The following is a 57,671-nucleotide window of genomic DNA, read 5'->3' as shown; positions in this document are numbered from 1 at the left end:
CAACGGGCCGTCCAGGTGACCGAGCAGGATCGGCGACAGGATGGCGCTGAGAATGCTCGACAGCACGCCGTACGCCAACCCGGTGAACAGCAGGGTGAGCACCGGCTCAGCAACCCGGGACAGGCCGACGACCGCGATCCAGACGATCGAGATGCCGATCGTGATCACGATCGACGAGGCCGCGTGGTGGGTGAGATTCGCCTGGTCCTCGACAATGCGGACCAACGGTCGGACGAGTGCCAAACCACCGAGAGCGGTGATCAGGAACCAGTTCAGAGTAGTGATCTTCTTCATGCCTTCGACGGTAGGTTTCCGTTCTGGCACAGCCATCCGTCCCCGGTCTCGGCGTCGGTCGCGATCCGCTGCACGGGATGTCGTCAGGAATCGACCGTCGGGTCTCCCGTAGTCGACTCCGGGGTCCGGCGCCGACCATGCTTCTAGACTGCTTGCCATGGCAGCACAGCGGCGACGGCGCACTGCAGTCTCCGGTGCCGTGCGTCCCGGCTCCGAACGGGATGTGCCGGCCTGGGTGCTGGACGCCCTGGTCGCCGTCACCGTGGCGTGCGCCATCGCGCTGATCATCGCCGCCGGCCAGGGTGGCAACCGGCCACCGGATGGCTGGGCCTACGTCTTCGCCGCCGGCTTCGGGGTGCTGATCCTGTTCCGACGCCGGTTCCCTCGGACGATGTTGATCATGACAGTGCTCGGCGTCTTCGGTTACTACACCCTGGACTATCCGCCGATCGGTGTTGCCGTTCCCGTCGTCGCCGCACTGTTCGCCGCAGCCGACGCGGGCCTGGTCGGCTGGGCCATCGGTGCCGGTGCGGTGGACTTCGCGGTTTCGATGTTCTTCCGACTCCACAACGGAGCGTCGATCGGCATGCTGATCGGCTACGAGACCGTTTCCAACCTCGCTCTGATCGCGATGGCGATCGCGCTCGGCAGCACGATGCGACTTCGTCGGCGGCAGGCGGCCCAGCAGCAGGTGATCAATCAACTGACCGCCGATCAGGCCGACGCCCGGGCGCGGATCCGGATCCAGACCGATCGCGAGCGACTGTCCCGCGATCTGCACGACACCGTCGGACACACCATGTCGGTGATCTCGCTGCATGCCGGCGTGGCCGCCGAATCCGTCGGGGTCGACGACGGTGCAGCCGCCGCGGCGATCAGCCAGATCCGTGATGCCAGCAGTCATACACTCTCCGAGGTCCGGACGATGGTGCGACTACTGCGCTCCGACGCCGCGGAGCCGAGCACGATGTCGCTACGACAGCTGGACGAGCTGGTCGCACCGGTGCTCGCGTCCGGCGTCGAGGTCGACACCATGATCACGATCGAACCGTCGCAGCTGCGCCGCGAGGTCGACGTCGCGGGCTACCGGATCATCCAGGAGGGACTCACCAACATCGTCCGGCATGCCGGCGCCCGGCACGCGGCGATCACGGTCGAGACCGACGCCGGCAACCTGTCGATCATGATCGCCGATGACGGGACCGGCCCGGTGGACGGCCCGGAGCGTGCACCGGGTCAGGGCCTGGTCGGGATGCGTGAGCGGGTCCGTGCGCTCGGTGGGGTGCTACGTGCCGGGCCGGGAGATCGGGGTGGTTTCACCGTCCGAGCAACGATCCCGCTGGAGGGAGGTTCATGATCACCACAGTCCTCGTCGACGACCAGGAGGTGGTCCGAGCCGGACTGCGGGCACTGGCGACCCGCGACGGCGACATCGAGGTGGTCGCCGAGGCCGCCGACGGTCGCTCCGGGGTGGCGACCGTGATCGAGCATCGTCCGGATCTGGTGTTGATGGACATCCGGATGCCGATCATGGACGGCCTGGAGGCGACCCGGGAGATCGTGGCCGATCGACGAGCCGGCGACACCAAGGTCGTCATCCTGACGACCTTCGACGAGGACGAGAACGTCTTCGCCGCGATCCGGGCCGGGGCCGCAGGCTATCTGCTGAAGGACGTCAGCCCCGATCAGCTCCGGTCGGCGATCCGCACGGTCGCCGCCGGCGACGCCCTGCTGTCACCGTCGGTGACCAGGACCGTGATGGACACGGTCGCCCGGGCCGCCGCACCGCGGACGGAGTTGATCACCGGACTCAGCCCGCGGGATCGCGAGATCCTCACCCACGTCGGGCTGGGACTGACCAACGCCGAGATCGGGACCGCCCTGCAGATCAGTCCGGCCACCGCTCGGACCTACGTCAGCCGGTTGCTCCGCCAGCTCGGGGCGAGGGACCGATCAGGGTTGGTGATCATCGCCTACGAGTCGGGCCTGGTCGTCCCCGGTGGCTCGTGACCTGTCGACGGGGACGGCCCGGTTCAGCGGCGAGCCGATCCTGTCGGTCCGCAGCAACGCCCCGCTGTCGTCATCGCAGGCAGGGCTCCGGCACCCGAACGTCGCGATGGGCGGCGATCCCCTGCTCGCCGGGCGCGATGTGATCATGCAACTGCACGGCATGATCATAATGATCATCGTCCAATGGAAGATAGCCGATCGGTACCTCGGACTGCACACCGGCGAGCCGATCGACCAGCCGATCCCGCAACGCGGTGAACTGCCCGACATCAAGATCACGAGCCTTGGTGATCAACTCCGGATGCAGCGGCAGCATCCCGGTGTACCAGAAGGTGCCGTGCAGCAGGGGCCAGAGCACGTCCTCGATCGAGCCGCTGATCCCGCGCGGCTGCAAGGAGCCGGGGCGGTCTCCCGCGGTGACCACCGCCAGTGCCCGTTTGCCGGTCAGCAGTCCATCGCCGTACTTGCGTACCCGGCCGGTCTGCGGGTCGACGACGTCGTAACCGAAGCCGGACTCGAAGACGCGATCGATCCAACCCTTCAGGATCGCCGGCTGCCCGTACCACCAGAGCGGGAACTGCAGCACGACCAGATCGGCGACGAGCAGCTTGGCCTGCTCGGCCGCGACATCGGCACCACCCGGACGGACCAGCGTCGGCTCCCAGCCCATCGCGTACAGGTCTGATTCGGTCACCTGCCACCCCTGCGACCGCAGCGCGGCGACACCGGCGTCACGGAGAGCGGCGTTGAGGGAGTCCCGCTCGGGATGGGCGAGCACCCAGAGTGCGTGGCCGGCGGATGTGCTTGTGTTCATGAGTCCACTGTGGGTTCAATAGACCGATGGCACAAGTACGCACAATCTCGTCACCTAGTACCCCTTCGGATACTAATGGAGTCGACGAACCCGCAACACCGCTGACCCGAGCGCCGGTGGCCCGGGCGATCGAGGTGTGCCCGGTCGAGGTGGCGATCGCGGTTCTCGGCGGTGCCTGGAAGATGACCGCGGTGAAGCAGCTGATCGAACGCACCCACCGGTTCGGCGAGCTGCGCCGAGCCGTCGGCCCGGTCACGCCACGGGTGCTGACCCGACAGCTGCGCGAGCTGGAGACCGACGGGATCGTCACCCGGACGGTGTACGCCGAGGTGCCACCCCGGGTGGAGTATTCGCTGACCGAACGCGGCCGCACCCTGGAGCCGATCGTCGCCGCGTTGGACGCCTGGGGTGCCGACTATCTCGACGCCGACGGTATGACCGGTCGGGCGTCGGGATCAGATCCAGGTGCCGTCGGCGAGTGAGCCGAGTCCGGCCCCGGACATCCGGCGATGCAGCGCGATCGCCTGATCCTCGGTCAGCGACGCGACGTGGTCGGCGGCGGCCCGCATCGGGTCACCGTGCAGATCCAGTTCCTCGCGACGCGCGATCGGCAGCAGGTGCGGCGCCTCGTAGGTCCAGCGCAGCAGCTCGGAGATGATCCGCCGGGTGCCGTGCTGCTGGGTGGCCAGCGCCGGCCGGTCGATCACGTAACACCAGACCAGCTCCTTGAGCAGGTCGCAGGCGGCGCGGCGCTCGGCAGGCACGATCAGCCGTGCCTGGTAACGGATCGGGGCCGACCCGGTGATCTCCAGCCGGAGGTCGCGGGTGAAGTAGTCGATCAGTTCGGCGGTCCGGGCGTTGACGGCGATCTCGTCCTCGTGCCGTCCGGTGTAGGCCGACGGCAGCCCGGGCTTGACCAGCGCCCGCCCGACCTCGGCCAGCAGCTGCCGAAGTTGATCATGGTCGGCATCGATGCCGGCGGCCCGGCGTTTGTCGGCGACGTAGGTCAGGAACCGGTCGGTCTCCAGCTCGGTCTGCGGCCCGCCCTCCCCCGGCTCCGGCAGCAGGGCCGGCAGCGGGATCAATCCGGCGCGGTAGAAGTCCTCGACGTCGTGGCAGGCATAGGTCACGTCGTCGGCCCAGTCCATCACCTGTTCCTCGACCGGTGTCAGCTCGTCCTCCCGGCCGGCCCGGATCCAGTCGAACGTCGGCCGGTCCACGGCGTAGACGCCCCATTTGGCGAAGTGGTAGCTGTTCACCGCCCACGGCGTCCGCTGCCACGGATACTTGATCGCGGCATCGAGGCTGGCCCGGGACAGGTGCAACCCGCGATGGCCGGAATACTTGTGGGAGGCCAGGTCGGTGATGATCCGCAACGTCTGGGCGTTGCCCTCGAAGCTGTCCAGATCGCCGGCCCGCAACTCGTCCATCGTCTCCCGCAGCGCGGTCTCGCCGGCATGCCCGAACGGTGGATGTCCGATGTCGTGCGCCATGCAGGCGGCTTCCACCAGGGCCGGGTTGGGGCCGCCGTATTGTCGCTCCAGCCGTTCGGTCATCCGGCGACCGAGCTGGGCGACCTTCATCGAGTGGGTCAGCCGGGTGTGGTACGCGCCGAGTTCGCCGCTGGCGACCACCTGGCTCTTGCCGGCCAGTGACCTCCACTCGGTCGAATACATGATCCGGTCGACGTCGTGCTCGAACCCGGTCCGCTGACCGGCATCGGCCACCCGACGCCGGAGCGAATGCTGCTCGAGATCCTGGTCGGAGTAGTGCGCCGCCCTCATTCGGAGAAGACTAGTGTCCTGCGCCCGAGATCCGGTGCATAAGTCGGGCGTCTGAAGTAGTGAGCTGCAAGGCGGCAGAGGTGCGCTTACCGGGCGTATGTAAGCCGATGCCAACGCTGCAGATTGCTGCTTCAGGCGTTCGAATTGTGTGCCGGATGTCGGGCGCAGGACACTAATCGTGCAGCTCGCAACGAGCTGACGCGCCCGACGCCTACCCGGGCCCGAGTCCCGCCGATCGGGCCCAGCCGGCGTCCCGGAGGACCTGCCGGCCGGTGCGGCGCAGATCAGCACTGGCAGCAAGGGCACGCATCACGGCCCGCGGGCCGCCATCGGCCAGCCGGCCGAATCCGATGCACTCCTCGGCCAGCAGGGTGAACAGCCGTTCCTGGGCCAGCAGCTGCAGGGCACGCCGGCGGGCCGGGCCGAGGACCCCGTGCCGGGACAGATACACCCAGAACGACGCCGGGTGGGCGACCGTCCGGCCGTCGGGACCGGCCGGCGACAGCTCGATCGGGAACCGGTCGGCGGGCAGCTCGGTGCGGACGTAGTTCGGTTCGGTGGCGTCCAAGGCCGCCAGCCCGTCGGCGTCCATCAGCGAGGCGACCAGGTCGGTGCGAACCGTCGGATCGGCCACCGGCGCCGCCGGGATGTAGCCCGGCGCACTGACGTGGGCGCTGTGACCGACCCGTAGCCCGGTCACCCGTGCGCGCAGGAATGACACGACAGGCGAGACTCCGTAGCGCTCGAACTTGCGCTGCATCACTGCCCGGGAGGCATTCGAACCGACGGCCACCACCAGCGTCCGACCGGCCGAGCCGATCTGCTCCAGTTCGACCGGATCGATCGGATCGCTCCGATCGACCGGCGTCCCCGGATACAGCCACGGTGCGCGGCTGAAGTCGTCGCCTCGTTCCGTCGTCACGTCCGGCCCCGAGGGTGCTCGCTCAGTCGCGGTTGGTGGCGAACGCCTTCAGTTGCGTCATCGTCCCGTTGAAACGGTCCTTGTCGTACGGCGAGTCGCTGTACTGCCAGATGGTGTAGTAGCTCCAGTTGTACGGCAGCGTGCCGACGCTGCTGCTGTAGCGCGCGACCCACAACGCGTTGGTGCTGCTGAAGGAGCTGTTCACGCACTGGTTCCACCAGCTGGTGGAGGTGTAGATCGCCGGGTACTTGTTCCAGCGGCTCTTGTAATAGTTGCTGAAATCGGCGATCCAGCTGCGCATCTGCGCCTTGGTCTTGCCGTAGCAGGTGGAGCCGTACGGGTTGTACTCCATGTCGACCACGCCGGGCAGGGTCTTGCCGTCGGCGGACCAGCCACCTCCGTGGTCGGAGAAGAACTTGGCCTGGGTGGCACCGCTGGACTTGTTCGGCAGCGCGAAGTGGTACGCGCCACGGATGAAGCCGGCCTTGTACGAGCCGTTGTACTGCGCGGAGAAGGTCGAGCTCGTGTAGGACGTTCCTTCGGTCGCCTTGACGTAGGCGAAGCGGCGTCCGTCGCTGTAGTGCGCGGACCAGTTGACGGTGCCCTGCCAGCTGCTGACGTCCATCCCCTGCACCCCGGATGCGGCCACGGTCGCCGTCGACCGAGCCGTCGGACCGACGCCCTCGTGCCGACGGATCTGCGAACCCATCTCGTGGTTCCCGGCCTGCTCCGACCGCGGTTTGTCCGGGGAGGCTGCACTGAGCGCGGCCGGAGCGGTCAGACTGAGGATCAGAGCGGCGATGCCGACGCGGAGGCCGCGACGCATCGAGATGCCGGAGTGCAACATGGCGAATCTCCCGTGTCAAACGAAGGCGAACGAAAATTCCGACGAACTGCAACCCCGAGAGCGCAAACATAACTGCCGTACCCCGGACGCGCCAATACTTGCTCAGAACAATTCCCTCGGCCGTTACGTCCTGGCCATCCGTTCGGCAAGGGCATTGCGCAAGGCGCAAACCGCCTCCGCGCAACGAACAAAACTACTCGCACAACAAACAAGGGCCCTGAGCTCGTCGAAGGGCTGATAACCCTTGACCGCTCCCCCATGTTCGGGGCAGCGGTCCTTCGACAAGCTCAGGACCCTTTGTCCCGAGACGGTGTTTACTCAGACGGCCTTGGTATCGCTCGGATCGACCTGAACGCCCGGCCCCATCGTGGTGGAGACGGTGATCTTCTTGATGTAACGACCCTTCGAGCTGCTCGGCTTCAACCGGAGCACCTCATCCAGCGCGGCGAAGTAGTTCTGGCTCAGCTGATCGGTGCTGAAGGACGCCTTGCCGATGATGAAATGCAGATTGGCGTGCCGATCGACACGGAATTCGATCTTGCCGCCCTTGATCTCGGACACGGCGCGGGCCACGTCCATGGTGACGGTGCCGGTCTTCGGGTTCGGCATCAGACCGCGCGGGCCGAGAACACGACCCAGCCGTCCGACCTTGCCCATCAGATCCGGGGTGGCGACGACGGCGTCGAAGTCCAGGTAGCCGCCGGACACCTTCTCGATCAGCTCGTCGGAGCCGACCTCGTCGGCACCCGCTGCTTCGGCCTGTGCGGCCCGATCCCCGGTGGCGAAGACGAGGACCCGTGCCGTCTTGCCGGTTCCGTTGGGGAGATTCACGGTGCCGCGGACCATCTGGTCTGCCTTACGGGGATCGACACCGAGCCGCATGGCCACGTCGACGGTCTCGTCGAACTTGGCCGAGCTGTTGTCCTTGGCCAGGGTCAGTGCCTCGACCGGGGCGTACAGCTGCTCGGGATCCCGCTTCTCCGCTGCTGCGGAGTAGTTCTTGCTGCGCTTCATGGCTAGTTACCTCTCAACTAGTTCTGGTACCGGGCCGCGCACGGGCCCTCCCAGGCGATTTGCAGGGGGACGACCCCCTGACCCCCGAGGTGGTCACCTCTGCGGGGCATGTTGCCTCGTTTGGTCAGCCTTCGACGGTGACACCCATCGAACGGGCGGTGCCCTCGACGATCTTCATGGCGCCGTCGACATCGTTGGCGTTCAGATCGGGGAGCTTGGTGGTGGCGATCTCACGGACCTGGGCGGCAGTGATCTTGCCGACCTTGCCGGTCAGCGGATTGCTCGCACCCTTGCTGACACCGGCTGCCTTCTTGATCAGCTCGGCGGCCGGCGGGGTCTTGGTGATGAACGTGAAGCTGCGGTCTTCGTAGATGGTGATCTCGACCGGAATCACGTTGCCACGCTGGGATTCTGTGGCGGCATTGTAGGCCTTGCAGAATTCCATGATGTTGACGCCGTGCGGACCGAGGGCGGTACCGACCGGCGGGGCGGGGGTCGCAGCGCCCGCTTGCAGGGCAACCTTGACCAGCGCCGCGACCTTCTTCTTGGCGGGCATAACTGTGGGTCCTTAGCTACTGTGCCGGGCAGGGCGCCCGGCATCCTTCTTCATCCCGTACGAGGGTCGCACGGGAAATCTTTGAGTTCGAGGATCCTTCGACAAGCTCCGGACCCTCATGCATGACCTAGACCTTCTGGATCTGGGAGAACGTCAGGTCGACCGGGGTCTCCCGACCGAGGATCTCGACCAGGGCCTTGATCCGCTGGGCATTGGCGTTGATCTCGGTGATCGTGGCGTGCACGCCGGCGAACGGACCGTCGATCACCATCACCGAATCGCCCGGTGCGAAGTCGGCGACCTCGACCTTCTTCTTCTTGGCCCGGGTCGGGGCCTCCTTACTGGCGTTGGCGGCGGCGACGACGGCCGGAGCCAGCATCTTCTCCACCTCGTCCAGCCCGAGCGGCACCGGATTGTTGGAATGTCCGACGAAGCCGGTCACCGACGGGGTGTGTCGAACGGTCGACCAGGACTCGTCGGTCAGGTCCATCCGGACCAGCACGTAACCGGGCAACGTGGTCCGCTTCAGCGTCTTGCGCTGACCGTTGCGGATCTCGGTGACCTCCTCGGTCGGCACCACGATCTCGAAGATGAAGTCCTCCATGTTGAGCGAGGACACCCGGTTCTCCAGATTCTGCTGGACCCGGTTCTCCATCCCGGAGTAGGTGTGCACGACGTACCAGTCGCCGATCTTGGCCCGCAGCTCGCTGCGGAACGCTTCCAGCACGGCCTCGTCGGCGGCGTCGGCGTCCGCCTCGTCGAGCTCGGCCTGTTCGTCGGCCTCTTCCTCTGCCTCGGTCTTGAAATCGAGGTTGATGCCGCTGTCGCCGGACTCTTCGGCAGCGTCGGATCCGAAGTTCAGGTCGATGTCGACGTCGGAATCGGAACTGCCTTCACCGAAGCTGTCCTGGCCCAGGTCGATCTCGAAATCCTGCTCCTGGCCCTCATCCTGCTGGGGTGCCAGATCCTGCTGGGGTGCCAGATCCTGCTCGGTCGCCTGATCCTGTGATGGGGTGCTTTCCGGCGACTCCTCACCCTCGGGTGCGGAGTTCGTGGGAAAGTTCTCTGTCACGTCTTGTTCTCCATCGTTGACTTGGCCGTTGCCGGGCTGGCTCGGGGACGATTCTGCGGCGGGGTCGGTCATCAGCTGAACACCTTCAGCATCGCCCAACCGAAGCCGTAATCCAGCGCCGTCACGATCGCGATGACGAGCATCACGAACACCAGCACGACCACGAAATAGTTCGCCAGTTGGGAACCGGTCGGATAAACGACCTTCTTCAGTTCTGAGATCGCGCCGCGCACGAACTCCAGCGGCGTCGTCCGCTTCGGCTTGTCGACCTCGGCACGCTGCTTGGGTGTCGGCTTGTCCTTCTTGGCGCGGCCGCTGGATTTGGCCAGCTGACCGCCGGAACGCGACCCGGCCTGCCGGGATTTCGCGGCGGCACCGACACCGACCAGCTCCCGATCCGCACCGGATCCATCGGAATCCTCGGCAGGATCGGAGTCCTCCGCGGGAGCGGAATCCTCGGTCGAGTCGGCATCGTCGACCGGATCGGCATCGTCGCCCGACGCGTCCGGGTCGGCTCGCTCCACGTCTTCGGCGTCCTCGGACGTGTCGACGGAGTCGGTCTCGTCCAGCTCGTCGGACGTGGGCGTCTCGTCCGCGACATCGGCCGGTTCGGGAGTCTCCGGCGCGATCCCGTGCCGCGGTGAGGGTGTGACAGCATCCGATTCGGTCACGCCGTCGTCCGGCGCCGAATCGGTGTCCTTCTCTTCCGCCACGTGGGTGTCCTTCTGGTCGGTTCAGCTTGCTAGCCAGGTTCGACTAGCCTCCCGGCCGACCCGTACCTCCCGATCTGGGGCCGTCCGGCAGCGGGCCGATCCAGCCTGCCGGGCCCGTTGCGCAGGGCATGAGGGACTCGAACCCACAACCTTCGGTTTTGGAGACCGATGCTCTACCAATTGAGCTAATGCCCTTCGACAGCTCTCCACAGCCTAGAGGCACCCGCGAGTTGGGCGCGACCGACCATGGTGAAGCCACCAAGAGGTTGAGTGTACGCAACCGGACGGCCAGATGCGAACTCGGCGGTCAGACCGCTCACGGTCGGGTCGGCTCCGGCAGGTCGTCGCCGGCGTGGGCGATGCTGGCCAACTGCCGCCAGACCAGGATCAGGGTGATGCCGGCGCCGGCGAAGGCGAACCAGAACGGGGCCACCAGCCCCCACTGCTCGGCGATCAGCCCGCCGATCGCCTGGCCGGCGATCAGGCCGCCGAACACGCACATCATGTAGACCGCGCTGACCCGGCCCTGATACTGCTGCGGGACGGCCCGCTGCCGGACGGTGTTGGACACCGTTCCCCAGATGAAACCGTAGGCGCCGAATTCGACCATGATGACGATCGCCAGCCAGCCGGCGTCGGTGAGCGCCAGGGCCAGATGTGTGAGTACTTCCAGCAGCAGGCAGACCCGCATCACGGTCGCCAGCGCGAACCGGCGTTCGACTGCCCCGTAGAGCGCGGTCCCGATCAGCCCGCCGACGCCGGTGCCGGTGGTCAGCAGCCCGTAGCCGACCTCGCTCATCCCGAGGTGGTCCCGCGACCAGAGCACCAGCACCGACCAGGCCGCGGCCCAGGTCACGTTGAAGACCAGGATGACCAACGCCAGGGTGCGGACCGCGGCATGCTGCCAGATCCAGCGCAGCCCTTCGGCGATGTCACGGCGGATGTGGCTCGGCTCCGCCGGCTGTTGATCGGTCGAGCACGGCTCCTGTCCGGTCGAGGCCGTACGGGACCTGGCGATCCGGGATACCAGCAGCACCGCGAGCAGCACGCAGATCACCTGGACGGCGAACGGCCACACCGAACCGATCGCGAACAGGAACGCCCCGACCGGCGGTCCGAGCAACTGGTTGCAGGTCAGGAAACCTGCCTGCAGACGCTGGTTGCCGGTGCCGAGGTCGGCCTTGTCGACCATCATCGGCAGCAGCGTCGAGGTGGTGGTGTCGGCGAACACCTCCGCCACGCCGTACAGCGTCATCGCGACCAGGATGACGCCGATGTTGATCCTGCCGGTGACGATCACCAGGCACAGGACGGCGATCACTCCGGCCCGCAGGGTGTCGGAGATCATCACCACCCGCCGCCGGTCGAGCCGGTCGGCGAGTGCGCCGGCCCAGAGCCCGAAGACCAGCCAGGGCAGCCGTTGCAACAGTGCGGCCAGGGCGACGACGAACGCCGAATCGGTCTGCGAGGCGACCAGCAGTGGGCCGGCCGCCAGCGCGATCCCGTCGCCGATGTTGCTGGTCCACGACGACGCCATCAACCAGCGGAAATCACGCCCCATCCGCGACGGCAGGATGCGCTCGACCAGTGGACTCACTGCCGCAGCTTGGCCACCGCGGCCAGCAGCACGCAGGTGGCCAGCCCGTCGATCGCCGCGGTGACCTGCGGCAGCGGCGGGAAGGTGGGCGCGATCCGGATGTTCCGGTCGCCGGGATCGCGACCGTACGGGTAGGCCGAGCCGGCCGGGGTGAGCGCGATGCCGGCCTCCTTGGCGAGCCGGACCACCTCGGTCGCCGTGCCCTCGGCAACGTCCAGGCTGATGAAGTAGCCGCCCTGCGGTTCGGTCCAGGTGGCGACGTCACGGTCGCCGAGCCGCTCGGTGAGAATCCTCTGCACCGCCTCGAACTTCGGACCGATGATCGCCCGGTGCTTGCGCATCAGATCGCGAACGCCGTCGGCGTTCTTCAGATAGAGCGCGTGTCGCAGTTGATTGATCTTGTCCGGTCCGATGGTCCGCTTGGCCAGATGCGCCAGATACCAGTCGACGACGGACGGCGATCCCCCGAAGAAGGACACCCCGGCGCCGGCGAAGCTGATCTTGGAGCTGGACGCGTACACGAAGACCCGATCCGCATTGCCGGCGGCCGCGGCCAGCCCGAGCACGTCGACCGGGGTGATTTCGCTGTCGGTCAGGTGATGGACGGCGTAGGCGTTGTCCCAGAGCAGCGTGAAGTCCTCGGCCGCGGTCGGCATCGACACCAACTCGCGGGTGATCTCCTCGCTGTACACCGCGCCGTTGGGGTTGGCGTAGGTCGGCACCACCCAGATCGCCTTGATCTGTGGGTCGTCGGCGACCAGCTTCTTGATCGTCTCCAGATCGGGACCGTCGGCGGTCAGGTCGACCGGGACCAATTCGAACCCGAGCTCCTGGCTCAGCGCGAAGTGCCGGTCGTAGCCGGGTGTCGGGCACAGCACCTTCACCTGCTGACCGGACCAGGGATCACCACCGGGTCGGCCGTGCAGCAAGGCGAAGACCAGACTGTCGTGCATGATCGACAGGCTCGAGTTGTCCGCCGCGATCAGCTGGTCCGGCCCGATCCCCAGCAGCTCACCGAAGATCTCTCGGATCTCGCGCAGTCCCTGCAGGTTGCCGTAGTTGCGGACGTCGGTGCCGGAGGCGTCGGTCGTCCGATCAGGGCCGGGCAGCGACAACAGTTCGGCCGACAGATCGAGTTGTTCTGCCGACGGCTTGCCCCGGGTCAGGTCGAGCTTGAGCCCGGCGGCCTTCAGGTCGGCGTACTGGGCGGTCAGGTCGTCGTGCAGTGCGGACAGTTCCGCAGCCGACAGATCGGCCAGGCTCATGGTGACGTCAGTCCTCTTTCCGGTTCAGGGGTGATCGGCGGATCCGGATCGGGGCGATCCCGTCCGTTTCGGGCGCGAGTTTATCGCCGCCGGACGTTCGGCTCACCACAGTTCCGGTTCCGCTGACAACGAGCCCGCGGGCCATTACAGTCGCGTCATGACAGGCGATGCGGCTCCAGTCAGCCCCGATCCATCCGGCACCGACGCATCAAGCACCGGGGAGGAATCGGCCAACCTGGCGCTCTGGTTGACCCGGCAGGCGACCGAGCGTCCCGATGCTGCGGCGATCCGACAGGGCGAGGTGACCCTCAGCTTCGCCGCTCTGAACGACGCCTCGGCCAGAGCGGCCGCGCTGTTGGCCGAGCACGGCGTCCGCCCCGGTGATCATGTCTCGCTGATCATGCCCAATGTCGCCTACTTCCCGATCGTCTACTACGGCATCCTGCGGTTGGGCGCGGTCGTGGTGCCGACCAACCCGCTGCTGAAGTCGGGTGAGATCAGCTACATCTGGCAGGACAGCGGCTGCCGGGTGGCCGTGGTGTTCGCGATGTTCGCCCCGGACGCAGCGTTGGCCGCCAAGGACACCGGAACTGACGTGATCACCGTCGTCCCGGGTGAATTCGACGCACTGCTGGCCGAGCAGCAGCCGCTGGCCGAGGTGACCGCACGGGAGGAGCAGGACACCGCGGTCATCCTCTACACCTCCGGCACCACGGGCCGACCCAAGGGCGCCGAGCTGTCCAACCACAACATCGGCACCAACGTCCGGACCAGCATGGACGAACTGTTCTCCGGAGGACCGGACGACGTGCTGTTCGGCGGGCTGCCGCTGTTCCATTCCTTCGGCCAGACCTGCACGCTGAATTCGGCTGTCTACGCCGGTTCCTGCCTGGCGCTGCTGCCCAAATTCGACCCGGCGGCAGCCTTGCAGGTGGTCCAGGACGAAAAGGTGACGATCTTCTACGGTGTCCCGACGATGTACGTCGCGCTGCTTCAGTTCGCGGACAAGGAACGCTTCGACACCTCCACCCTGCGGCTCGCGGTGTCCGGCGGTGCTTCCCTTCCGGTGGAGGTGCTGCACGGCATCGAGGAGGCCTTCGACCTGCGGCTGCTGGAGGGGTACGGATTGTCCGAGACATCGCCGGTGGCCACCTTCAACCGGCCCGATCGACCGACCAAGCCGGGCACGGTCGGGCTACCGATCCCCGGCGTGGAGGCCAAGATCGTCGGCCCCGATGATCATGATGTCCCGGTCGGCGAGATCGGCGAGATCGTCATCCGGGGCGACAACATCATGAAGGGCTATCTGAACAATGCGGCGGCGACGGCCGAGGCGCTGCGCGGCGGCTGGTTCCACAGTGGGGATCTCGGCACCCTCGACGAGGACGGCTACATCACCATCGTCGACCGGGTCAAGGACATGATCGTCCGCAACGGGTACAACGTGTATCCGCGCGAGGTCGAGGAACTCCTCTACACCCACCCGGCGGTCGCCGAGGCTGCCGTTGTCGGCGTTCCCGATGCCAGTCATGGGGAGGAGATCGCGGCGTTGATCACCCTCAAGGAGGGCACCGAGGTCTCCGCCGATGAGTTGCGGGACTGGACCGCCGAGCGGATCGCGGCCTACAAGTATCCGCGGATCGTGAAGTTCGGCACCATCCCGAAGGGCCCCACCGGCAAGATCTTGAAGCGGGAGATCAAGATCAACTGACGGCCGGTACGGTGGCCGGATGCATCGCGACCTGCAGATCGTCCGTGTCGATCCGTTCGATGCGGCGAGCTACGACTCCTGGTATGACTGCTACGCCGCCGCCGAGCGAGCGGACCGAGGTGCGCACGCCCCGCTGTGGACCCTGGAGGAATCGCGCAGCGAGCTGCAGCAGGTCTCCGACCGGATCGATCGTCGAGCCTTCATCGCGCGGCGCGGCGACGAGGTGGTCGCCGCGGCCAAGCTCGGGATGTCGCTGAAGGACAACACCCACCGAGCCGGCCTCGGCGTCTACGTGCCCGCTGCACACCGCCGACAGGGCATCGGCTCGCAGGTCCTCGCCGAGGTCGAACGACAGGCCACCGACGCCGGCCGGAGCACCGTCGTGGCCGAGTCCAGCTGGCCGTATCGGCTCGGACCCGACGGAGCCGGGGCGCCAGGTCGGGAGTTCGCCCGCCGGCACGGCTATGCCCTGGCGATCGGCGACGTGATGCGCCAGCTCCCGCTCCCGGTCCGCGAAGTTGATCTTGATCGATTGGCCGCAGCGGCCGCCGAACGCCACGGTGGCTACCGGCTGCGGAGCTGGTCGGGTCCGGTGCCGGACGAAGTCGTCGCCGGCTGGGCCGTGCTGGACGCGTCCCTGGAGACCGAAGCACCGACCGGTGAGCTGGACCTGCAGCCGACGACGGCGGATGTCGCCGCGATCCGCGAGCAGGAAGCGTTGCATGCCGATCAGCAGCGGACCTCCTACGGGACGGTCGCTGTTGATCATGAGGACAACGTCGCCGCGTACACCCAGCTGGTGGTCTCCGGCCAGGACGGGAACGCCTACCAGTGGGGCACGCTGGTCCGATCCGCCGATCGGGGCCATCGACTCGGTCTGGCGGTCAAGGTCGCCAATCTGCGACAGCTGCAGACCTCCGGCGGCGCGGCCGCAGCCGTCATCACCTACAACGCCGACTCCAACACCCACATGAACGCCGTCAACGAACAGCTCGGCTTCGTCCCCGCCGAACGGCTGGGCGAATTCCAGAAGCGGTTCGGCTGACCGCTAGACGAGTAAGTCCAGGGGATCGTGCAAGCGAGCCGCGCTCAGAGTGCCGCGGGCAAGGCGCAGCCGCGAAGGGGTACCGGGCGTACCGCGAGTGGCTGCAACGCAGCCCGCGGTGCTCTGAGCGTGGCGCAGCGTGCGATGCCCGGGACTTACTCGTCTAAGATCGCACCGGCCGCGCCGACACCGCGGCGTCGGGACCGCGCTCGTTGTCAGGCTTGGAGGTAGCCCGCATGACCGCTTCGGTGCTCAACCCCTCGGTCGTCGCCAAGGAGTATCGGGCCGAGGTCCGGCGGGAGGTCCGCCGACTCGCTGAGGGTGGCCGTCGGCTACGGATCGTCGGACTGCTCGGCCAGGACGAGGGACCGGCCGCGACCTACGCCCACTATGCCCGGCGTGGCAGCGAACTGGTCGGCATCGAGATGGACGTCCGACGGGTCGACGCCGGCACCGTCGAACGGGAGATCGCCGAGGCCAACGTCGACCCCGAGGTCGACGGCATCTTCCTCTACTACCCGATCGGCGGCCGGGCCACCGATCGCTGGCTTCGCGAACTGGTCGATCCCCGCAAGGATGTGGAGGGGCTGCATTCCTTCTGGAGTCGACTGCTGTATGAGAACCAGCGGTTCCTCGACTCCGACAGTGATCGGCGAGCGATCCTGCCGTGCACCCCGTTGGCGATCTTGAAGCTGTTGCAGCATGCCGGCATGCGCAACGCGGGCGGTGACGCACCGCTGCGTGGGATGACGGCTTGTGTGATCAACCGCAGCGACCTGGTCGGGCGACCGTTGTCGGCGATGCTCGCCAACGACGGGGCGCTGGTCTATTCCCTCGACATCAACGGCACCGTGATGTTCGAACCGGCGATCGGTCGCAAGGCGCACGACGTCCGGGACTCCGACGTCGACCGCGGCACCGCCCTCGGCGCCGCCGACGCCGTTATCTCTGCGGTTCCGTCAGCGGATTTCGAACGCATCCAGGGCGCGGAGATCAGGGCCGGGGCGATCTGTGTCAACGTTGCGGAGAACGCCAATTTCGACGATTCGATCATGGACCGTGCCAGTGTCTTCGTGCCGCGGGTCGGGCCGCTGACGATCGCGATGGCCACCCGCAACCTCACCCGGCTGGTCGATCTCAGTCGAGCTTGATCAACAGCCACCCGCCGGCCAGCGTTGTCGCAATGATGGTCGGGTAGGCCGCGATCCGCTCGGTGATCCCGACACCGAGGCCGATGCCTTGTGACGCTGCCGCACTCAAGAGTAGACCGGCCACCCCGACCAGCCCACAGCCCAGCAGGATCCGAGCCAGGACACGGTGTTCGGCACCGACCGCCCGAGCCAGCACCAGCACTCCGATCGTCGCGACCGGTCCGCTGAAGACGGCGCCGCCGAGGTGCGCGACCGGGCACAGATCCTCCGGTGACATCCCGGCGATGATCTTCCCGACGCCGCCCAACACCAGCAGGACCGTTGCGGCGGTCCGCCACCTCCCGGTCGGCCACAGTGGGCGCAACAGCAGCGTGCCGAGGACGATGCCGACACCGGTCAGCACGAAACCTGCGTTCATGAAGCCGTGCAGTGGCGAGCAGACCTGGGCGCGGTAGATGCCGACCGAGACCGAGCCGCAGTCGACCGCGCCGAGATCGCTGACGTAGTTGTCGATCATGCTGTACGGCGCCCGGACCCAAGCCTGTGCGATCGCCTGCCCGACGAAGAAGACCGCGGTGCCGATCCAGCAGATCACACCGGCTCGGATGGTGTTCATGCGACGCTCCGCAACGTGGTTTCGGCTTGTTCGATCAGTCGTTGGCCGGGTCCGACGGCTTGCCGTCCGACCAGCCGCAACGCGGCCCACATGGTGGCCTGATTGGCCGTGATCACCGGCTTGCCCAACTCGACCTCCAACTCCGCGGTCACTTCCAACGGCGAATACGGCGTCCGGGTGAACAACAACGTGACATCGTCGGGGGTCCAGCGCCACAACTCACGATCCAGCGGCATGTCGTGCGGGACCACGACCCCGATCGCCGGTCCGCGGCCGCTCATGACTCACCCCGCGCGGCCTGCACGAAGTCGACGGTGCGCACGATCACATCCGGATCCCGCAGGATGCGTTGATGGCCCAGCCCGTCGGTGATCATCAACTCCGAGCACGACCATCCGGCAGCAAGATCGATTGCGTGCCGATGAGGCATCTCCCGGTCCTGTCGGTCGGTGATGATCAAGGTCCTGGGCAACGTTCGTGGATCGACGGTGCGCAGGTCGAAGTCGGTCAGGGCCCTGCCGACCTGTTGCTCGATCCGCTGCACCGTCCGCCGGATGGTTCGTGGCCCGATGCCGAAGCCGCTGGCCACCGCACCGACATAGGTCATCGGGTCGACCGCCGGCGCCAGCAACACCAGCCGGCCGGCCGGCATCCCGTCACCGAGAGCGGCAACCGTCGCTGCGCAGCCGAAGGAATGCGCGACGACAGCGGTCGGCCGACCATGATCATCGACGACGGCCCGCAGGGTGTCGACGAACTCGCCGAAGCACCCGTTGCCTTCCCCGATGGTGCCGGGAACCGAACCACCGTGTCCGGGCGCGTCGAAAGCGACGACACGGAAGCCGGCATCGACCAACGGTTCGATGAACGCACCGAGCTGGCCGCGCCAGCCGCCCCACCCATGCATCAGATAGACCGGTTCTCCGCTTCCCCAGCTCTCCACCCGGATCATCCGTCCGGCCAGGAAGGAGGTGCTGAGCTTGCCCGGCGCCGGCCGGTCGTCGCGGCGCCGCCCTGCGCCGCCCGGCAGTCGAACGCACAGGCTGGCGGCGCGGCGTGCCGCGAAGCCGGGGGCGATCGGTTCGAGCAGTCGGAACCCGCCGCGGAGCATCGCCAGTCGCAGGTTGATCGTTGTGTCACTCATCGCGCACTCCCGGGCGCGGTTGCTTCGGGCGCTGCGGGGCCAGCGTGGAGCCGGGTGGCCGATGACCGGTGTGGTGTTCTGAGAAGCACGATCTCTCCCAGCAGGTCGGGGTTTCGCGGACCCGTCGATTGCACCGCCGGCGGCCGGATGACCGACAGCCCGGAACGTCGGCGATCGACGCTCCCTTGGTCGAGAACGATGCGACTTTCGTCGCGAGCAGCTCGCAGCCCCTCGCCTGCTACCCCATCGGTCGGTAACGTCGGCCGGGTGATCTCGGGTCAGCGGAACGGATGGGACAAGGTGACGGCCGTCGTGTTGGCCGTCGTCGCGCCGACGCCGTTGCTGCTGCACAGCGCGCCGCTCCCGTGGACAGCGCTGGTGATCATGGCCGCACAGTTGATCATCTCGCCGGCGGTCTGGTGCTACCGGCGGGCGCCGCTGCTGATCGGTACCATCCTGGCGGCTGTGGCGATCGTCGGATATCTGCCGCTCCTGGTCGACGACACCTTGATCGATTTCGCGTTGCTGAATTCCTGGACGCCGTTGGCGATCTCGAGCGTGGCAGCACACTGGCACTGGAATCGGAGCTGCTACCGCGGCAGCTATCGCCGCTGGCTGCTGCCGACCCTGCTGGTACTGGTGACCGTGCTGGCCACCCGACCGTGGCGGTTCAGCTTGGAGCACGGTTCGGTCGGCCTGCTGCACACTGCGGTACCGGCATTGGCCGGCATCTACCTGTCCACCCGGGCCGAGATGATCGCCAATCTGCGGTCCCAGGCGTCGCTGTCGGAACGGGAGCAGGAGTTGCGAGCCGAGCGAGCGCGATCACAGGAGCGGGCTCGGCTCGCCGCCGAGCTGCACGACTCGGTCTCCCATCGGGTCAATCTGATGGTGTTGCAGGCCGGCGTGTTGCGGATGACGGCCACCGACGAGCAGACGATTAGGTCCGCGGAGACGCTGCGCGAGACCGGCTGTCGAGCGCTCGATGATCTTGCCGACCAGCTCGGCATGCTGCGTTCGGCCGACAGCACGACACCCCGAGCACACAGTGCCGAGCCGGACGCCGGCCTACCCGATGCGCTGGACGAACTGGTCGAGGAGTCCAGAACGGTCGGACTGCCGGTGCGGTTGCAGATCGACGGTGCCATCGCACCGGTGGAGCCCGTCACCCGGCGGACCGCCTACCGGGTCGTCCAGGAAGGGCTGACCAATGTGCACAAGCACGCGCCGGGCGCAGCAACCACGGTGTCGGTGACCTACGCCCATGATCAACTCGAACTGATGGTGCAGAACGGGCCGGCTGCCGATCCGCCCGGAGCGAACTCGGCCACCGGCACCGGGGCGGGCCTGCGCGGTTTACGGGAGCGGGTGCAGATCCTCGGTGGCGAGCTGGCCGCCGCTGCCGACGCCGAGGGAGGATTCGTCATGACAGCACGGATTCCGAGCCATGTCGGCTGAGCGACCACCGATCAGGATCGTGATCGTCGACGACGAGCCGATGGTCTGCGCACACCTGTCGACGATCCTGTCCTCGGCCGACGACATCGAGATCGTCGACACCGCCGAGGACGGCGCGGCCGCGGTGGAGGCGGTCACCCGACACCGCCCCGATGTGGTGTTGATGGATCTCCGGATGCCCGGGGTGGACGGGCTGCAGGCGACAGCACGGATCGTCACCCTGGCGGATCCGCCGATCGTGGTAGCGCTGACCACCTTCGACGCCGACAGTTACACCGCCAAGGCGCTGCGCGCCGGAGCGTCGGGTTACCTGCTCAAGTCGACACCACCGGAGGACCTGATCAACCTGGTCCGGGTAGCCGCGGACGGCCACACCGTGCTGTCGGCCCCGGCGACCCGCAGCCTGCTCGGCGCCCAATCCGCTTCCAGCAAGGAAGACCTGCCCGACGACCTGACCGAGCGGGAACTCGAGGTCCTCGGCTGTCTCGGCCGAGGGATGTCCAATGCCGCGATCGGGCGTTCCTTGTTCCTGAGCGAAGCGACGATCAAGGGCTACGTGTCCCGATTGTTGATCAAGCTCGACTGCACCAACCGTACCCAGGCCGGCCTGCTCGCCCGCGAAGCTGGCCTGGACCGCCCTGAGAAGCCTCCATGGAGCTAGCGAACTGGATCTCGTGTACATTCCGATGTCCGTCAGTCGCCCGTAGACCGATTGGGCGGTACGCTCCAATCCGCCGGTCGGCCCGGAACGGACGGCCGGTTGGACGCAGGTTCTGTCAGGTTGCTGGCCGCCGGGGGGGGTTCCTACTGGATCGTCCGGCCTTCTCAGCTGGTGATTGATTGTTGACTACCGTCAATGCAGCATCGTGGAGTCGTTGCCGACAGCACTCGCACCTGCCGAACCCCCGAACACACTCCTCGACAGAGGTTCGTAACCAAACCGAGTCCCGCAGCGGCATCTCGCCTACGAAATCCCCGACGCGATACGCGAGCACGTGTTCCTCCGCAACCCGGGCAGCGTCTTCCCCTACTCCGCATCCGTCGGACGACAACCAAGATCACAGCATCCCCTACCGGGATGGGATTCCTGACCAGACCGGGGACGTCAAACTCGGACCACTGGCCCGACGCGAACACAACAGCATCACCCTCGGACCCTGGAACCGGCGACAACCCCAGCCCGGAACACACCTGTTCCGGGCTGCCGCACGGCAAGATCATTCTGGTCAACGAGACCGGCAACCACGACCTCGGACAGGGACCCTTCGCCCACCAGGTCTGGCAAGCCGCCGCACCCCAAAACAACGCCGCCTGAGACCCACCATCCGTACTCCACGGACGGGTCCCAGGCTGCGCGCGCTCAGCCCAGTCCGCGTTCGCCCAGTCCGCGTTCGCCCAGTCCGCGTTCGATGGCTTCGATGATCTTGGGCCGAAGGTCGGCGGCGGTGATCACTTCGTCCACCGAGCCGACCTCGACCGCTCGCTGGATGCTGTGCACCCGGTCGAACTCTGCCGCCACCTCGGCGATCTTCTCCGCCCGCAGCGCTGCCCGCAGGTCCGCGAGCTCGACGCCGAGCGCACCGCGATGATCTTCGGGGCTGTCGGCGATCTGGTGTTCCAGTTCGACGACCCGTGGGTCGGCTGCCGCCCGCTTGGCGACCTCGGAGGCGAACACCACTGCTGCGGCCGGTGCACCGCCCAGCACCGATGCGTACGACCCTTCGACGGCGAGCACGGTGAGCCGCGGATTCAGCCTCTTGGAGAAGACCACGAACGCGCCGCCGTGGTAGCGGGAGATCACGCAGAACACGATCGGGCCGTCGAAGTTGACCATCGCCCGGCCGATCTCGGCGCCGTATTCCAGTTGCAGATTGCGCATCGACTCCGGCGAGCCGTCGAAGCCGGACAGGTTGGCCAGTACCACGACCGGCCGGTTGCCGGAGGCGGCGTTGATCGCCCGGGCGACCTTTTTCGACGACCGCGGGAACAGCGTTCCGGCGGTGAAGGTGTCCGGCCCGTCGGCCGGCGGGAACCCGGCTCGCGGCACCGGGGTCGATTCGATCCCGATCAGGCTGACCGCGTGCCCACCCATCCGGGTGTCGACGGTGACCGCGGTCTCGGCCTCGGCCATCCCCGCCCAGCGTTCCAGCATCGGATGATCGGCATCGGAGACCGCCCGCATCACCGTACGGATGTCGAAGGCCCGTTTGCGGTCCGGATTGTGGGTGGCGCTGAAGATCTCGCCGACGGTGCTGAACTCGCCGCCGCCGTGCGGATAGTCGGTGACGTCCCGGTCGGCCGGGTCGACGGTGAGTGCTCGGCGCGGACCCGGTTCACCGGGAACCACGTAGCTGTGTTCGTAGTGCGCGAGAACGATGTCCAGGGCTCCGGCCAGGTCCGCGGCCCAGTACTGCGCCTGCCCGTTGGGGCCCATCACCCGGTCGTAGCCGCCGATGCCGAAGTTGTCCTCGGCCGAGACGCTGCCGGCGAAGTCCAGGGTCTGTTTGCCGGTCAGCACCATCGCGCTGTCCGGCGTCATCACCAGGATCCCCTTGGTGTGCATCAACATCGTGGCTTCGGCATTCCAGTACGGCTGGGCGCCGACGTTGATGCCGGCGACCACGATGTTGATCTCGCCGCCGTCCTGGGTGAACTCGACGATCCGCTTCAGCGCCGCGGCCACCCAGTCCATGTTCTCGGTGCCGCTGCTCATCGACACCCGGGCACCGGCCGAGACCGCATACCACTCCACCGGTACGCCGAGCTGTTCGGCGAGATCGAGGGCGGCCACGATCCGGGTGCATTCGGCCTCGGACAGCGCGCCCAGTGCCTTGGTCGGATCCCCGCACAGCACCACCCGGGTGACGCCCTGCGGATGCAGCGGCGTCGGGGTGGTGACGACGGCGACGATGATGCCGGCCGTGTTCTGGCCGCGTGGCCGGTCGACCGGTACGAGCTTGCCCGCCTCGTCGAGATCGTGCTCGATCAGAGTGCCGCCGCGGGTCAGCGCGGAGGCCAGCTCGTAGGGATAGACCAGGCCACGGCGGCGGGAACGCTTGACCTTGGCGGCGTAGTCGTCCAACGGTGCCAGCGGTTCGGTCGGCGGCGCAACGACGTCGGCGGTGGTGCCGCCGTCCGGACGGGCCCGGAATCTGATTGCGATCGGGTGCACCACGCCGGCCTCGTCGGCGACCTTGCCCTGGGCCAGCACCTCCTCGATGCCGGTGCCGTCGCTGAGCGGGGTGATCTTCTCCTGCAGCCCGGTCAGGTCGGCCAGCTCCGCCCGGATCGTCGGCCACACGGTGACCCAGACGTGATTCATCTCCAGCGACGATCCGGCCTGGCCGCGGGCGGTCCGGACCCGGCGGATCGCCTCCAGGCAGTTCTCCACCGCCCGCTCGGCGTGCGGCAGCGCGACCACCGCCCCGTCGTCGTCCCGGACGACCGCCATCTGCCGGACCTGAGCTGCGGCGACCAGTCGCCGATCGGCCGGATTGGAACGGGCCACGCACTCGTACAGCAGGACGTCGGACGGCGCCTCCAGCCGGGTCACGTCGAATTCGGCCAGCCGCCACAGGTTCAGCCGGCGACCGACCATCGGATGCATGCCACGGACCAGCGTGTCCTCGACCAGCTGATCATGATCATCGAAGTCGTGCCGGAAGGTGAAGTAGCCGACCGACCGGTCACCGTCGGGGCAGACCGCGATCGACACCCGCCGACAGGTCGCGACGAACTGCTGGCCGGTGAGCAGTTCCCGCAACCGGGCCAGCACCGCGTCCGGGTCGTCCGGCGGTTCCGGCCAGTGCAAGTAGAGCTCGGCGACGGTGCCCTGATCGGCGGAGTGTTCGGCGTCGATCACCGGACCGAGCGCCGCCCCCGGTGCGAGCTCGTCGATCCGGCCGATGGTGGACACCACCCTGGTCGGACCGTGTTTGCGGCTGAGGTATTCGGCCCGGACGACCGGTCGTCCGTGATGGTCACCGACGACCAGGTCGTGCAGGTCGTACTCGCGGTAGTGCCGCCTGATCAGCACCTCCAGCAGCGGCTCGTCGGCCGGCAGCCCGGCGACCAGCCGGTCCCGCAGGAAGCCCACCAGCCGTTCCGGAATCGCTGTCAGGGCGTCGATCCGGGCCGCCCGGTCGTCGGCGTCGGAGTCGGCCAGGGCTGCCACCTCGTCGGCGACGCCGTCCAGCACCCGGACCCGCTGACTGTCGACGATCGGCTGGTCGAACCAGCCGAACCGGATCGATCGGGCAAGATCACCGATCACCGGGAACCGTCGCTGGGTCGCTCGCACCATCCGTTCCAGCAGCGCCCGCGCCGACAACGCGACAGTCTCCTCCGGCGCGGGCAGCGTGTGCCAGCGCTGCAGGATGCCGACCACCACATCGACGTCGGCGCCGCTGTGCTGGGCCAGGAAGATCCGGAACAGCGCCATGTCCAGCTCCGCGCTGCGTTCCAGATCGGTCAGGCCGTAGTGGCTCAGTACCCGCAACAACTTGTCCCGGAAGTGCACCGGCAGGTCGCCGCGTTCGGGATCGAGGGTCCGCAGATAGGTGTGGAAGTACTCCCGCGAACTGTGTACCCGCAGTTCGGTCTGCAGTTCCTCGTCGGCGGGTCGATTGCGCAACAATTCGGCGAAGTCGGTGAACAGCTCGACCAGCGCCATCTCCTCGGCCAGCACGTCGACGCCGGTCGCGGCCAGCGCGTCCCGGCCGGCCAGGTAGCTGTCGATCAGTTCCCCGGTCCGGCCCGGGCTGATGTCGTAGCCCAGCAACAGATCCCGCAGTACGGTCAGGGCGAGGGCCGCGCGTCCGGCAGGGTCGAGGTCGGCGACCGGGTCGGCCGGCAGTTCGATCGTCCCGGCCCGCCCGGTCGACGGCTGTGTAGCGGGTGCGTCGTCGGTCGGCTCCAACCGGGCCAGGGCCTCACCGGCCTCCACCTGGGTGCCGGTCCGGACCAGCAGCTCCTTCAGCCGACCGGTCACCGGTGCCGGCAGTACGGTCTCCATCTTCATCGACTCCAGCACGATCACCGGTGCGCCGGCGACCACGTCGTCGCCGACAGCCACCGGGGTGCCCACCACCAGCGCCGGGGTCGGCGAACGCATCATGCCGCCCTCGTCGCGGGTGATCCGGTGCGCGACGCCGTTCACCTCGATCAGCTGGGTCGGTCCGTGGGTGGCGGTGACCAGCCGATAGCTCAGCTCGCCGATCCGCAGCCGGCGGTGGACCTCGTCGATCCGGTCCAGTTCGGCGACCACCGTCGAGGTGGTGCCGGTGGTGTCGGTGATCGCGACCCGATGGCGGTCCGGTCCGAGCTGCCCGACGGTGACGCCGTAGCCGACGCCGCGCAGCTTGAGCTCGATGGTCCGATCCGGCTCGTGCTGCAACTGCGGGCGGCCGCCGCGCGCGGTGCTCAGGAAGTGCGCGATCTCGGTCCGCTCCTGCTCGGTGTAGGACTCGATCGCCGCCGCGACCAGGGCGACGCCGGCATGCCGGTCAGCGATCAGCCCGCCGTCGGCCATCGTCCGGTCGATCCAGCCGGTGTCGGCCCAGGCCGGTTCGCCACGGGTGACGGCGGGGTCGTCGAGCAGCTCCAGGATGAAGCTCTTGTTGGTGGTCCCACCCTCGATCACGACGGTGGTCTCTAACATCGCGCGCCGCAGGCGGGCGAGCGCCTGCTCCCGGTCGGCTCCGTAGGCGATGATCTTGGCGATCATCGAGTCGAAGTCGGCGGGGATGCTGTCTCCCTCGGTCACCCCGGTGTCCACCCGGACCCCCGGCCCGACCGGCAGTTCCAGCCGGGAGATGGTGCCCGGCGACGGTGCGAAGGCCCGGTCCGGGTCCTCGGCGTTGAGTCGGGCCTCGACGGCGTGCCCGCGTTCGGCCGGACGGTCGCCGGTCAGCGCGTTGCCGGCGGCGACCTGGATCTGCAACGCGACCAGGTCGAGCCCGGTGACCAGTTCGGTGACCGGGTGCTCGACCTGGAGTCGGGTGTTCACCTCCAGGAACGCGAAGCTGCGGGTATCGGGGTGGTAGAGGAACTCGACCGTGCCGGCGCCGGCGTAGCCGACCGCCAGCGCCAGTCGTTCGGCGGCGGACTTGATCTCGGCGTTCTGCTCGTCGTCCAGCAGCGCCGACGCCGACTCCTCGATGACCTTCTGATTGCGTCGTTGCACCGAGCAGTCCCGGACGCCGACCGCCCAGGCGGTGCCCTGACCGTCGGCGATCAGTTGCACCTCGACGTGCCGGGCGCCGGTGATCAGCTTCTCGATGAACACCACCCCGCTGCCGAACGCCCGCTCGGCCTCGTCCCGGGTGCGTTGGTAGGACTCGACCAGGTCCTCTCCGCGGTCGACCCGGCGGATGCCCCGCCCGCCGCCACCCGCGGTGGCCTTCAGCATCATCGGGTAGCCGATCTCGTCGGCCACGGCCAGCGCCTGCTCCAACGTGTCGACCGGACCGCGGCTCCACGGCGCGACCGGTACGCCGGCCTCCTCGGCGATCAGTTTGGAGCCGATCTTGTCACCCAGCCTGCGCATCGCGTCGGCGCTCGGGCCGATGAACGTCACGCCCAGCCGGGCGCAGAGCTCGGCGAAGGCCGGATCCTCCGCGACGAAGCCCCAGCCGACCCAGACCGCGTCGGCACCGGTCTCGATCAGCGCCTGCTCCAGCCGGACCAGATCGAGGTACGGCCGTTCGGCGGCCGGCCCGAGCAGATGAATCTCGTCGGCCTCCCGGACGAAGGCGGCACCGGCATCCACATCGGTGTAGAAGGCGATGGTCCGGATCAGGTCGGGATCGTCGGCCGGCCGACGCGCGTTCAGGTCCCGGACCGCGTGGATCAGCCGGATGGCCGCCTCCCCGCGATTGACGATGGCGATCCGGGTCAACCTTGGCGCACTTCGGGTCAGCTTCGGCACCCCTCGACCTTTCCATGCCGCACCCCGACCGCGCACGCCGGACTCCTACAAAGACGACTTCGCGAAGTTGTAGGTGTCGATCAGCGCCGGGGCCCGGACCGTCATCGAGGGTGGTTCACGGTCCCGGCGCCGACGGCGTACGGGGTGCTGACGCCGGCATAGCCGAGATGCATCACCATGCCCTGCGCCGCATGCTTCAGATTGTGGCAGTGGTCCATCCAGATCCCTGGATTGTCGGCGCGGAAGGCGACCCGGTAGACGTCGCCGGGGCGGACCTCCAGGGTGTCGGTCCACCACGGACTGCCGGTGACCGGCTCGTTGTTGTGGGACAGCACGAGCACCGTGTGCCCGTGCAGGTGCATCGGATGATCCATGTGGCCACGGTCGACGAAGGTGGTCTCGACCAGGTCACCGCGCCGCACCATCAGCATCGGTGTGTGCGGGAACACCGCGCCGTTGATCGTCGGCGGGAACTGGAAGTGCCCGTCGAAGAAGCCGGGGCCGTCGTCCAGGATCATTCGGAACGACCGGTCGAAGTGGCTGTGCAGGCCGAACGGGGTCGGCGCCGGTGTGCCGTAGTGGGCCGGGTCGAACAGCGGTGCGGTCCGGGCGGCAGGAGGCGGGATGCTGCCGCCGCCCGGGGTGAGGACGAGGCCGGCCGTCGGGGCGAGCTCGTCGGTCAGCCGGACCGGATGGTCGGGCATGGTGAATTCCAGGTCGTACCGGCCGCCGACGGGCATCGGCAGCCGCGGGTCGGTCAGCGTGCCCGGTTCGTGCACGGCGTTGCCGTCGATCGCGGTGACCCGGGCCGGGGCTCCGGTGAAGGACAGCACCCGGGGGCCGGCGTCGGAGGTCAGGTTGTCGCGGGTGTTGGTCAGCCGGAGCCGGACCGGCGTCCCGGCCGGGACGCGGCGCCGGGTCAGCGTGTCATGGGTGCCCAACGCCTCGGTGTTGCCGTGATCTGTCGGCCAGGTGTGGGCCATCACCGACAGATCCAGCCCGGTCCGTGCCCGATGCCGGGGCAGGATCACCAACGGGCCGAACAGCCCCCGTACGACGGCCTCGGCAGAGACCTGGTGGGAGTGATACCAGAAGCTGCCGACCTGCTCGGCTCGGAACCGGTAGGTCATCGACCTGCCCGGCCGGATGGCGTTCTGGGTGACCCCCGGTACGCCGTCCTCGGCATTCGGCACCTCCAGTCCGTGCCAATGGGCGGTGACCGCCGTCCCGGGCAGATGGTTGATCACCGTGATCGCGACCAGGTCACCCTGGTGCATGATCAACTCCGGGCCGGGGACCCGGCCGTTGAACGTCCAGGCCCGGACCACCCGCCCCGAGCTGAGCCGGATGATCTTGGCCCGGGCGACCAGGGTGTAATGGACATCGGGGACACCGCGCGGTCCGGTCAGGTCGGCGACGCTGGTAGCCGATCCGGAGCCTGCCGTCGCGTGCCCCGGCATCCCGGCCGGCCCACCTCCCCAGTCCATGTCCGTCATCGCGTTCATGCTCACCCGATCGGGCAGCCGACTGGTCACCGTCCCGTAGCCGAACAAGGCGAGCAGGGCGAGCGCCACCGCAGCGATTCCGGATCCGGCTCGGACGCCTCGCAGCCACAACGGCCGTCGTCGATCATGGGGCGAGCCGATGCCGTCTCGGCGACGGAGCTGTCGCACCCAGAGCGCGGCAGCGACCGCCACCAGGATCACCCAGACGCCGGCGGCGTAGCTGCCATAGGGCGGCGCCGGTCGGTCGACGAAGACCACCCAGCAGTCGATCAGCGCCCCGACAGCAGCCAGCTGGGCGGGCACCACCGTCCGGGGATCGGCGGCGAGCCGGCGCAGCACGGTCACCGCCTCTGCCGTCTCGACCCGCGCCGACCGGGCCAGCCGGAACAGCCTCGGCACCGATATCACGATCATGATCACCGTCGGCACCAGAACAGCGGGAACGGCGAGCACGATCCGGTTGGAGGCGAAGTTCCAGTCCACCGTCCACAGCATCAACGCCAACACGATCTGCATGATCAGGAAGACGATGTTGATCATGAGGTGGATCAGGATCCGACGCACTGCACGGCGCAGCCGGAGTGCGCTGCGGCGTTCCGCGAGCTGGCCGATCCGATAGCCCGCGACCGCCATGATCATCATCAACGCCGGGCCGAGAACTTCACTGAGGTTTGCCGCCATCTCGAACATGACCTCAGCCTGCCCGGGCAGCGACAGGTTCGGCGTCCTGCCAGCGCAGTCACCTCATGAGGATCAGGACTCCCGGCGGCTACTCCTCGGCGAGTACGGCCCTGGGGTCACCAGGCCGCTCTGGTAGGCGAACACGACCAGCTGCGCCCGGTCATGGGCATCGATCTTGATCATCACGCGGGAGACGTGGGTCTTCGCGGTCAACGGGCTGACCACCAGCTCGGCGGCGATCTCGTCGTTGGACAGTCCGGCGGCGACGAGTTGCACCACCTCCCGTTCCCGGGCCGTCAGCAGGGCGAGCTCGGGCGGCTCCGGGCGGCGGATCTCATCCGGCATCTCGGACCGGGCGAACCGCGCGATCACGGCTCCGGTGACCTGGGGCGACAACAACGACTCCCCCGCAGCGATCAGCCGGATCGCGTGCAGCAGTTCCTCCGGCTCGGCGTCCTTGACCAGGAAGCCGCTGGCCCCGGACCGCAGCGCGGCGAACACGTCGGGTTCTTCGGTGAACGTGGTCAGCACCAGCACCCGGACACCGGTCAGCCGACTGTCCTCGGTGATCCGTCGGGTCGCGGTCACCCCGTCCACGTCGGGCATCCGCAGATCCATCAGGACGACGTCGGGCAGCAGGTCCCGGGTCATCGCCACCGCTTCCCCGCCGTTGGCCGCCTCGCCCACGACCCGCAGGTCCGGCGCGGTGTCGATCAGTCCCCTGAATCCGGCCCGGACCAGTGCCTGGTCGTCGGCCAACAGCACCCGGATCACGGCGTACCCGATTTCGGTCCTGCCGGCAGCACGGCCGTCACCCGGTAACCGCCGTCGGGGCCGGCACCGGCCTCGAATCGGCCACCCAACGCCTCGACGCGTTCGGCCATCCCGGCCAGCCCGTGCCCGGCGTCTCGTTGTCGGCGTGGTCCGACGCCGTCGTCGCGGATCTCGACGGTCACCGCGTCGGCGCCGTACTGCAAGCAGACCTCGGCTCGGGCGGCCGGACCCGCATGTCGCAGTACGTTGGTCAGGGACTCCTGGACGATCCGGTAGGCCGCGTGGTCCACCCGGACGGCCGGCGGATCGTGCTCGCCGTTGCCGGCGCTCCCGGTGGCTGCCGGGACGCAGCGCAGCTCCACCTGCAGCCCCGCAGCACGGACCGCGGCCAGCAGCGCCGGCAGATGATCAAGCCCGCGCCGCTCCTCCTCGGCACGGTCCGCCGTACCGCGCAGCGCCCCGAGAGTGGTCCGCATCTCGCCGAGCACATCCTTGCTGGTGTTGCGGATCGCGGTCAACGCCTCACGCGCCTGCTCGGAGTGATCATCCATCAGATACAACGCGGTACCGGACTGCACGGTGATGGTGGTGATCGCGTGTGCCACCGTGTCGTGCAGTTCCCGCGCGATCCGGAGTCGTTCCTCGACCATCCGCCGTTCGGCCTCCCGTTCCCTGGCCTGGGCGATCGCTTGCACCCGCTGCCGAGTCTGCTCGGCGTAGGCCTGCCGGCTGCGGATCAGGGCGCCGAGCAGCAGGGCGACGGCCACCAGCCCGAACTGCGGCAGGAACTGGTCGACGACGACCAGTGGCCGCATCCCGTTGCCGATCGCGACCACCATGCCGGCCGCCATCAACAACACCGGCACCGGAAGGGCGTGCCAGGGGCGGCCACCGCGAGCGGCGTCGAACAACGGCACCGCCAGCACCACCGCCGGCGGGAAGCCGGGGAAGCCGATCGAGTAGAAGATCAACAGCGCCACGCCGACCGCGTACACCTCGAGCAGCGGATGCCGGCGGCGCAGCAGGACCGGCGCCGCCATGGCGACGCCGAGCAGGTAGGCAAGCCAACTGCGCTGGATCGCCCCGGTCTCATGCCCGGTCGCGATGGCGATCTCGGCCACCACCAGGACCGCGCAGGCGACCGCACCATCGACCAGCCAGGATCGCCGCCCGAGCGGCTTCATCGCCACCCTGACAGCATAGTGATGCCGCCGGCGCGGGGATCGCGGTTCGCCGATCATGACCGGCGGTCAACCGAGCGAGGTCCGGAAGAACCGCACCACCTGATCGGTGAGCTCCGACGGCGACGGCCGTTGACCCGGAGCATCCAGACCGTGCCCCGCCCCGTCGACGGCCACCATCGTCGCCGAACCTCCGGCGGCCCGCAGAGCGTGGCTGAACCCGACGGACAGATCGAAGAGGACGGCCGAGTCGCGTCGGCCCTGCAGGATCAGAAAGGGCGGCGCACCCGTTCTGACATAGCTGGCCGGGCTCATCGCCCTTCGCACCCGCGGCGAGTCGCCGAGACTCACCGACAAGATCATCCGGACGAACGGACCCGCGTCACCGTACCGCGCCACATCGGGCGGCCCGAACATGTCCACCACGGCCTGCACCGCACTGGAGCGGTCCGCATACTGGCCACGATCGAAGCCGGCCGACGGGCCGACGAGGCCCAGCAACGATGCCAACTGGCCGCCGGCGCTGCTGCCCCAGACGCCGATCCGGGACGGGTCGACGCCCAGTTCGTCGGCGTGCGCCCGCAGGAACCGGACCGCACACTTGGCGTCGCTCAGTGGGGCCCGCCAGTCCGAGCCCGGGGTCAGCCGGTAGTCGATCGACGCGACGACGAATCCCGAAGCGTTCAGCCGTCGCTGCAGCCCGATGAAGAGTGCGCCGTCGTGACCGGCCAACTGCGCGCCGAGCCCGCTGGTCCGGCGATCGCCGATCACCAGTCCGCCACCGTGCACGTACAGCGCCACCGGTGCCGGGTCCGAGGTCGCGGCGACGCGCGGCAGGTAGAGATCCATCGGTAGCGGCACGCCGCCCGGGCGGCAGTACTCGACCGTGGACCGACGACCGGCGGGCAGCATGGTGACCGGACGGGTGGTCGCCGGGATCGACGGTCCGCGGAATCCCGACCCGGCCGTCACGACACTCAGGATGCCGAGCAACACGACCACGGTCAGCAGCGGCGCGGTCGCCATCAGGCCGATCAGCCGTGCCGAACGGCCGGGTGTCCGCATCGGCAGCACCAGCCTGATCACCGTCGTCGCCACCACCAGCAACTGGAGCCCGGCACACAACCAGCCGCCGATGCCCACCGTGCTGTTGAGCGGCAGGAAGGGATCGGGCGCGGGCAGGATCCGGCACTCCTCCGACAGCGCCCAGAGTGCGGCTATGCCGGCAGCACCGACGACCATCATGCCGATCGGCAGCCGGCGCACTCGGGCCAGCGCCCATACCAGGCCGATCGACTCGATCACCACCAGCAGCGCGAGGGTCACGGCGTACGGCCGACTCAGCCGCCAGATCGCCGGCAGCCCGACCGCGATGGCCAGGATGCCGCCGATCGCCGCGCTCGACGCGATCGCCAGCAACGGTCCACGCCATCGTCGACGGGTTTCGACATTCTCCATCCCGCCAGCGTCCGCGCTGACCAGCACCGGCACATCCTGCCTGCGCAGTCTCCGACCGATCGGCCGTACACCGTCCGGCTACGCCGGCCGGAGTAGTTGTCAGTCGTCGCCGGTGCCGGAGAGATCGCGGTCGAGTCGCTGCGCCATGGTGATCCGGGCCCGGTCCGCGGCGTCCGCCACCGACCGGTCCTGGTCGTCCAGGGCCTGTCGAAGGGCAGCGGCGTGTTCGGCCTCGCCCACATCGGCCAACGCCCGCACTGCGGCCGACCGCACCCGCGGCACATCATCGGCGACAAGCCGGGCAAGATCATCACCGGCCTGACCGAGCAGCCGGAGCCGGGCGACCTTGGCACACATCTCCCGGACCCGCCAGGCGTCGTCGGACAGCCCGGTGATCACGGCGGCGGTCGCGGTGTCGTCCCAGACGTAGAGCAGTCCCCTGGCCGCCCAGACCCGGATCCAGTAGTCGGGCGAGACGCCGTCCAGAATGCGTTGCAGGTGGTTGCCGCCGCCGAGGACGGTGAACGCCGGATCGCTGGGGTGTTCGATCGTCACGGCTCCGGACAGCACCTCGATACAGCGCTCGACGGTGACCGCCGTCCCGAGCCGGCGCTGGACGCTTGCCCAGTGCTCGGCAGGGGTGGCGCGCCGCTGTCCGGGAGTCGTCATGTCTCGGTACGGGTCCGGACAACGACGGCGGCATGACCACCGAGCTCGACGCCGTCGGCCACACCGCGGACCTGGCCGGCGCGGAACAGCTCCGCACCCGGGTTGCCATCGATCCGTACCGGCCGCTCGGAGAAGTTGATCATGATCTCGATCATGCCGCGGCGCAGCGCCAGCCAGCCGGCGGCATCGTCGCAGCGGACCGAGAGCTGCCCGAACCGGGGTTCGCGGAGGTCCGGCTCACAGCGACGCAGGGTGATCAGGTCGCGGTAGACCGTCAGCAGGTCGGCGTGTTCACCGGTGACCGGCTCGTCCCAGTCCAACTTCGACCGGATGAAGGTCTGCGGGTCCTGGGGATCCGGCACCACGCTGGTGTCCCAGTCCATGGCCGCGAACTCGGCCAGCCGTCCTTCGGCGACGATCCGACCGAGATCGGACTCCGGGTGGCTGGTGAAGAACTGGAACGGGGTCCGGGCGCCCCATTCCTCGCCCTGGAAGATCATCGGCGTGAACGGTCCGAGCACGGTCAGCACCGCGGCCAGCCGCAGCTGTTCGAAGCTGATCTTGGTCGCCAACCGCTCGCCGGCGGCCCGATTGCCGATCTGATCATGATTGTCCGAACAGACCACGAGTTGCCAGGTCCCGGTCTCGGTCAGGTCCAGGGGGCGACCGTGGCTGCGGCCGCGGAAGCTCGACCAGCCGCCGTCGTGGAAGTAGCCGTGTTGCAGCACCTTGGCCAGCGCGCCCGGGGCTGCGAAGTCTGCGTAGTAGCCGGTGCTGTCTCCGGTCAGTCGGACATACAGCGCGTGGTGGAAGTCGTCACTCCATTGGGCGGCCAGCCCGTAGCCGCCGGCCTGCCGGGAGCTGATCAGCCGGGGATCGTTGAGATCCGACTCCGCGATCAGGGTCAGCGGACGGCCGACCCGGCTGCTCAGGGAGTCGACCTCGGTCGCGAGTTCTTCCAACAGGTGCACGGCTCTGGAGTCGACCAGCGCATGCACCGCATCCAGCCGCAGGGCGTCGACGTGGTAGTCCCGCAGCCACATCAGGGCGTTGTCGATGATGTAGGCACGGACCTCGTCCGAGCCCGGGGCGTCGAGATTGATCAACTCACCCCAGGTGCTGTGTCCGGTCGTCAGATACGGCCCGAACCGGGGCAGGTAGTTGCCGCTCGGTCCGAGATGGTTGTAGACGACGTCCTGGACCACTGCCAGCCCGCGCTGATGGCACGCGTCGACGAACTCCTGATACGCCGCCGGGCCGCCGTAGCTCTCCTGGACCGCAAACCAGTCGACGCCGTCGTAGCCCCAGTTGTGCGTTCCGTTGAAGGCGTTCACCGGCATCACCTCGACGAAGTCGATGCCGAGCTCGACCAGGTGATCGAGGCGTCCGATGGCGGATCGCAGCGTGCCCTCGGGAGTGAAGGTGCCGATGTGCAACTCGTAGATCACCGCACCGGCTGGCTGCCGGCCGGTCCACTGTTGATCATGCCAGCGGTAGTCGGTCGGATCATAGGTCCGGGACAGTTCGTGGACACCGTTCGGCTGCCGGCGGGAACGCGGATCCGGCAGTGGCTGCTCGTCGTCGTCGAGCAGGAAGCCGTAGTCGAAGTCACCATTGCCGAGGTCGTCGGGCAGCGGCTCCGCCGGACGCCACCAGTCGTGTTCGTCCTTGATCATGCTCAACCGATGGTCGCCCGCGACGGCGACGATCCTGGTCGGCTTCGGCGCCCAGACCTGCAAGCGCCCTGAGGTGTTCACAGTGCGCAGTTGATCAGGTTGGGCTCGGGTTCCAGCGCGATGCCGTAGCGCGCCAGCACCCCGGCCCGGATCTCGCGGGCCAGGACGATCAGGTCGGCCGCCGAGGCGGCACCGCGATTGGTCAGCGCCAGGGTGTGTTTGCCGGACAGCGTGGCCGATCCGGAGCCGTAGCCCGTGCTGAAGCCGGCGTGCTCGATCAGCCAACCGGCGCTGGTCTTGATGGTGCCGTCCGGCTGATCGAATCGGGGCGCATCGGACGGCAGGCGTTCGGCGTCGGCCGCGGAAATGATCGGGTTGGTGAAGAACGACCCGGCACTCCAGGTGTCATGATCATCGGCGTCCAGCACCATGCCCTTGCTGCGACGCAGTGCCAGCACCGCGTCCCGTACGGTGGCTGCCGGCACCCGGGTGCCGACCTCGACCCCGAGGGTGTCGGCCAACTGGGCGTAGCGGATCGGTGCGGACAGATCGGCCAACGGCAGCTGCAGGGTGACCGACAAGATCAGGTACCGGCCCGGCTCGGCCTTGAACCGGGACCACCGGTAGCCGAAGCCGCAATCGGCGACGGCGAAGGTCTTCGGTTCGCCGCGCTCGCGGTCCCAGGTCCGGACGCTGGCCAGTGTCTGGCTGATCTCGGCGCCGTAGGCACCGACGTTCTGGATCGGCGTCGCGCCGACCAGGCCCGGGATGCCGGACAGTGGCTCCAGCCCGGACCAGCCCTGCTGGACGCACTCGGCGACCAGGTCGTCCCACGGTTCACCGGCGGCGAGCGTCAGCACCGCACCGGAGCAGCTGCTGACGTCGGCGTCCCGGCCACGGGTGTTGATCTTGACCGCGGTCCCGGCGAACCCGTCGTCGGAGATCAGCAGGTTGGAACCACCGCCGATGATCAACACCGGCTCGCCGGCGGCATCGCAGCTGCGGACCGCCTCGATCAGCTCGGCCTCGTCGTCGACGGTGATCAACTTGTCGGCCGGGCCGCCGACCCGGAAGGTGGTGTGGTCGGCCAGCGCGGCATCCGCCAGCACTGCCGCGCTCACGAGAACCGCACTTCTGCGGTCGCCATCCCGAGCACCTTCTCCTCGCCGCACCGGACGTCCAGTTGCACGGTGGCCACGTCGTCGGTGATCTTGGTGACCTTGCCGGCAACCGTCAGCTCGGCGCCGTCGTCGTCATCGGGAACCAGTACGGGTTTGGTGAAGCGGGTGAAGCAGCCGATCACCCGGGACGGATCCTCGGCCCACGCGGTGACGGCCCGCAGTGCGATCGCCATCGTCAGCATCCCGTGGGCGATCACGCCGGGCAGACCGAGCCGTTCGGCCTGGTAGGGCGAGTAGTGGATCGGGTTGAAGTCACCGGAGGCCCCGGCGTAGCGGACCAGCGTCTCGCGGGTCACCCGGGTGCTGAAGATCGGCAGCTCGTCGCCGACGCTCGGTGCGGTCATCACGCCTCCCCACGGTTGTGCAGGAAGGTCGACGACGCCGTACACACCTCGTCGCCCTCCACGGTCGCCAACACGACGTGGGAGTTGATCATGTCGACCGACCCGCGGGCCCGGACCTTGTCGATGGTCAGGGTCGCGGTCACCGTGTCACCGGCCCGCAGCGGTCGTCGGTAGCTGATCCGCTGATCGCCGTGCACGATCCGCCGCAACTCCAGCTCGAGTTCCTGATCGGCCCACAACGCATCCCAGGCACGGCCGGCGATCACAGCGGCGAAGGTGGGAGGAGCGATCGGGCCCGAGCCCTGCGCACCGGTCCCGGTGTAGGCCGGGTCGGTGTCGCCGATCGCGGCAGCGAATTCGGCGATCTTGCCCGCCGTCACCTGGTACGGGTCGGTGGGCGGGTAGCTACGTCCCGCATGGCTCTCGTCGATCACAGCCAGAACTCTATGCAAGGCTCCTGGGCTTGTCGAAGGACAGGCTCAGGGAGTACGGACGGCGGCGGCATAGCGTTCGACGACGAGCGGGACCAACGCATCCTCCAGCGGGGCGGAGATCGGGATGCCGCGGTCGGAAGCGGCGGCAGCGATCGAGTCCAGGAGCAGACCGCGCCCGACGAACAGGGCCAGCACACCGGCCAGGTCGGGATCGTCGGCGACGGCGTCGACCGCGCGCGGCGCGCAGGTCGCGAAGGCCGCTCGGACCGGGGCACCTCGAACCGCGGCCAGCCGCTCGGCCAGATCGGCGACGGCGGCATTGGCCTCGGGTCGCGACGAGCCGACCGAGGTCAGCAGGACCGGACCGTGATCGGGTACGGCCGCCGCGGCGGCCGCCGTCTGCAGCAGATCGAGCAGGGCGTCGGAGGTGCCGATGATGTCGGCGGTGATCAGCTCGATGCCGGAACTCGTCGCGGCAGCGGCGATCGTCGCCGGGGCGTCGGTGCGGGCATGGAAGGCCGGGGTGAAGAGCAGCGGAACGATGACCGCCGATCGTCGACCGTCGGCGGCCAGCCCGGCCGCGGCGGCGGCCAGGTCGGGTTGGTTGAGATCGAGGTAGGCGGTCCGGACGTCGAGTCCGGTCCGCTCGGCAACGGCCGCGGCCAGGGTGTCGATCGACGCGACGCCGTGCGGGTGCCGACTGCCGTGGGCAAGCAAAACGACCGGCACCCGCTCGTCGCGGATGCCGGTCGGGTGTTCGTCGGTGGCGTTCAGCGGGTCTCGCGGTGCGCGGTGTGCTTGTGGCAGCGCGGGCAGAACTTGTTGAGCTCGAGCCGGTCGGGGTCGTTCCGCCGGTTCTTCTTCGTCAAGTAGTTGCGCTCCTTGCACTCCGTGCAGGCAAGCGTGATCTTCGGCCGAACGTCAGATGCCTTGGCCATAGCCCCATACCTCGATCGTCGTCATCTTCACCAGTGGTAGCGGGAACGGGACTTGAACCCGTGACACAGCGATTATGAGCCGCTTGCTCTACCGTCTGAGCTATCCCGCCGCGGCGCCTCCGCCGAGCCCCCATGCGGAATCGAACCGCAGACCTTCTCCTTACCATGGAGACGCTCTACCGACTGAGCTATAGGGGCCTATCCACACCTCGTGGATCCGGCGCGACATCAGTCGCGCCGACACGCAAAGATACACAATGTCGGCCCCCGAACGCGAATCGAGATTCAGTCGGTCGGCGCCGGACGCTCCGACGGCTGCTCGTAGGCCCTCAGGAAGGTGTCGACGCCGGCGCTCGCCGCCCTGTCCAACCTGTCATCGGCGAGCCTGCTCCCGCTCGGATCGGTGAGCGTCTCCAACTCGGCGGTCACCAGCGCATAGAACTGCCGGGCCGCACGCATCGGATCGACGATCCGCAGATAGCCGGCGTTGCCGAGCATCGCCAGTCGACCGGCCAGCACTTCGGTTGCCTGATCCTCCACCCGGCCGCCGATCAGTTCGAGGATCTCGGGATCCCGCCGCGACTCCGCGGCGACCATCCGACGGAGGAAGACGTTGCAGTCCGATCGGTCGCAGGCCACCAGTTCTCTGCCGAGCCGATGAAGGTCCTGTCGCCAGCCCGCCTCGGAGAGATCGACGCCGCTGACCGACTGCCGCAGCAGCAGGCTCTGCTGAGCGACCGTGTCGACGATCGATTCCCGGAACAGGTTCAGCTTGTCACCGAAGTAGCTGTAGACGGTCGGCTTGGACACCCCCGCGGCCGCAGCGATCACCTCGACCCGGGCGCGCTCGTAGCCCTCGTCACCGAAGATCGGCGCCGCCGCATCCAGGATCGCGCGCCGCTTGTCTGTCCGCGCTCGCGCCCCAGCCGTCATGAAACCCATCCTAGCCATTGACTTTACTTTACGGTTCAGTTTAGTTTGACTGACGTGTCAGTTCACTCAGCTGGACCAGCGCGTACAGGCATCGGCAGCCGGGATGGTGACGGCCTCGGCGTCGTTCGGATCGCTCTCGCCCTCGCCGCCCTGACCACGGTGCTGGATGCCACCGTGGTCGGCACTGCTCTCGGAACGCTGGCCACCGAATTCGACGTCGGACTGTCGACGATTGCCTGGACCACCGTCGGCTACCTGCTCGCAACCGCGGCGGTGCTGCCCACTCTGGCCTTCGCGACGACCCGGTTCGGAGCGCGGCGGCTCTTCCTGGGCGGCATGATCATCTTCATCGCGGGCTCGCTGGCAGCCGCGCTGTCCACCTCGGCGACGATGTTGATCATCGCCCGAGTCGTCCAGGGCATCGGCGGCGGCATGGTCGAGCCGACCGCCATGACGCTGACCCGACGGCTCGCCGCGCCGGATCGGATCGGGCGGACCCTGGGCCGGTTCTCCCTGGTGATCAACGTCGCGCCGATCCTCGGTCCGCTCGTCGGCGGCGCTCTCGCCGCGAGCGGCCACTGGCGGGCGATCTTCGCCATCAACGTGCCGCTCGGCCTGATCGTGCTGGCACTGTGCTGGCGACGGCTACCCCGCCGGACCGCCGGGCAGGACGCCACGGTCCGGACCGACTTCATCGGGTTGGCACTGCTGACGGTCGGCTTCAGCGCGTTGCTCTTCGCGATCAGCCAGACCGGGGTCAGGACGACGCCCGCGGTGATCATCGGACTGGTACTGATAGCCCTGGTCCTGTTGATCGGCTACGGCATCCGGACGGTACGGGCCGATCCCGCCAGCAGTCCACCGCTCGACCTCCGGCTGATCCGCTTCCGGGGATTCGGTGCGGCACTGCTGATCATGGCCCTGGTCGGCATCCTGAACTACTCCCAGATGATCGGGTTGCCACTGTACGCCGAGCATCGCGGCCTGCACGGGGTGACAGTGCTGCTGTTGTACGTGTCCGTCGGGGTCGGCCTGATCATCGCGATGCCGAATGCCGGACGACTCAGCGATCGGTTCGGGCCGGCCCGGCTGGTCACCGTGGGCGCGGCACTGCTGCTGCCGTCGACGGCGGTGATCGCGGCCCTCGGCGAGACGCTGCCGCTGCCGGCCCTGCTGCTGTTGTTGATCATGGTCGGACTGGGCCTGGGGTCGGTGGCAGCACCGACGGTGTCCAGCGTCTACCGGACGGTCCCCGCTGAATCGAGTGCTCATGCCACAACCGGCGTCTTCATGTCGGTCCAACTCGCGGCAGCCTTCAGCGTAACGGCCCTGGGCGTCGCACAGTCCCAGCTGCCCGATCAGGCCGGCACGATCCAATACGGACTGTTCGCCGCATTGGCGGTCGTGATCATGATCGGCGCTTCTCGGCTTCCGGGATCACGGCGGTGAGGCGGCGCTGCTCGACCAGATCCTCGGTGAGTGCGTGTCGGGGCACGACCTGGCGACGCGCCATGAACCGTTGCTCGACGAACCGGTAGGAAAGCTCGGCGGCAACCAGGGTGGCGACCACGTTGGCCGGGATCCACCAGGGCCCTTCCCGTAGCGGTGTCAGCACCCAGGCCAGGAAGTTCTGCCACAGATAGATCGAGTAGGTCCGCCGTCCCAGCGCAGCCAGCAGCGGCAGCCCGAACAGCCGATGCAGTCTGCCGTCACCAAGATCAGCCTCTTGAGCAGCAAGAGTGGCAATCACGATCCCGGCGGCCACGACGACGGCGAACATGCCACCGGAATAGGTGAACCGATCCTCGATGCCGGTCGACAGACTCAGCGCGACGATCAGCACCAGACCGAGCACGGCCGGCCAACTGTGCCGGGACAGCCAGTGCAGCACCGGATCGGCGAGCCGCCAGCAGAACAGCATCGCCAACAAGCAGCCGAGCAGAATTCCCTGGGCGTGCAGCGGGCTGGTCAGATAGGCCCAGGGCACCGACCCGGTGCGGTGGAAGACAACTGTCTGCGCCACGGTCGAGCCCAGCATCGCCGCCAGGGTGACGAGCACCGCCGTTCGCCTCGACACCCGACGGATCATCAGCACCAGGACCAGCGGCCAGACGATGTAGAACTGCTCCTCCACCGACAACGACCACAAGTGATCGACCTGCCAAGGCGGTGAGTGGCCGAAGACGTCGGTCCAGTTGAAGGTGTAGCTGAGCACGGCGATATCGACCACGACGGCAACGACGATGTCGCGCCGGTCCGGACCGGTCACGAGCACCGCAAGGGTGAACACCACCAACAGGGCGATCACCGCCGGCAACAAGCGCCTGGCCCGCCGGATGTAGAAGCGTCGGAAGTCGACCCGCCCGGTTGCCGACAGCTCGGTCAGCAGCAGTGCGGTGATCAGGAATCCGCTCAACACGAAGAACACGTCGACACCGAAGATGCCGCCGGGAACGCTGTCCGGCAACAGGTGGACCAACGAGGTCAGCACGACGGCGAAGACTCGCAGGCCGTCGAGCGATGCGGATTTGGGCAGCCTTCGGACAGCTGTGTGCTCCATGTTTCCCCCAAGTGCCGGGCGGTTCAGCACCCCCACCGCGTGGCTGCCCGGCTTGCAGAGAATCTATCGGATCGCGGGTCGCCCGGCAGCCGACAGCACAACTTTTCTGTTCCTGGCAACGGATCCGGGCAATCGTCGGACACGGCGCACCGACCTCGCTACGATCAATGTTCGTGAGCACGGCACCCGTCCACGGACCCGACGCCTCACTCCCGACCGGCCACTGGATCGTCGTCGCGGACTCGCCGTTCCTTCCTGCGCGAGGGGGCGGCGAGCGCGAGCATCTGGGCTTCGTCCGAGCCGCGTCCCGGGCGGGGTTGTTGAGTGCGCTGGTCATCCCGACCGACAGCGATGCTGCCGCGGTCGGACGCCAGGACGACCTGGCCGCGATCCGCTCACTGGTGGCACCAGCGCCGGTGATCGAGATCCCGCGGACCCGTGCGCTGTTTCGGGCGCTGCAACTCCGAACCCCTTATGTCGTAGCGTCCCGTCCGGTGCCGGATGATCTGCTGAGTCGGATCTCGGAGGTCGCGCCGGACGCCGATGCGGTCGTGATCTTCTCCTACAAGTCACACCGCATCGGCCGAGCACTGGCCGACGGGCTGGAGCTGCCCGTCGTACTCCGGCAGCACAATCTCGAGGGGCCCTATCATCGGTCGCTGGCTGCTGCGGCGCCGTTCCCGAGGTCGGTCGCGGTACGTGTCGAGGCGGAACGGATCAATGCCGACGAACGGCGGTTGGAGCAGTCCGGATGGTTGTCGGGGATAGCCGACATCTCCGCCGCCGACGCCGCGCTGCGGTCACAGCGGGCCGGTGTTCCGGTCCGCTACGTGCCGCCGTTCGCTTTGGACAGCCTGCCGATCGACCGCCCGTGGAAGCGTCCGACCAGCGACGTTCCGACGGTCGTTTTCCTTGGTGCGTTGGATGTCGGGACCAATCACGATGCCGTCACCTGGTTCGCCGATGCCGTGTGGCCGAAGGTCCGCAGCCGGCTTCCGACCGCCCGCTGGTCGGTGGTGGGTCGGCGACCCACCGATGCCGTCCGGAAGTTGATCACGACGACGCCGGGAGCGGACCTGCACGCCGACGTCGCCGACCCGGCGGTGTACCTGCATGCGGCCGGGGCGGCGATCAACCCGGCCGTCTCCGGATCCGGTGTCAACATCAAGTTGGTGGAGTATCTGGCGACCGGGGTGCCGGTGGTCAGTACGTCGCGTGGCACCGACGGCCTGCTCCTGGAACCCGGTCGGGACCTGATGGTGTCCGACGACCCGGCCGACTTCGCCGCATCGGTGGTGTCCCTGCTCACCGACCCCGACACCGCGGAAACGACCGGCGGCAACGGTCGCCGGACGGCGCTGTCCCTGATGGACACCCGAGCCGGCCTCACCACGATCGCCGGACTGCTGGCCGGACCGCCGAACACGACCGCAGCTGTTGATGAACCCGGTCTGGACGACTGTGAGGTGGTGCTGGTCTCCTACCGCAGCCGGCAGCATGTCCAGACCCTGCTCGACGGCTGGCCGGACGATCTCGCCGTCGCCGTGGTCGACAACTCGGCGAACGCCGATGGCATCGCCGACCTGACGGGTCGCTATCGCCGGCTGCGTTACGTTTCCGGCGGTGGCCAGGGATTCGCTCGCGCCGCCAATCTGGGCGCCACGAGCAGCATCAAGCCGTACGTGATCTTCGTCAATCCCGACTCCCGGCCGACCGCCGCTGATCTGCTGGCGTTGGTCCGGGGGCTGGCGGCCGACCCGCGGGCCGTGTCACACGCCGCGACCGTGACCGGCGCGGACGGCCGGGTCGAGATCGGCGTCGGTGGCTGGGAACCCAGCGTCGGCCGGCTCGCGGTCCATGCCGTCGGCCTGCACAAGCTGCTGCCCCGCGCCGGACTGTTCGCCGAACCGCAGCTGGGTGAGCCGCTGACCCCCGGGTGGACGACCGGGGCCTGCATGGCGGTCCGCGCGGACCTGTTCGCCGAGCTCGGCGGCTTCGACGAGACCTTCTTCGTCTACGCCGAGGACATGGCGTTCGGCCGGCGGGCGCGGGCCGCCGGTTGGCAGTGCCGACTGCGGGAGGACGTGGTCGTCGCCCACGGTGCCGGCAGTTCAGGTGCGCCGTCGGCGGAGATGCTGCGGCTGCGCGGAGCATCCTTCGCCGGCTATCTGCGGCGCTACCACCCGGGTCCGCGAGGGGTGCTGATGCGCGGGTTCTTCGCGGCCGGCACGGCCGGCCGGATGGTCGCCCAGCGGGCCACCGGCCGCTCCGATGCCGCCGCGCTCTCCCGCGCCCTGTTGACCGGGACACTGACCGGACGAGCGTTCGTGGACGGAGTCGAGGTCGCCCGTTCCCGCTACGACGAGGTCGCACACTAGCCGAACAGCGGCGCTGATCAGACAGCCGCAGCCCGGCTCCGGCTGTCCCCGCTGGCCACCGCCGGCGATCGCTTGAACAACAGACCTTCCAGGAACCCCAGGCCCCAGCCGGTGTGGGTTGCAACGAATGCGGCCGGCAACGCCGCGGCTGCGACGTCGGCTCGCTCGGCACTCCTGCACCACGTCACCACACTCACCACAACGATTCCCGCCAGGTATCCACCCGGCATGATCAACAGCGCCGGGACCCAGGGCGCGGTGACGACGGACAGCACGACGCCGATCACCAATGCCGGAGCCGCCAGATGCCTGCTGCGAACCGCGCGACGCCCGTTCTTGCGGACCATCGCAGCCTTGCCCCGACCGTAGCGGCGATATTGCTGGAACAACGTCGCGACGGTCTCCCGGACCCGCCAGTTGATGATCATCTCCGGGTCGTAGGCGATGCGATGTCCGGCCAGCCGGAGACGATGATCGAAGTCCACGTCCTCGTTGACCGGAAGGGCGACGTCCCATCCGCCGACCTGGCGCGCGGCCGCCGTCCGGTAGACCCCGAACGAGGCATGGTCGGTGAGCTGATACTCCTCGGCGTAGTGATTGATCGAGTTGCCGACTCCGAACGGGCTGGACATCACCGCGGCGATCGCTCGTCCGACCCTGGTCCGGGCCACTCCTCGTCGGCGCCCACCGATTCCGGCCAGGCTCGGGTCGGCGGCCAGCCGGTCCAGGGCCCGGGCCAGATAGTCCGCACTGATCTCAGCATGCCCGTCGACCCGGGCCACGAACTCGTGCCGCGCTGCAGCCAGACCGGCGTTCAACCCGGCGGGGATGATCACGGCGGCGTTGTCCAGGAGCCGGATCCGCGGATCGGAGCGGGCGAGATCGGCGACGATCTCCCGGGTCCGGTCGACGGAGCGGCCGTCCACCACCAGAATCTCCTGGTCGCAACCCGCCTGGTTCAGCACCGAGCCGATGGCATCAGCGATGCTCGACTCCTCGTTCAGCACCGGCATCAGGACCGACAGTGATCGGGACACATTCACTCCTTGGCAGCGATCGGCTGGGGCGCGGCGGCGGTCATCGGCGACGGTCTCGTCGGGCTCCACACGGCGACTGGAGACCAGAGCGACACCGCGAGGATCACGCAGGCGACCAGCGGCGGCGATGCCGCCTGGACGGTGAACACCGAGATCGCCAGCGCCAGGGCGAACGTCGGCTCCGGGCAGCGGACAAAGGCCACGACCATGATCATCAGCAGCAACGCGCCACCGAGGACGCCGTAGTCGAAGAGGATCTTCGCCGGGCTGGGGACCAGCAGCCCGTCGATCCCGGAGTTGCCGACCACCCAGGCCGATGATCCGGGTCCGCGCCCGATCCACGGCACCGTCGGATCGGAGATCCACTGCGGCCACAGGTACTGATACGGCTCGATCATCCGCAGTGACGTCGAGGACCGACTGGTGCCGGCCTCGGTGACCCGCTCGAAGAGCGACTGTCCGATCAGCGTCGTCCCGAAGATCACCGCCACCGGTAGCGTCGGCAGCAGGTAGCGCCGTAGTCGGGCGCCGTGACCGGACAGCACGCTCAGCAGGACGAATGCGGCGAGCACGGCCAGTCCTGACCCGGCCGTGGTGGCCAGCAGGCCGAGCAGGATCACGATCACCTTCACCCAATGCAGGCGGGCCAGCACCGCTGCGACCACACAGACCCCGAGCATGAAGGACAGGAACGACGGCTCCAGGGCGATCCAGGCGTTGGACTTGTAGATCGGTGAGCCGTAGGCGACCGGATAGCTGATCACGTATCCGTCGACCAGTAGCGATGACGGCACCAGATCGGCCATCCGGTCGCGATACGGCTGCCCCAGCAGCTGCATCACCATGAAGAGGGTCGACAGGATGGCGATCCCGATTCCGAGATGGCCGATGCCGCGCAACGCCCGGTGATAGGTGGCGGCGCTGCGGTCCCGCAGCTGGACCGTCAACGGCAGCCAGAGCACGATCCAGAACAGCCAACTGTTGATGCTGACGAAGGCGTTGCTCAGCACCAGGACCTGGGCCAGGACGGCGGCGGCGCTCACGGCTGCGGCCAGTACCCACAGCATGAGCCGCCCGATGTTGAGCTCGACGATCCGCAGCCACAGTGCTGCAGCGAGCCAGACCAAGATCACGACGGTGATCACCGGGATCGACAGGTTGGGGATCGAGATTCGTTGCAGAGCGAAGTTGGCGGCGAACAACCCGATCACCCAGACCACCGGATCCCGGGCCCTCCGGCCCATCTCAGTCCCAGTCCGGGGTCGTCTGCTGGACCAGCAGGTAGGTGCGATCGTTGAGCCGCGAGGCGAAGGGTTCGAGCTGCTGCATCCGGGTCACCTTCGGCCGGACCGGGATGATCAACAGCGCACTGGTGTCCCGTGCCACCCGGCGCAGCACGGTGTCGGACAGGCTGGTGATGATGATCTGCAGATCGGCCGCCTGTTCGGAGACCGTCACATTGTGCCGGGGTTCGGGCGACTGCACCGGCCGGCCGCCGGCGATGAACTGGGTCCGGACCACGTCGGCGATCTGTTCCAGCTCGGCCCGATCGTGGTGGATGCCGGCAATGTAGACCGCACTCGCGTTCTCCGACTCCAGGGTGATCACCGATTCAAGATCAAGTCCGTCGACGACGGCCGCCTGAGGGTAGAGCTGATGCAGCTCCCGGGCCGACTGGATCCGACCCCGACGCAGCCCCAAGAACAGCGCGACGGCGCTGCCGAGCAGGGCCCCGGCCAACAGGCCGAGGGCGCCGAGCAGCTTGGCCGACGGCAGCAGCGACGAGGCTTCCGCGCCCTGCAACAGGGTCAGGCTGCGGCCGCCGATGACCAGCTCGCTCTGGTTCTGCCCCAGGGTGTCGCCCAACCGTGCGACCCTGGCCTGCTCGGCGTCCGCGTCCGGCAGCTTCCCGTGCTTGACCAGCTTCCGGGTACTCGCGGTGACACTGTCGAGCTCGGCCTCGGTGCGCCGGTCGTTCGCCGTCAACGCCGTGTGCACGATCGCGTCGGCCTGAGCGATCGCTTGGCTCTCGGTGGAGGCGGTCACCGTCACCGAGATCAGCTGGGAGTCCGGCACCGCGGCGATCTGGGTCCGGGTCCGCAGGTCGGCCGCCGTACTGCCGGAGGCCTTGGCCGCTGCCTGGTAGACCGATGCCGTGTCGAGCTCGAGCACCGCGCTCTGCTGGACGATCTTCATCGCCGCCCCGTCGACCGCCGAACTCTCCGCCCGCAGGATCGCCTCGGCGCTCGGCTTGGCCCGGCTGCCCGCGTACAGACCGGCGGCGGCGCCGAGCGCGGCGAGCACGATCGGCAGCACCAGCCAGCGCCGCAGGGCGTTGATCGCCGACCGGCCGATCGGGTCGTACTGGGTCATGATCGGTGTGTCCACGCCGTTCCTCCTCATCGCCCGGCGCTCACGTCGCGTCCGGTGCTGCTGACCTGCTCCGGTCCGGCGCGCCGGACGATCCGCGCCGGGGCTCCTGCGACCACGCACCCGGCCGGGACGTCGGCCAGCACCACGGAGTTGGCAGCGATCACGACGCCGTCCCCGATCGAGATCGGACCGAGAACGCAGGCGCCGGCGCCGACCGTGACGTCGTCACCGAGCTCCGGTTGACCACCGAACGGGCGACGGTCGCCCAGCGTCACGTTCTGATGCAGGGTCAGGCGTGCACCGGCGACCACGCCGCCGCCGACCACCAATCCGCCGGTGTGCTTGATCACCAGGCCGGGGCCGACCGAGCTCTTCGGTTGTAGTTCGGCGGCGCTGAAGCCGAGGGTGCGGTCGGTCAGCCACAACGCCAGCGGTTTGCCGATCCGGGACCGGTGCAGTCGCTGGGCCAGTCGCCAACTGACGACGGCTCGCCACCGGGCATGGACACAGATCCGGGCCGCGATCCGCCGGCCGGTCAGCGTCTCGCCTTCGGCCATCGCCGTCAGGTCGGCGGCCAGCACCCGACGCAGTGACCAGGTGCCGGTACGCGATGATCGTGGGATGGCTGAAGCTGGCATCGGCGTCACACTTCCGCCAGTTGAGCAGCCGGTTGCCCGACAGGAAGTTCGGCCGCTTGTTCGGTACGCAGCCGATCGACCAATCGACCGCCCGGCAGCTCGACATCGGCGTAGCGCAATACGGTGTCCTTGGCGATTGCGTGCCGGACGGTGCAGCCCTCGGCCACGCCGATCGGCAACAGGCCGTCGGTCGCGGTCAGGTCGGCGCGCTCGGCCACGCCGTAACTGTCGTAGCCGCCGAGACCGTCCAGGACGTCACCGGCAGCCAGCTCGCGCTTGGCGGTCGCGACGACCTCCACCGTCGGTGCCCCGAGCGGGGCGATGGCCGCGTCACCGAAGAGCACCGCGCGGGCAACGGTCTGCGGCACCTCGAAGTGGCAGAGGTGGTAGGGCGTGTAGAAGCTGTAGAGCGGGCCGGGACCGAGCTTGTAGAGGTCCAGGTAATGCCGTTGCCGGGGATCGTCCTGGGTGGCCAGCACGAACACGCCCGGGCCCGGGCGGCTGCCGACCGTGTAGTCGACCACCCCGCCGAGCCGCTCCAACTCGGCGACGTCGTACATCGTGGTCAGCTCGTCGATGTGACCGCGATGATCACGACCGAGCATTCCGCGTCGGGCCACCGTCATCCCGGTGGCGTTCGCGACCAGCGCCTGTTCGAAGCTGATCTTGGTCCCGTCGGCGAAGCTGGTGACCATTCGTGGATCCTGGCCCCAGCGTTCGGCGAAGGCCTGTTGGGTGGTCGGCGTCCGGTACGGATCCTGCAGCCCCTTGATGTTGCCGCAGACCAACGGCCGCAAACCGATGCCCCGGACGAAGCGAACCAGGTTGAGCTGGACCCCCGGTTGATCGCCGTCGCAGCCGGTGAGGACGATGCCGGCCGCACCGGCCCGGCGGCTCAGCAGTGGTCCGACGGTGCCGTCCACCTCGGCATTCATCAGGATCAGGTGTTTGCCGTGCTCGATCGCGGCGACCGCGAGCTGGCAGCCGTACTCGACCGCGCCGGTGGCGTCGACGACCGCCTCGATCTGCTCGGCACCGATCACCGCCCGGAAGTCGTCGGTCAGCACCGGGACATCGGCCCCGATCGCGCGCTCCGTCTCGGCCGGCGTGCTGACCGGGCGGAACTGGGTGATGCCCGCCTCACGATAGGCGGTCTCGGCCTTGCCGACGGTGCGGTTGACGATCGCGGACACCGTCATCCCGGGCGTGGAGTTGGTGATCTGGTTGACCAGGCCGCGGGCCATGAAGCCGGCGCCGATCACCGCGACCCGGATCGGGCGGCCCTCCTCGGCCCGACGCCGCAGGGCGGTGTCGACGATGATCATGAGCCGGCCCCGATCGATTCCCGAGCCGTGGCCAGCAGCGGCCAACTGGCGTCCTTGGTGCTGATCACCTGGGCCGGAAGCGGCCAGACCAACGCCAGGTCCGGGTCGTCGCAGCGCAACCCCCGCTCGGCGGCCGGCTCGTAGGATCCGCTCACCTGGTACATCACCTCGGTGTCGTCGACCAGCGTCTGGTAGCCGTGGGCGAAATAGGGCGGCACGTAGAAGGCCCGCCGGTTCTCCGCGCTCAGCTCGACCGCGACGTGCTGCAGTCTGGTGGGCGAATCGGGCCGCATGTCGACGATGATGTCGACCACGGCCCCACGGATACAGCGGACCAGCTTGGCTTCCGGATGCGGAGCGATCTGGAAATGCATGCCACGCACGGTTCCGGCGCGATGATTGAACGAGAGATTGCACTGCTCGACGTCGGTCTGCAGACCCGCGTCGGCGAACTCCTCGACGCAGAAGGTGCGGGCGAAGAAGCCCCGGTCGTCGGATCGCAGGTCGAGGTCGACGACCGCCGGCCCGTCGATCGCGGTTCTGGTGATGATCATGAACGGCTCCAGAAGAGTTCGGCGTCGACCTGACCGGTGCCGATCAGGTGTTGCAACTGCGCCAGCCGGGTGTGCCCCCGGCCGGTGAAGGTTGCGGTGTCCAGGTCGATGCTGCCGAAGACCCGGTGCAGCTGCGCGGCGCCGGAGACGGCGTCCCACTGACAGGCGAAGCCCGGCAGCTTGTTGCTGATCTTGTCGAAGCACACCCGGTAGCTGCGATTGTCATCGGCGGCAGCGCCGAAGCTGACCTCACAGCCGGGGAACTCCGCGGCGACGATGTCGGCGATCTCCTTGACCCGATAGTTCTGCTCGGTCGAGCCGACGTTGAAGATCTCGTTGTGGACCAGTTCGCGTGGGGCGTCCAGCACCCGGCGGATTGCCTGGGCGATGTCCAGGGCATGCACCAGCGGACGCCACGGACTGCCGTCGCTGATCATGGCGATCCTCCCGGTCGTCCAGGCCAGACCGGACAGGTTGTTCAGCACGATGTCGAAGCGCTGCCTGGGTGAGGCACCGAACGCCGTGGCGTTGCGCAGGAACGTCGGCGAGAAGTCGTCGTCTGCCATCGCCTGTAGATCGCGTTCGACCAGGGTCTTGCATTCGGCGTACGCGGTCTGCGGGTTGACCGGCGATGTCTCGTCGACCTCGCCGTCGGCGACTCCGTAGACGCTGCACGACGACATGTACACGAACCGTCGCACCCCGGCCTGCTTGGCGAGTCCGGCCAGCCGGACGGATCCGCGATGGTTGATCTGATAGGTGATGGCCGGCGACAGTTGGCCGAGCGGATCGTTGGACAGCTCGGCCAGGTGGACGACCGCGTCGATGCCGGCCAGGTCGTCGGCGGTGAGTAGCCGGATGTCCTTCACCAGCGTCATCGGTGCGGTGTCGGTGCCGTTGTAGAGCCAGCCGGATTTGTAGAAGCCGGTGTCCACGCCGAGTACCTGGTGACCGTCCCGGATCAGCTCCGGGGCAAGCAGGCAACCGAGGTAGCCGTCGGTGCCGGTGACAAGAAGTCTCATGGTTCTCTTTCGGGTCAGGGATGTGTCGGTGGCTGCGGGCCGCGGTCAGTCCTGCCAGACCTTCCACGGCGGGCGTCCGGAGTCCCACAGCGCGTTCAGCTCGGTCCAGTCCCGGAAGGTGTCCATGCCCATCCAGAAGTCCTCGTGGCAGAAGACGCCCAACTCGCCGTCGGTAGCCATCGTCTGCAGCGGCTTCTTCTCCAACAACAGCTCGGGATCGTCGTCGAGGTACTTGTCGATCATCAGCCGGTTGAACGCGAAGAACCCGCCGCTGACCCAGCCGGCCGCGAGGGTCGGCTTCTCGTTGAACTCCTGCACCTCGGCACCCTCGACGTGCATCTCGCCGTAGCGGCTGTTCGGGTGCACCCCGGTCACGGTCCCGAGCTTGCCGGAGGCGAGATGCTGCGCGAACAGCGCCGGGATGTCGACGGCGCCGATCCCGTCGCCGTAGGTGAGCAGGAAGTGATCGGTGTCGATCTGGTCGGCGACGCGACGGATCCGGCCACCGGTGCCGGTCAACAGACCGGTCTCGACGAAGGTGATCTCCCAGTCCTCGACCTGTCCTCGCTTGTGGAAACGCGGGGCTGCGCCGGCGCCCAGGTCGAGGGTGAAGTCGTTCTGGTGTTCGCGGTAGTCCAGGAAGTACCGTCTGATCTGATCGCCCTTGTACCCGAGGCACAGCACGAAACGCCGGAAACCGAAGTGACCGTAGGTCTTCATGATGTGCCACAGGATCGGCTTGCCGCCGACGTCGACCAGCGGCTTCGGAAGCTTCTCGCTCGCCTCTCGGAGTCTGGTGCCCATACCGCCGCACAAGATCACGACCGGGATGTCCGCCGGGTCGACCCGGTGGCTCTGACGAAGGTCCTGCATCGCTGTTCCTCTCGAAGAATGATGATCTTGTTGTTAGGAGCCTGGCTTGGTGAAGACGGTCACCGTGGTGCGCAGGATGATCTTGACGTCCAGCCACAACGTCCAGTTCTCGATGTAGAAGTTGTCGAAGCGTGCTCGCTGATCGATCGGGGTGTCGCCGCGGAGTCCGTGCACCTGGGCCCAGCCGGTCAGGCCGCACGGCACCCGATGCCGATCGGCGTACCCGGTGTACAGCTCACCGAACTGGGTGACGAAGTGCGGTCGCTCCGGACGCGGCCCGACCAGACTCATGTCACCGCGCAGGATGTTGAACAGCTGCGGGAGTTCATCCAGCGACGTCTTCCGCAGCAGCCGACCGACCCGGCCGACGCGTTGGTCGGCAGCGATGTTCCAGTTGGTCTGCGACTCGGTCTCGTCGACGGGTCGCATCGAGCGGAACTTCAACAGCTCGAACGGCACACCGTCGCAGCCGACCCGCTGCTGCCGGAAGATCACCCCGCGGCCGGTCTCCCACCGCACGGCGATCGCGATCACCGCCAGCAGCGGCGCCAGGAAGACGATGCCGATCGCGGCGATCACCAGATCGATCAGTCGCTTCACCCGCCAGGAGGGACTGCGATAGGCCGAGCGACGCAGCCGGACCAGCGGCAGATCGCCGACGGTGTCCATGTCCTGACCGACGTGGGTGATCTGGTGCAGTCGTGGCAGCACGAAGACCTCGCACTGCTGACGTTGGCAGTTGCGCACCAGCGTCACCAGGTCCGCGTCCGACACCCCGCCCTGAGCCACGATCAGGGCTCTCGCCTCGGAGCCGACCAGGACCGCGGTCAGCTGGCCGGGTTCGCCGATCAACGGCACCGGCAGCCGCTCACGATCCGAGGTCGGCGTGTCGATGAAACCGACCGCCCGCAACCCGCTCTCGGGATGGTCGATCACGATCTCCGCCACCTCGCGTCCGAGTGCGTCGGCACCGACGACAACGGTCGGATGGGTCACCCAGCCCCGGGTACGCCAGTTCCGCACCACGGCGTAGAGCACCGTACGAACGACGGCCACGGCCGGCAGGATCCCGACCAACAGCGGCAACTGCAGCGATCCGGTCAGCACCTGCGACAGCACCACCAGGAAGGCCGAGCCGAGCAGCCACACCCGCAGGATCTGCGGCAGGTCGTCCAACGCCGACAGCGTGAGTCGGGACCGGTTCAGCCCGCCGATCGCGAGCAGCCCGACGAAGACGACCGTGGTCCCGATCGTCGACTCCCAACCGGCGTGCATGATCATCGCCACCGCTACGCAGGCCAGCACGTCCCCGGCGATCAGGAACGGGCGCACGCCGTCGCGCAACAACGGCGAGAAGCGGCCCCAGGGATACTTCCGCCGCCGATGCCGCGGATGATCATGGTGCGTGATCCTCTTCGGTGCCAGGATCGACGGTCTTCGACCCTGGGACTTGATGACAGTCATGCTGAGTTCTCCCCCGATTCGTCAGCGTGGCAGGGATTCGCTAGGGCGGCGGCGCGATCGCCGTCGCGGCGGTCAGTGTGAACGCACGATCGACCTCGTCGACCAGGCGACTGGCGATGGCCAGCGACGCAGTAGCCGCGGGGCTTGGTGCATTGAGCACGTGCACGCTGTCCGGCGACACCGCGAGCGTGAAGTCGTCGACCAGCGAACCGTTGCCGGCGATCGCCTGGGCCCGAACACCCGACGGCCCGAACTGCAGGTGGTGTGCGGCCAGTGCCGGAACGTAGCGCTGCAGATCTTTCAGGTAAGCCCGTTTGACGACGTCGCGCCACACCTCGCGTGCACCGGTGCGCCATTCACGACGCACCATCCGGTGAAAGCCCCGCTGCCGGACCGTGCCGACAAGATCGCGAAGATCAAGATCGCGACGCCGGTATCCTTCCCGGGCAGTGGCCAGCACCGCATTAGGACCGGCCCAGACCGACCCGTCGATGCGTCGGGTGAAATGTACGCCCAGGAAGGGAAGTGCGGGATCGGGCACCGGATAGATCAAGCCCCGACACAGATGGCGAGCAGCCGGCGTCAGCGTGTAGTAGTCGCCGCGGAACGGGACGATGCCGACCTCGGGCTCGGAGTCCAGCCGGGCTACCCGGTCCGACTGCAGGCCTGCGCAACTGACCACCCTGCGGGTGACGAGGTCACCCTGCGACGTTCGGATGACGACGGTGCCGGCACGTCGATCCAGCCCGATCACGCGCCGGCCGAAGTGCAGGTCGACGCCGGCGGCGCGAAGTTGTGCTGCAAGGACGTCGACGACCCGGCCGTAGTCGATGATCCCGGTCCCAGGAACATGGAGAGCTCGAACGCCCGCGACATGCGGCTCGATCTCCCGCATCTCCTCGGGACCGACCATCCGCAGGCCGGCCACCCCGTTGGCCAGGCCCCGTTGCTCCAGCTCCGCGAGCCGGCCGAGTTCGGAGTCGTCGATCGCGACGATCAGTTTGCCGCAGGTTTCGTACTCGATGCCGCTCTCGGTCGCGAACCGCTCCATCGCTGCCTTGCCCCGCACGCAGAGCTGCGCCTTCAGCGATCCGGGCTTGTAGTAGACGCCGGCATGCAACACACCGCTGTTGTGGCCGCTCTGGTGGCGACCGGGCCCGCTCTCCTTCTCCACAACGGCAATTGCCAGACCCCGATGGCGTCGCCGCAGCTCTCGGGCCGTGGCCAATCCCACGATCCCCGCTCCGACCACGACGATGTCATATGTCTGCGCCATCGATCCCCCCGAACCGACTCCACCGCGCGATGCCCACGCTGTCAGCATCCCCCCGCGCGCCTCCGGACCGAGCCTAGACTGACCGGGTGTCAGCCCGCAGACGATTCGTGGTTTTTCTTGACACCGACCGCCAGATGCCTGTGTGTACAGGGATGTAGCCGCAGGTTGCGCGTCGACGAACGATGCCTGTTTACCTCACATACAATGTCCACTTGTGGGTTTTGATCAAGTGCCCCGCGCCGTCTCTGTGGAAGCCCTGACCTGAGCCCTGGACCTGAGCCCTTCGCCCATCCGCTGGGGCTCGGGTCACCAGAGCCTCCGGTAGGCCTGCGCGGCCCGTGGCATTTGTGCGGGCTCCCAGATCGAGTTCGCCAAGCTGGTATCGGGCTCGTTGAAGTAGTTCTCCATCACCAGGGTCGACGCCTGGCTGTCGAAGAAGCTCCGCATTCGTTCGATGAAGTAAGGATTGTCGCCGGCACCGTGCTCGGCGGGGCTTGCCAGACCCCACTCCGGAAAGGTCAGGCCCTTTCCGTGGTCCCGGGCGAAGTCGGCGACATCGGCAATACCGACAGCCGCCTGGGGTCGCAGGCTGCGCCGCCAGCCGGCCTGATCTGTCGCCGCGGTGCCGTACCAGTCGTAGATGTCGCAGCCGACCAGATCGACGACATCGTCGCCGGGATAGAGTTTTGTCAGTGCATCGGTGCGGTTCTGTTGGCCACGCAACGTTGTGCCACAGGCGATGTCGAAGTCGATCACCAGATCGGGCGCGGTTCCGCGCAGCACCCCGACGATGTGCCGGAAGGCGGCGATGTATTCGGCGGCCTGATCGGCACGGACATTCCACGGAAACCAATCACCATTGGCCTCCCACCCGATCCGTACGATGGACCGCCCGCGATCGTTGGCGATCAGATCGTCGGCGATCTGTCGATAGACCTCGTCATGATCGCCGCGCACGATCGATCGGAAATCGCCGGTGTCGTTGTCGGGCAACATCGGCAGCCCGTAGGCCAACACTCCGTCCAGCCCGTTGTAGGTCTGGATGTGCCACGACGAGTCCTGGATCTGCTGCCAACTGTCGGTTGCCGGGTAGGTCACGCCGGTGTCGATCGGTGTCCCCCGCCAGACTCCGAAGGCGTTGGCACGCTTCGCCGAGATGGTGCCGCCACCCGGCCAGACCCCGCTGTGCCAGGCTCCTCCCGACGGTGGCGGCCCCAGGAGCCGGCGGGCGCGCTGCAGGCCGGGGCCGTCACCGCTGAGCGACGGGACCGGTTCGTCCGAGGGGACCCGGGTGTCCGGTGCCGGCGCCGCCCCACAGCCGGCCACGAGCACGGACAGCACGATCACTGCCATCAGCAGGGTCGAACGGATGCCGGCCTGCCTCATCCGACGCCGCCTCGCTCCCGGCCGGCGACCCAGTCGGTGACCTCCCGTCCGATCGACTCCCAGTCACGATCGGGAGAGATCACCGGATGTTCCAGATGCGTTGCCTCGTTGGGTGTCACGCAGTAGAGCGGATGAGGCCGCAGTTGCCGCCGTGCCCGCCGATTCAGCAGCACCCGGTACGGGATCAGCACCACGGTCCGGACCACGCCGCGGATCGACGGCTCGAAGTCATCGGGCAGGCCGGTGATCAGCTGCCAGCCGCGGTAGGGAATCGCACCCTGCACGATCAGGCAGGTCTCGTGATCAAGGAACCGTCGCCGGAACGGGCGCATGCACTGCTCGAAGATGTCCAGATCACTGCGCAGCACCCCGACCCGGGCGGCAAAGGTGCTGGCGGTGCTGGCGAGGTTGAACCAGACGCGGCCGCCGGACGCCAAGTCCGGCTGTGGATGCCAGCCGTCCGGTACCGACATCCGACGCCGATCCACCGGGTCGCCGTAGTCGGCGCGCTCGCCGTAGAGTGCGAAGTAACCGACGTCAGTCAGGTCCTCGACGGCATCGGCCAACGCCGAGAAGGAGTCGGCGGCGAAGAGATAGTCGTCCTCGACCAACATCACCACGTCGTCGTCCGGCCAGCCTTCGGTGTCCGGCAGGTGCAGGGCGAAGCGGTAGCTGGCCCGCATGCCCGACGGCACGTCGCCCAGCGAGATCACCCGGCCCGCCGAACGCATCAACTCCAGCCGGTCGGCCGGGATCGGTCCGTCGTTGACGAAGATCACGTCGGCGAGCGGAAGCCGGTCGGCGGCTCGGATGAACGAGCTCAGCGTCAACAGCTTGCTGTAGTAGTCCGGTCGGCGCTTCCTGTTCTCCCCGCCGTAGGAGCGGTAGAGGAGATGAATCGTCACTGCGGCACCTCGATCTGGGCGGTGGATCCAGCTGTGGTCAGGTTCGCGTGGTCACATTCGCATGGTCAGGGGAAACGGCGCCGTCGGTGACCACCTGCCCGTTGCGGACGGCTTTTCCGAAGGTCAGCAACCAGGCGGGCAGGACGGCCAGCTCGATGGCGAAGAACGCCCAGGCCGCGCCGGTCGCTGCCCACAGTCCAGCGCAGATGATCAACAGGACCAGCAGGATCGGGCCCTTGACGAGGTTGATCCGGAAGGTCCATTGGGCGCGCCCCATCGCGTACAGCACGCCGGCCGGACCGTTGGCCTGACTGGACGCCAACGAGGCCAGCCCCATCGGGACCAGGATCGCTGCGGCCCCCGCCCAGGAGTCTCCGAAGAGGGCCAGCCCGGCACGGTCGGGCAACACCAGGAGCAGCGCGACGTAGCAGATCGTGACCAGCCCGAGCGCAGCACTGATGGTCAGCCCGAAAGCGGTCCGTCGGCGTCGGGACATCTGAGGACGCGACGCCATCTCCGGGACCGCGAACTGGAAGACCGCCGACGCGACGATTCCCAGCGGTCCGAGCAATACCTGGGCAGCGCGGAGCGAGCCGACGGCATCGGCCGCTGCGACGACGCCGACCAGGACCAACCCGAACTGCGCCGCGCCGAGGCCGAGCAGATACTCCCCGAACAGGTAGCGGACCAGATGTCGCTGGGCGCGCAGCCAGCTGATGGCCTGCCCGATCATCGGTCGTAGCCTCAACAGGATCGCGCCGATGCCGGCCGACACTCCTGCCGCGACGCCCCAGGCAAGGATCAGCAGCCACACCAGATCCGCACCGGTGATCAGGATCACCGCGATGAGGGCGAACTGGGCGATCGCCCAGACCGCGTCGATGGCGGCTGCCCAGGCGGGTCGGCCGATGGTGAACATCGCCATCCGACAGCTGTCCTGCACCAGCAGGAACGGCATCACGACAGCCAACGCCAGCATCGACGAGCCGACTGCCCCGCCGACGACCAGCCCGAGCCCCGCCGCGATCACTCCGACCATGATCGAGGCCGCCAGCACGAACCCGGTCGCCCGACCGATCTCGTGGTGTTGCACGTGCGGTGTCGCACTGCTGTAGCGCATCTGCAGCGGCTGCCCGACCACGGATTTGGTGGCCGCGACAGCAAT

At 68.1% G+C, this 57,671-nt stretch carries 51 protein-coding genes and 3 tRNA genes (2 of these 54 running past the window's edge); 10 read left to right on the top strand and 44 right to left on the bottom strand.

The annotated features are described in order from the left end of the window. Positions 1-294, bottom strand: the 5' portion of a protein-coding gene (locus BLU38_RS18130) for a hypothetical protein (protein ID WP_091526886.1). It extends 111 nt beyond the left edge of the window; only the first 294 of its 405 coding nucleotides appear in the window; it begins with the start codon at positions 292-294; the stop codon falls past the left edge of the window. A gap of 157 nt (positions 295-451) precedes the next feature. On the opposite strand from BLU38_RS18130, the gene BLU38_RS18125 reads away from it, so the two are divergent. Both BLU38_RS18125 and BLU38_RS18120 read left to right on the top strand, forming a co-directional pair. Next, entirely contained in the window at positions 452-1,651 is a 1,200-nt protein-coding gene (locus BLU38_RS18125) for a sensor histidine kinase (RefSeq protein ID WP_091526885.1), read from the top strand. After that, a complete protein-coding gene (locus BLU38_RS18120; RefSeq protein WP_091526884.1) occupies positions 1,648-2,304 on the top strand; it encodes a response regulator in 657 nt (218 codons plus the stop codon). Before BLU38_RS18125 ends, BLU38_RS18120 begins: the two co-directional genes overlap by 4 nt. A 70-nt stretch (positions 2,305-2,374) precedes the next feature. On the opposite strand, the gene BLU38_RS18115 is transcribed toward BLU38_RS18120, so the two are convergent. Continuing rightward, positions 2,375-3,118 (bottom strand): NAD(P)H-dependent oxidoreductase, encoded by a 744-nt coding sequence (locus BLU38_RS18115; RefSeq protein WP_091526883.1) that lies wholly within the window; start codon positions 3,116-3,118, stop codon positions 2,375-2,377. 149 nt (positions 3,119-3,267) lie between these two features. Here BLU38_RS18115 and BLU38_RS18110 point away from each other — a divergent pair, with 149 nt between their 5' ends. After that, positions 3,268-3,600 (top strand): winged helix-turn-helix transcriptional regulator, encoded by a 333-nt coding sequence (locus tag BLU38_RS18110; protein WP_231919908.1) that lies wholly within the window; start codon positions 3,268-3,270, stop codon positions 3,598-3,600. On the opposite strand, the gene BLU38_RS18105 is transcribed toward BLU38_RS18110, so the two are convergent. The 10 genes from BLU38_RS18105 to BLU38_RS18060 all read right to left on the bottom strand — a co-directional run bounded on the left by BLU38_RS18105 (position 3,574) and on the right by BLU38_RS18060 (position 12,888). Continuing rightward, positions 3,574-4,902, bottom strand: coding sequence for a deoxyguanosinetriphosphate triphosphohydrolase family protein (locus BLU38_RS18105; protein WP_197679765.1), 1,329 nt, complete (start codon positions 4,900-4,902; stop codon positions 3,574-3,576). The genes BLU38_RS18110 and BLU38_RS18105 overlap by 27 nt on opposite strands. Before the next feature lie 211 nt (positions 4,903-5,113). Continuing rightward, positions 5,114-5,824, bottom strand: coding sequence for a hypothetical protein (locus tag BLU38_RS18100; RefSeq protein ID WP_091526881.1), 711 nt, complete (start codon positions 5,822-5,824; stop codon positions 5,114-5,116). Positions 5,825-5,846: 22 nt separating this feature from the next. Beyond that, positions 5,847-6,671 carry a lysozyme gene (locus BLU38_RS18095; RefSeq protein WP_231919907.1) on the bottom strand — a complete coding sequence of 275 codons (825 nt, stop codon included), beginning with the start codon at positions 6,669-6,671 and terminating at the stop codon, positions 5,847-5,849. Positions 6,672-6,989: 318 nt separating this feature from the next. Next, on the bottom strand, positions 6,990-7,685 hold the full coding sequence (rplA, locus tag BLU38_RS18090) for a 50S ribosomal protein L1 (protein WP_091526880.1): 696 nt from the start codon (positions 7,683-7,685) through the stop codon (positions 6,990-6,992). A 124-nt stretch (positions 7,686-7,809) separates the two neighbouring features. Then, positions 7,810-8,241, bottom strand: a complete 432-nt coding sequence (gene rplK, locus BLU38_RS18085) for a 50S ribosomal protein L11 (RefSeq protein WP_091526879.1) — start codon at positions 8,239-8,241, stop codon at positions 7,810-7,812. Positions 8,242-8,368: 127 nt separating this feature from the next. Further along, positions 8,369-9,313 (bottom strand): transcription termination/antitermination protein NusG, encoded by a 945-nt coding sequence (gene nusG, locus BLU38_RS18080; protein ID WP_331715046.1) that lies wholly within the window; start codon positions 9,311-9,313, stop codon positions 8,369-8,371. Positions 9,314-9,384: 71 nt separating this feature from the next. After that, the gene (gene secE, locus BLU38_RS31790) at positions 9,385-10,026 is read right to left on the bottom strand and encodes a preprotein translocase subunit SecE (protein WP_231919906.1); all 642 of its coding nucleotides are present in this window, start codon (positions 10,024-10,026) and stop codon (positions 9,385-9,387) included. Positions 10,027-10,148: 122 nt separating this feature from the next. After that, a tRNA-Trp gene (locus BLU38_RS18070) sits at positions 10,149-10,221 on the bottom strand. Positions 10,222-10,342: 121 nt separating this feature from the next. Continuing rightward, positions 10,343-11,623, bottom strand: a complete 1,281-nt coding sequence (locus BLU38_RS18065; RefSeq protein WP_197679764.1) for an MFS transporter — start codon at positions 11,621-11,623, stop codon at positions 10,343-10,345. Further along, entirely contained in the window at positions 11,620-12,888 is a 1,269-nt protein-coding gene (locus BLU38_RS18060; protein WP_091526878.1) for a PLP-dependent aminotransferase family protein, read from the bottom strand. The genes BLU38_RS18065 and BLU38_RS18060 overlap by 4 nt, the downstream gene beginning before the upstream one ends. Before the next feature lie 157 nt (positions 12,889-13,045). Here BLU38_RS18060 and BLU38_RS18055 point away from each other — a divergent pair, with 157 nt between their 5' ends. The 3 genes from BLU38_RS18055 to BLU38_RS18045 all read left to right on the top strand — a co-directional run bounded on the left by BLU38_RS18055 (position 13,046) and on the right by BLU38_RS18045 (position 16,795). After that, entirely contained in the window at positions 13,046-14,599 is a 1,554-nt protein-coding gene (locus tag BLU38_RS18055) for a long-chain-fatty-acid--CoA ligase (protein WP_091526877.1), read from the top strand. 19 nt (positions 14,600-14,618) lie between these two features. Further along, a complete protein-coding gene (locus BLU38_RS18050) occupies positions 14,619-15,644 on the top strand; it encodes a GNAT family N-acetyltransferase (RefSeq protein WP_091526876.1) in 1,026 nt (341 codons plus the stop codon). Between the two features lie 236 nt (positions 15,645-15,880). Beyond that, on the top strand, positions 15,881-16,795 hold the full coding sequence (locus BLU38_RS18045) for a bifunctional methylenetetrahydrofolate dehydrogenase/methenyltetrahydrofolate cyclohydrolase (RefSeq protein WP_091526875.1): 915 nt from the start codon (positions 15,881-15,883) through the stop codon (positions 16,793-16,795). On the opposite strand, the gene BLU38_RS18040 is transcribed toward BLU38_RS18045, so the two are convergent. Genes BLU38_RS18040 through BLU38_RS30960 form a run of 3 tightly spaced genes read right to left on the bottom strand, consistent with a single transcriptional unit; the run spans position 16,782 to position 18,555 of the window. Further along, positions 16,782-17,411: a DUF998 domain-containing protein gene (locus BLU38_RS18040; protein WP_091526874.1), complete on the bottom strand. Its 630-nt coding sequence runs from the start codon at positions 17,409-17,411 to the stop codon at positions 16,782-16,784. The two genes, BLU38_RS18045 and BLU38_RS18040, sit on opposite strands and share 14 nt — an antisense overlap. Further along, on the bottom strand, positions 17,408-17,692 hold the full coding sequence (locus BLU38_RS18035) for a hypothetical protein (protein ID WP_091526873.1): 285 nt from the start codon (positions 17,690-17,692) through the stop codon (positions 17,408-17,410). Before BLU38_RS18035 ends, BLU38_RS18040 begins: the two co-directional genes overlap by 4 nt. Further along, on the bottom strand, positions 17,689-18,555 hold the full coding sequence (locus BLU38_RS30960; RefSeq protein WP_157683542.1) for an alpha/beta fold hydrolase: 867 nt from the start codon (positions 18,553-18,555) through the stop codon (positions 17,689-17,691). Before BLU38_RS30960 ends, BLU38_RS18035 begins: the two co-directional genes overlap by 4 nt. Positions 18,556-18,822: 267 nt before the next feature. Between BLU38_RS30960 and BLU38_RS30955 the strand changes: the two genes are divergently transcribed. Both BLU38_RS30955 and BLU38_RS18025 read left to right on the top strand, forming a co-directional pair. After that, positions 18,823-20,013, top strand: a complete 1,191-nt coding sequence (locus BLU38_RS30955) for a sensor histidine kinase (RefSeq protein WP_157683541.1) — start codon at positions 18,823-18,825, stop codon at positions 20,011-20,013. Continuing rightward, the gene (locus tag BLU38_RS18025) at positions 20,003-20,674 is read left to right on the top strand and encodes a response regulator transcription factor (RefSeq protein WP_091526871.1); all 672 of its coding nucleotides are present in this window, start codon (positions 20,003-20,005) and stop codon (positions 20,672-20,674) included. The genes BLU38_RS30955 and BLU38_RS18025 overlap by 11 nt, the downstream gene beginning before the upstream one ends. 699 nt (positions 20,675-21,373) lie before the next feature. Here the strand turns inward: BLU38_RS18025 and BLU38_RS18015 are convergent. From BLU38_RS18015 to BLU38_RS17945, 15 genes are all read right to left on the bottom strand, one after another. Next, a complete protein-coding gene (locus BLU38_RS18015; protein ID WP_231919905.1) occupies positions 21,374-26,941 on the bottom strand; it encodes an ATP-binding protein in 5,568 nt (1,855 codons plus the stop codon). A gap of 101 nt (positions 26,942-27,042) precedes the next feature. Further along, positions 27,043-29,136 carry a multicopper oxidase family protein gene (locus BLU38_RS18010; protein WP_091526869.1) on the bottom strand — a complete coding sequence of 698 codons (2,094 nt, stop codon included), beginning with the start codon at positions 29,134-29,136 and terminating at the stop codon, positions 27,043-27,045. 63 nt (positions 29,137-29,199) lie between these two features. Further along, entirely contained in the window at positions 29,200-29,901 is a 702-nt protein-coding gene (locus BLU38_RS18005; protein ID WP_091526868.1) for a response regulator, read from the bottom strand. Then, positions 29,898-31,085: a sensor histidine kinase gene (locus BLU38_RS18000; protein ID WP_231920406.1), complete on the bottom strand. Its 1,188-nt coding sequence runs from the start codon at positions 31,083-31,085 to the stop codon at positions 29,898-29,900. The genes BLU38_RS18005 and BLU38_RS18000 overlap by 4 nt, the downstream gene beginning before the upstream one ends. Before the next feature lie 66 nt (positions 31,086-31,151). Then, positions 31,152-32,540 carry an alpha/beta hydrolase gene (locus tag BLU38_RS17995; protein WP_157683539.1) on the bottom strand — a complete coding sequence of 463 codons (1,389 nt, stop codon included), beginning with the start codon at positions 32,538-32,540 and terminating at the stop codon, positions 31,152-31,154. 99 nt (positions 32,541-32,639) lie between these two features. Beyond that, complete coding sequence (locus tag BLU38_RS17990; protein ID WP_091526865.1) at positions 32,640-33,209, bottom strand: HEAT repeat domain-containing protein; 570 nt, start codon at positions 33,207-33,209, stop codon at positions 32,640-32,642. Further along, on the bottom strand, positions 33,206-34,966 hold the full coding sequence (gene treZ, locus BLU38_RS17985; RefSeq protein ID WP_197679763.1) for a malto-oligosyltrehalose trehalohydrolase: 1,761 nt from the start codon (positions 34,964-34,966) through the stop codon (positions 33,206-33,208). Before treZ ends, BLU38_RS17990 begins: the two co-directional genes overlap by 4 nt. Next, complete coding sequence (locus tag BLU38_RS17980) at positions 34,963-36,006, bottom strand: UDP-N-acetylmuramate dehydrogenase (RefSeq protein WP_091526864.1); 1,044 nt, start codon at positions 36,004-36,006, stop codon at positions 34,963-34,965. Before BLU38_RS17980 ends, treZ begins: the two co-directional genes overlap by 4 nt. Further along, positions 36,003-36,410 (bottom strand): MaoC/PaaZ C-terminal domain-containing protein, encoded by a 408-nt coding sequence (locus BLU38_RS17975; RefSeq protein ID WP_091526863.1) that lies wholly within the window; start codon positions 36,408-36,410, stop codon positions 36,003-36,005. Before BLU38_RS17975 ends, BLU38_RS17980 begins: the two co-directional genes overlap by 4 nt. Further along, complete coding sequence (locus BLU38_RS17970) at positions 36,410-36,844, bottom strand: FAS1-like dehydratase domain-containing protein (protein ID WP_091526862.1); 435 nt, start codon at positions 36,842-36,844, stop codon at positions 36,410-36,412. The genes BLU38_RS17975 and BLU38_RS17970 overlap by 1 nt, the downstream gene beginning before the upstream one ends. A 45-nt stretch (positions 36,845-36,889) precedes the next feature. Then, a complete protein-coding gene (locus BLU38_RS17965; protein WP_157683538.1) occupies positions 36,890-37,573 on the bottom strand; it encodes a sirohydrochlorin chelatase in 684 nt (227 codons plus the stop codon). Positions 37,574-37,614: 41 nt separating this feature from the next. Then, the gene (gene rpmG / locus BLU38_RS17960; protein WP_091532698.1) at positions 37,615-37,782 is read right to left on the bottom strand and encodes a 50S ribosomal protein L33; all 168 of its coding nucleotides are present in this window, start codon (positions 37,780-37,782) and stop codon (positions 37,615-37,617) included. Positions 37,783-37,816: 34 nt separating this feature from the next. Continuing rightward, a tRNA-Met gene (locus BLU38_RS17955) sits at positions 37,817-37,892 on the bottom strand. Positions 37,893-37,907: 15 nt separating this feature from the next. After that, positions 37,908-37,980, bottom strand: a tRNA-Thr gene (locus tag BLU38_RS17950). 87 nt (positions 37,981-38,067) lie between these two features. Next, positions 38,068-38,715, bottom strand: a complete 648-nt coding sequence (locus BLU38_RS17945; RefSeq protein WP_091532696.1) for a TetR/AcrR family transcriptional regulator — start codon at positions 38,713-38,715, stop codon at positions 38,068-38,070. Positions 38,716-38,769: 54 nt separating this feature from the next. Between BLU38_RS17945 and BLU38_RS17940 the strand changes: the two genes are divergently transcribed. Continuing rightward, positions 38,770-40,164 carry a DHA2 family efflux MFS transporter permease subunit gene (locus tag BLU38_RS17940; protein ID WP_157683537.1) on the top strand — a complete coding sequence of 465 codons (1,395 nt, stop codon included), beginning with the start codon at positions 38,770-38,772 and terminating at the stop codon, positions 40,162-40,164. Here the strand turns inward: BLU38_RS17940 and BLU38_RS17935 are convergent. Further along, positions 40,124-41,275, bottom strand: a complete 1,152-nt coding sequence (locus BLU38_RS17935) for an acyltransferase family protein (RefSeq protein ID WP_091532694.1) — start codon at positions 41,273-41,275, stop codon at positions 40,124-40,126. The genes BLU38_RS17940 and BLU38_RS17935 overlap by 41 nt on opposite strands. Before the next feature lie 173 nt (positions 41,276-41,448). Here BLU38_RS17935 and BLU38_RS17930 point away from each other — a divergent pair, with 173 nt between their 5' ends. Then, a complete protein-coding gene (locus tag BLU38_RS17930; RefSeq protein WP_172836177.1) occupies positions 41,449-43,653 on the top strand; it encodes a glycosyltransferase in 2,205 nt (734 codons plus the stop codon). A 17-nt stretch (positions 43,654-43,670) separates the two neighbouring features. Here the strand turns inward: BLU38_RS17930 and BLU38_RS17925 are convergent, their stop codons facing one another. The 13 genes from BLU38_RS17925 to BLU38_RS17865 all read right to left on the bottom strand — a co-directional run. Beyond that, positions 43,671-44,690: a glycosyltransferase gene (locus BLU38_RS17925; protein ID WP_197679762.1), complete on the bottom strand. Its 1,020-nt coding sequence runs from the start codon at positions 44,688-44,690 to the stop codon at positions 43,671-43,673. A 2-nt stretch (positions 44,691-44,692) separates the two neighbouring features. After that, on the bottom strand, positions 44,693-45,934 hold the full coding sequence (locus BLU38_RS17920) for a hypothetical protein (RefSeq protein WP_091526857.1): 1,242 nt from the start codon (positions 45,932-45,934) through the stop codon (positions 44,693-44,695). 1 nt (position 45,935) lies between these two features. Further along, entirely contained in the window at positions 45,936-47,078 is a 1,143-nt protein-coding gene (locus BLU38_RS17915) for a hypothetical protein (protein WP_091526856.1), read from the bottom strand. An 11-nt stretch (positions 47,079-47,089) separates the two neighbouring features. After that, positions 47,090-47,701, bottom strand: a complete 612-nt coding sequence (locus BLU38_RS17910; RefSeq protein ID WP_157683536.1) for a serine O-acetyltransferase — start codon at positions 47,699-47,701, stop codon at positions 47,090-47,092. Positions 47,702-47,706: 5 nt separating this feature from the next. Then, complete coding sequence (locus tag BLU38_RS17905; RefSeq protein WP_091526854.1) at positions 47,707-49,026, bottom strand: NAD(P)H-dependent oxidoreductase; 1,320 nt, start codon at positions 49,024-49,026, stop codon at positions 47,707-47,709. Further along, complete coding sequence (rfbC, locus tag BLU38_RS17900; protein ID WP_091526853.1) at positions 49,023-49,580, bottom strand: dTDP-4-dehydrorhamnose 3,5-epimerase; 558 nt, start codon at positions 49,578-49,580, stop codon at positions 49,023-49,025. The genes BLU38_RS17905 and rfbC overlap by 4 nt, the downstream gene beginning before the upstream one ends. Then, positions 49,577-50,602: an NAD-dependent epimerase/dehydratase family protein gene (locus BLU38_RS17895; protein ID WP_091526852.1), complete on the bottom strand. Its 1,026-nt coding sequence runs from the start codon at positions 50,600-50,602 to the stop codon at positions 49,577-49,579. The genes rfbC and BLU38_RS17895 overlap by 4 nt, the downstream gene beginning before the upstream one ends. Before the next feature lie 45 nt (positions 50,603-50,647). Continuing rightward, a complete protein-coding gene (locus tag BLU38_RS17890; protein WP_091526851.1) occupies positions 50,648-51,475 on the bottom strand; it encodes a sugar phosphate nucleotidyltransferase in 828 nt (275 codons plus the stop codon). A gap of 33 nt (positions 51,476-51,508) precedes the next feature. Further along, positions 51,509-52,939 carry a sugar transferase gene (locus BLU38_RS17885; protein ID WP_091526850.1) on the bottom strand — a complete coding sequence of 477 codons (1,431 nt, stop codon included), beginning with the start codon at positions 52,937-52,939 and terminating at the stop codon, positions 51,509-51,511. Between the two features lie 40 nt (positions 52,940-52,979). After that, a complete protein-coding gene (lhgO, locus tag BLU38_RS17880) occupies positions 52,980-54,215 on the bottom strand; it encodes an L-2-hydroxyglutarate oxidase (RefSeq protein WP_091526849.1) in 1,236 nt (411 codons plus the stop codon). Positions 54,216-54,521: 306 nt separating this feature from the next. Beyond that, entirely contained in the window at positions 54,522-55,601 is a 1,080-nt protein-coding gene (locus BLU38_RS17875) for a glycoside hydrolase family 26 protein (RefSeq protein WP_091526848.1), read from the bottom strand. After that, positions 55,598-56,506, bottom strand: coding sequence for a hypothetical protein (locus BLU38_RS17870; RefSeq protein WP_091526847.1), 909 nt, complete (start codon positions 56,504-56,506; stop codon positions 55,598-55,600). Before BLU38_RS17870 ends, BLU38_RS17875 begins: the two co-directional genes overlap by 4 nt. Positions 56,507-56,543: 37 nt before the next feature. Beyond that, positions 56,544-57,671, bottom strand: the 3' portion of a protein-coding gene (locus tag BLU38_RS17865; protein WP_091526846.1) for an MATE family efflux transporter. It continues 159 nt past the right edge of the window; only the last 1,128 of its 1,287 coding nucleotides appear in the window; its start codon lies off the right edge, out of view; the stop codon is at positions 56,544-56,546.

The organism is Microlunatus soli (assembly GCF_900105385.1).
Lineage (GTDB): Bacteria > Actinomycetota > Actinomycetes > Propionibacteriales > Propionibacteriaceae > Microlunatus > Microlunatus soli.
The sequence above is the reverse complement of the archived record's forward strand: the minus strand, read 5'-3'. Positions and strand labels throughout refer to the sequence as shown.

What these genes read in the sequence shown, in the direction of transcription:
- BLU38_RS18060 (WP_091526878.1), bottom strand. Translation starts at nt 12,888, where the DNA reads ATGAGCCTGGCCGATCTGTCGGCTGCGGAACTGTCCGCACTGCACGAC.
- BLU38_RS17890 (WP_091526851.1), bottom strand. Translation starts at nt 51,475, where the DNA reads ATGCAGGACCTTCGTCAGAGCCACCGGGTCGACCCGGCGGACATCCCG.
- BLU38_RS17995 (WP_157683539.1), bottom strand. Translation starts at nt 32,540, where the DNA reads ATGGAGAATGTCGAAACCCGTCGACGATGGCGTGGACCGTTGCTGGCG.
- BLU38_RS17905 (WP_091526854.1), bottom strand. Translation starts at nt 49,026, where the DNA reads ATGATCATCGTCGACACCGCCCTGCGGCGTCGGGCCGAGGAGGGCCGC.
- BLU38_RS17885 (WP_091526850.1), bottom strand. Translation starts at nt 52,939, where the DNA reads ATGACTGTCATCAAGTCCCAGGGTCGAAGACCGTCGATCCTGGCACCG.
- BLU38_RS17920 (WP_091526857.1), bottom strand. Translation starts at nt 45,934, where the DNA reads ATGGGCCGGAGGGCCCGGGATCCGGTGGTCTGGGTGATCGGGTTGTTC.
- BLU38_RS18040 (WP_091526874.1), bottom strand. Translation starts at nt 17,411, where the DNA reads ATGAACACCATCCGAGCCGGTGTGATCTGCTGGATCGGCACCGCGGTC.
- BLU38_RS18095 (WP_231919907.1), bottom strand. Translation starts at nt 6,671, where the DNA reads ATGTTGCACTCCGGCATCTCGATGCGTCGCGGCCTCCGCGTCGGCATC.
- BLU38_RS18115 (WP_091526883.1), bottom strand. Translation starts at nt 3,118, where the DNA reads ATGAACACAAGCACATCCGCCGGCCACGCACTCTGGGTGCTCGCCCAT.
- BLU38_RS18010 (WP_091526869.1), bottom strand. Translation starts at nt 29,136, where the DNA reads ATGTTCGAGATGGCGGCAAACCTCAGTGAAGTTCTCGGCCCGGCGTTG.
- BLU38_RS17895 (WP_091526852.1), bottom strand. Translation starts at nt 50,602, where the DNA reads ATGAGACTTCTTGTCACCGGCACCGACGGCTACCTCGGTTGCCTGCTT.
- BLU38_RS18055 (WP_091526877.1), top strand. Translation starts at nt 13,046, where the DNA reads ATGACAGGCGATGCGGCTCCAGTCAGCCCCGATCCATCCGGCACCGAC.
- rfbC (WP_091526853.1), bottom strand. Translation starts at nt 49,580, where the DNA reads ATGATCATCACCAGAACCGCGATCGACGGGCCGGCGGTCGTCGACCTC.
- BLU38_RS18050 (WP_091526876.1), top strand. Translation starts at nt 14,619, where the DNA reads ATGCATCGCGACCTGCAGATCGTCCGTGTCGATCCGTTCGATGCGGCG.
- BLU38_RS17990 (WP_091526865.1), bottom strand. Translation starts at nt 33,209, where the DNA reads ATGACGACTCCCGGACAGCGGCGCGCCACCCCTGCCGAGCACTGGGCA.
- BLU38_RS18025 (WP_091526871.1), top strand. Translation starts at nt 20,003, where the DNA reads ATGTCGGCTGAGCGACCACCGATCAGGATCGTGATCGTCGACGACGAG.
- rplA (WP_091526880.1), bottom strand. Translation starts at nt 7,685, where the DNA reads ATGAAGCGCAGCAAGAACTACTCCGCAGCAGCGGAGAAGCGGGATCCC.
- BLU38_RS17945 (WP_091532696.1), bottom strand. Translation starts at nt 38,715, where the DNA reads ATGACGGCTGGGGCGCGAGCGCGGACAGACAAGCGGCGCGCGATCCTG.
- BLU38_RS18125 (WP_091526885.1), top strand. Translation starts at nt 452, where the DNA reads ATGGCAGCACAGCGGCGACGGCGCACTGCAGTCTCCGGTGCCGTGCGT.
- BLU38_RS18120 (WP_091526884.1), top strand. Translation starts at nt 1,648, where the DNA reads ATGATCACCACAGTCCTCGTCGACGACCAGGAGGTGGTCCGAGCCGGA.
- BLU38_RS18035 (WP_091526873.1), bottom strand. Translation starts at nt 17,692, where the DNA reads ATGAGCGGCCGCGGACCGGCGATCGGGGTCGTGGTCCCGCACGACATG.
- BLU38_RS17875 (WP_091526848.1), bottom strand. Translation starts at nt 55,601, where the DNA reads ATGAGGCAGGCCGGCATCCGTTCGACCCTGCTGATGGCAGTGATCGTG.
- BLU38_RS18000 (WP_231920406.1), bottom strand. Translation starts at nt 31,085, where the DNA reads ATGAAGCCGCTCGGGCGGCGATCCTGGCTGGTCGATGGTGCGGTCGCC.
- rplK (WP_091526879.1), bottom strand. Translation starts at nt 8,241, where the DNA reads ATGCCCGCCAAGAAGAAGGTCGCGGCGCTGGTCAAGGTTGCCCTGCAA.
- BLU38_RS17910 (WP_157683536.1), bottom strand. Translation starts at nt 47,701, where the DNA reads ATGCCAGCTTCAGCCATCCCACGATCATCGCGTACCGGCACCTGGTCA.
- BLU38_RS18105 (WP_197679765.1), bottom strand. Translation starts at nt 4,902, where the DNA reads ATGAGGGCGGCGCACTACTCCGACCAGGATCTCGAGCAGCATTCGCTC.
- BLU38_RS17935 (WP_091532694.1), bottom strand. Translation starts at nt 41,275, where the DNA reads ATGGAGCACACAGCTGTCCGAAGGCTGCCCAAATCCGCATCGCTCGAC.
- BLU38_RS30960 (WP_157683542.1), bottom strand. Translation starts at nt 18,555, where the DNA reads ATGAGTGACACAACGATCAACCTGCGACTGGCGATGCTCCGCGGCGGG.
- BLU38_RS17975 (WP_091526863.1), bottom strand. Translation starts at nt 36,410, where the DNA reads ATGACCGCACCGAGCGTCGGCGACGAGCTGCCGATCTTCAGCACCCGG.
- BLU38_RS18045 (WP_091526875.1), top strand. Translation starts at nt 15,881, where the DNA reads ATGACCGCTTCGGTGCTCAACCCCTCGGTCGTCGCCAAGGAGTATCGG.
- lhgO (WP_091526849.1), bottom strand. Translation starts at nt 54,215, where the DNA reads ATGGCGCAGACATATGACATCGTCGTGGTCGGAGCGGGGATCGTGGGA.
- rpmG (WP_091532698.1), bottom strand. Translation starts at nt 37,782, where the DNA reads ATGGCCAAGGCATCTGACGTTCGGCCGAAGATCACGCTTGCCTGCACG.